The organism is Kitasatospora sp. NPDC127116 (assembly GCF_042677365.1).
GTDB lineage: Bacteria > Actinomycetota > Actinomycetes > Streptomycetales > Streptomycetaceae > Kitasatospora > Kitasatospora lactacystinica.
On sequence record NZ_JBHXTL010000046.1, the window covers coordinates 1 to 57671 of the forward strand.

The 57671-nt window shown below is 74.4% G+C and carries 48 protein-coding genes and 1 tRNA gene (1 of these 49 running past the window's edge); 16 read left to right on the plus strand and 33 right to left on the minus strand.

Going from position 1 to position 57671, the window contains the following annotated elements; all coding sequences use genetic code 11:
* Positions 1–234 precede the first annotated feature (234 nt).
* Both ACFVHV_RS19825 and ACFVHV_RS19830 read right to left on the minus strand, forming a co-directional pair.
* Positions 235–1335 (minus strand): hypothetical protein, encoded by a 1101-nt coding sequence (locus tag ACFVHV_RS19825; RefSeq protein ID WP_380352417.1) that lies wholly within the window; start codon positions 1333–1335, stop codon positions 235–237.
* Positions 1332–2207, minus strand: a complete 876-nt coding sequence (locus ACFVHV_RS19830) for an RNA polymerase sigma factor (RefSeq protein WP_380352419.1) — start codon at positions 2205–2207, stop codon at positions 1332–1334. The genes ACFVHV_RS19825 and ACFVHV_RS19830 overlap by 4 nt, the downstream gene beginning before the upstream one ends.
* A 372-nt stretch (positions 2208–2579) precedes the next feature.
* Between ACFVHV_RS19830 and ACFVHV_RS19835 the strand changes: the two genes are divergently transcribed.
* The 4 genes from ACFVHV_RS19835 to ACFVHV_RS19850 all read left to right on the plus strand — a co-directional run bounded on the left by ACFVHV_RS19835 (position 2580) and on the right by ACFVHV_RS19850 (position 6039).
* Positions 2580–3290 carry a hypothetical protein gene (locus tag ACFVHV_RS19835; RefSeq protein WP_380352420.1) on the plus strand — a complete coding sequence of 237 codons (711 nt, stop codon included), beginning with the start codon at positions 2580–2582 and terminating at the stop codon, positions 3288–3290.
* Positions 3291–3448: 158 nt separating this feature from the next.
* Positions 3449–4210, plus strand: coding sequence for a VC0807 family protein (locus ACFVHV_RS19840; RefSeq protein ID WP_380352422.1), 762 nt, complete (start codon positions 3449–3451; stop codon positions 4208–4210).
* A gap of 198 nt (positions 4211–4408) precedes the next feature.
* Positions 4409–5152 carry a tyrosine-protein phosphatase gene (locus ACFVHV_RS19845; RefSeq protein ID WP_359902117.1) on the plus strand — a complete coding sequence of 248 codons (744 nt, stop codon included), beginning with the start codon at positions 4409–4411 and terminating at the stop codon, positions 5150–5152.
* 128 nt (positions 5153–5280) lie between these two features.
* Complete coding sequence (locus ACFVHV_RS19850) at positions 5281–6039, plus strand: Clp protease N-terminal domain-containing protein (RefSeq protein ID WP_359902114.1); 759 nt, start codon at positions 5281–5283, stop codon at positions 6037–6039.
* 53 nt (positions 6040–6092) lie between these two features.
* Here ACFVHV_RS19850 and ACFVHV_RS19855 read toward each other — a convergent pair whose 3' ends face one another.
* A complete protein-coding gene (locus tag ACFVHV_RS19855; protein WP_359902111.1) occupies positions 6093–6584 on the minus strand; it encodes an NUDIX hydrolase in 492 nt (163 codons plus the stop codon).
* A 95-nt stretch (positions 6585–6679) separates the two neighbouring features.
* Here ACFVHV_RS19855 and ACFVHV_RS19860 point away from each other — a divergent pair, with 95 nt between their 5' ends.
* Positions 6680–7030 (plus strand): STAS domain-containing protein, encoded by a 351-nt coding sequence (locus ACFVHV_RS19860; protein ID WP_380352425.1) that lies wholly within the window; start codon positions 6680–6682, stop codon positions 7028–7030.
* Here ACFVHV_RS19860 and ACFVHV_RS19865 read toward each other — a convergent pair.
* The 3 genes from ACFVHV_RS19865 to ACFVHV_RS19875 form a co-directional block, all read right to left on the minus strand.
* Positions 6914–7915 carry a sigma-70 family RNA polymerase sigma factor gene (locus ACFVHV_RS19865; RefSeq protein ID WP_380352426.1) on the minus strand — a complete coding sequence of 334 codons (1002 nt, stop codon included), beginning with the start codon at positions 7913–7915 and terminating at the stop codon, positions 6914–6916. The genes ACFVHV_RS19860 and ACFVHV_RS19865 overlap by 117 nt on opposite strands.
* 262 nt (positions 7916–8177) lie before the next feature.
* Positions 8178–8450 carry a hypothetical protein gene (locus ACFVHV_RS19870; RefSeq protein ID WP_380352428.1) on the minus strand — a complete coding sequence of 91 codons (273 nt, stop codon included), beginning with the start codon at positions 8448–8450 and terminating at the stop codon, positions 8178–8180.
* A 194-nt stretch (positions 8451–8644) separates the two neighbouring features.
* On the minus strand, positions 8645–8911 hold the full coding sequence (locus ACFVHV_RS19875; protein ID WP_359902101.1) for a UBP-type zinc finger domain-containing protein: 267 nt from the start codon (positions 8909–8911) through the stop codon (positions 8645–8647).
* A gap of 242 nt (positions 8912–9153) precedes the next feature.
* On the opposite strand from ACFVHV_RS19875, the gene ACFVHV_RS19880 reads away from it, so the two are divergent.
* Positions 9154–9912, plus strand: coding sequence for an SDR family oxidoreductase (locus ACFVHV_RS19880; RefSeq protein ID WP_380352430.1), 759 nt, complete (start codon positions 9154–9156; stop codon positions 9910–9912).
* A 68-nt stretch (positions 9913–9980) separates the two neighbouring features.
* Positions 9981–12755 carry a lysylphosphatidylglycerol synthase domain-containing protein gene (locus ACFVHV_RS19885; protein WP_380352431.1) on the plus strand — a complete coding sequence of 925 codons (2775 nt, stop codon included), beginning with the start codon at positions 9981–9983 and terminating at the stop codon, positions 12753–12755.
* A gap of 127 nt (positions 12756–12882) precedes the next feature.
* Here ACFVHV_RS19885 and ACFVHV_RS19890 read toward each other — a convergent pair whose 3' ends face one another.
* Complete coding sequence (locus ACFVHV_RS19890) at positions 12883–13083, minus strand: hypothetical protein (RefSeq protein WP_359902092.1); 201 nt, start codon at positions 13081–13083, stop codon at positions 12883–12885.
* Between the two features lie 211 nt (positions 13084–13294).
* Here ACFVHV_RS19890 and ACFVHV_RS19895 point away from each other — a divergent pair, with 211 nt between their 5' ends.
* From ACFVHV_RS19895 to ACFVHV_RS19905, 3 genes are all read left to right on the plus strand, one after another.
* A complete protein-coding gene (locus tag ACFVHV_RS19895; RefSeq protein ID WP_359902091.1) occupies positions 13295–13789 on the plus strand; it encodes a carboxymuconolactone decarboxylase family protein in 495 nt (164 codons plus the stop codon).
* Between the two features lie 151 nt (positions 13790–13940).
* On the plus strand, positions 13941–14585 hold the full coding sequence (locus ACFVHV_RS19900) for a methyltransferase (RefSeq protein WP_359902088.1): 645 nt from the start codon (positions 13941–13943) through the stop codon (positions 14583–14585).
* Complete coding sequence (locus tag ACFVHV_RS19905; RefSeq protein ID WP_380352434.1) at positions 14582–15166, plus strand: TrmH family RNA methyltransferase; 585 nt, start codon at positions 14582–14584, stop codon at positions 15164–15166. The genes ACFVHV_RS19900 and ACFVHV_RS19905 overlap by 4 nt, the downstream gene beginning before the upstream one ends.
* Positions 15167–15314: 148 nt before the next feature.
* Here the strand turns inward: ACFVHV_RS19905 and ACFVHV_RS19910 are convergent, their stop codons facing one another.
* The 3 genes from ACFVHV_RS19910 to ACFVHV_RS19920 are packed head-to-tail and all read right to left on the minus strand — an operon-like array spanning position 15315 to position 18249.
* A complete protein-coding gene (locus ACFVHV_RS19910) occupies positions 15315–16955 on the minus strand; it encodes an ABC transporter permease (RefSeq protein ID WP_380352436.1) in 1641 nt (546 codons plus the stop codon).
* Complete coding sequence (locus ACFVHV_RS19915; protein WP_359902141.1) at positions 16952–17854, minus strand: ABC transporter ATP-binding protein; 903 nt, start codon at positions 17852–17854, stop codon at positions 16952–16954. Before ACFVHV_RS19915 ends, ACFVHV_RS19910 begins: the two co-directional genes overlap by 4 nt.
* An 11-nt stretch (positions 17855–17865) precedes the next feature.
* Positions 17866–18249 (minus strand): hypothetical protein, encoded by a 384-nt coding sequence (locus ACFVHV_RS19920; protein WP_380352437.1) that lies wholly within the window; start codon positions 18247–18249, stop codon positions 17866–17868.
* 238 nt (positions 18250–18487) lie between these two features.
* Here ACFVHV_RS19920 and ACFVHV_RS19925 point away from each other — a divergent pair, with 238 nt between their 5' ends.
* Positions 18488–19879, plus strand: a complete 1392-nt coding sequence (locus ACFVHV_RS19925) for a histidine kinase (protein WP_380352439.1) — start codon at positions 18488–18490, stop codon at positions 19877–19879.
* Positions 19843–20487 (plus strand): response regulator transcription factor, encoded by a 645-nt coding sequence (locus ACFVHV_RS19930; protein WP_359902074.1) that lies wholly within the window; start codon positions 19843–19845, stop codon positions 20485–20487. Before ACFVHV_RS19925 ends, ACFVHV_RS19930 begins: the two co-directional genes overlap by 37 nt.
* A gap of 127 nt (positions 20488–20614) precedes the next feature.
* Here the strand turns inward: ACFVHV_RS19930 and ACFVHV_RS19935 are convergent, their stop codons facing one another.
* The 14 genes from ACFVHV_RS19935 to bldG form a co-directional block, all read right to left on the minus strand.
* Complete coding sequence (locus tag ACFVHV_RS19935) at positions 20615–25357, minus strand: caspase family protein (protein WP_380352441.1); 4743 nt, start codon at positions 25355–25357, stop codon at positions 20615–20617.
* Complete coding sequence (locus ACFVHV_RS19940; protein WP_380352443.1) at positions 25354–25710, minus strand: hypothetical protein; 357 nt, start codon at positions 25708–25710, stop codon at positions 25354–25356. The genes ACFVHV_RS19935 and ACFVHV_RS19940 overlap by 4 nt, the downstream gene beginning before the upstream one ends.
* 361 nt (positions 25711–26071) lie before the next feature.
* A tRNA-Thr gene (locus tag ACFVHV_RS19945) sits at positions 26072–26145 on the minus strand.
* Between the two features lie 82 nt (positions 26146–26227).
* The gene (gene leuE / locus ACFVHV_RS19950) at positions 26228–26878 is read right to left on the minus strand and encodes a leucine efflux protein LeuE (RefSeq protein WP_359902067.1); all 651 of its coding nucleotides are present in this window, start codon (positions 26876–26878) and stop codon (positions 26228–26230) included.
* A 108-nt stretch (positions 26879–26986) separates the two neighbouring features.
* Positions 26987–28741 carry an alpha/beta hydrolase gene (locus tag ACFVHV_RS19955; protein ID WP_380352445.1) on the minus strand — a complete coding sequence of 585 codons (1755 nt, stop codon included), beginning with the start codon at positions 28739–28741 and terminating at the stop codon, positions 26987–26989.
* A gap of 157 nt (positions 28742–28898) precedes the next feature.
* Positions 28899–30089, minus strand: coding sequence for a hypothetical protein (locus ACFVHV_RS19960; protein ID WP_380352446.1), 1191 nt, complete (start codon positions 30087–30089; stop codon positions 28899–28901).
* A gap of 285 nt (positions 30090–30374) precedes the next feature.
* Positions 30375–31586, minus strand: coding sequence for a DNA polymerase III subunit delta' (locus ACFVHV_RS19965; protein ID WP_359902138.1), 1212 nt, complete (start codon positions 31584–31586; stop codon positions 30375–30377).
* 179 nt (positions 31587–31765) lie between these two features.
* Complete coding sequence (tmk, locus tag ACFVHV_RS19970) at positions 31766–35320, minus strand: dTMP kinase (protein ID WP_380352448.1); 3555 nt, start codon at positions 35318–35320, stop codon at positions 31766–31768.
* Between the two features lie 156 nt (positions 35321–35476).
* Positions 35477–38359, minus strand: coding sequence for a type I DNA topoisomerase (gene topA, locus ACFVHV_RS19975; RefSeq protein ID WP_359902055.1), 2883 nt, complete (start codon positions 38357–38359; stop codon positions 35477–35479).
* A gap of 359 nt (positions 38360–38718) precedes the next feature.
* Complete coding sequence (locus tag ACFVHV_RS19980; protein WP_380352450.1) at positions 38719–39177, minus strand: DUF3592 domain-containing protein; 459 nt, start codon at positions 39175–39177, stop codon at positions 38719–38721.
* Positions 39178–39469: 292 nt separating this feature from the next.
* Positions 39470–41002, minus strand: a complete 1533-nt coding sequence (locus tag ACFVHV_RS19985; protein ID WP_359902050.1) for a methyltransferase — start codon at positions 41000–41002, stop codon at positions 39470–39472.
* 326 nt (positions 41003–41328) lie between these two features.
* Positions 41329–42108, minus strand: a complete 780-nt coding sequence (locus ACFVHV_RS19990) for a hypothetical protein (RefSeq protein WP_380352451.1) — start codon at positions 42106–42108, stop codon at positions 41329–41331.
* A gap of 541 nt (positions 42109–42649) precedes the next feature.
* Positions 42650–43069 (minus strand): ATP-binding protein, encoded by a 420-nt coding sequence (locus ACFVHV_RS19995; RefSeq protein ID WP_359902044.1) that lies wholly within the window; start codon positions 43067–43069, stop codon positions 42650–42652.
* A gap of 159 nt (positions 43070–43228) precedes the next feature.
* The gene (gene bldG, locus ACFVHV_RS20000) at positions 43229–43570 is read right to left on the minus strand and encodes an anti-sigma factor antagonist BldG (protein ID WP_049659132.1); all 342 of its coding nucleotides are present in this window, start codon (positions 43568–43570) and stop codon (positions 43229–43231) included.
* Between the two features lie 222 nt (positions 43571–43792).
* Here bldG and ACFVHV_RS20005 point away from each other — a divergent pair, with 222 nt between their 5' ends.
* Entirely contained in the window at positions 43793–46285 is a 2493-nt protein-coding gene (locus ACFVHV_RS20005; protein ID WP_380352453.1) for a DEAD/DEAH box helicase, read from the plus strand.
* Here the strand turns inward: ACFVHV_RS20005 and ACFVHV_RS20010 are convergent.
* From ACFVHV_RS20010 to ssd, 8 genes are all read right to left on the minus strand, one after another.
* The gene (locus tag ACFVHV_RS20010; RefSeq protein ID WP_380352454.1) at positions 46280–46813 is read right to left on the minus strand and encodes an Rv3654c family TadE-like protein; all 534 of its coding nucleotides are present in this window, start codon (positions 46811–46813) and stop codon (positions 46280–46282) included. The two genes, ACFVHV_RS20005 and ACFVHV_RS20010, sit on opposite strands and share 6 nt — an antisense overlap.
* Positions 46801–47361, minus strand: a complete 561-nt coding sequence (locus ACFVHV_RS20015) for a TadE family type IV pilus minor pilin (protein ID WP_380352456.1) — start codon at positions 47359–47361, stop codon at positions 46801–46803. Before ACFVHV_RS20015 ends, ACFVHV_RS20010 begins: the two co-directional genes overlap by 13 nt.
* A gap of 73 nt (positions 47362–47434) precedes the next feature.
* On the minus strand, positions 47435–47707 hold the full coding sequence (locus tag ACFVHV_RS20020) for a DUF4244 domain-containing protein (protein WP_380352458.1): 273 nt from the start codon (positions 47705–47707) through the stop codon (positions 47435–47437).
* A gap of 52 nt (positions 47708–47759) precedes the next feature.
* Entirely contained in the window at positions 47760–48356 is a 597-nt protein-coding gene (locus ACFVHV_RS20025) for a hypothetical protein (protein ID WP_380352460.1), read from the minus strand.
* A 176-nt stretch (positions 48357–48532) separates the two neighbouring features.
* On the minus strand, positions 48533–49558 hold the full coding sequence (locus tag ACFVHV_RS20030) for a type II secretion system F family protein (RefSeq protein WP_380352461.1): 1026 nt from the start codon (positions 49556–49558) through the stop codon (positions 48533–48535).
* Between the two features lie 5 nt (positions 49559–49563).
* Positions 49564–49695 (minus strand): hypothetical protein, encoded by a 132-nt coding sequence (locus tag ACFVHV_RS20035; RefSeq protein WP_380352463.1) that lies wholly within the window; start codon positions 49693–49695, stop codon positions 49564–49566.
* An 11-nt stretch (positions 49696–49706) separates the two neighbouring features.
* On the minus strand, positions 49707–51044 hold the full coding sequence (locus ACFVHV_RS20040; RefSeq protein WP_359902020.1) for a TadA family conjugal transfer-associated ATPase: 1338 nt from the start codon (positions 51042–51044) through the stop codon (positions 49707–49709).
* Positions 51044–52168, minus strand: coding sequence for a septum site-determining protein Ssd (gene ssd / locus ACFVHV_RS20045; protein ID WP_359902017.1), 1125 nt, complete (start codon positions 52166–52168; stop codon positions 51044–51046). Before ssd ends, ACFVHV_RS20040 begins: the two co-directional genes overlap by 1 nt.
* An 808-nt stretch (positions 52169–52976) precedes the next feature.
* Between ssd and ACFVHV_RS20050 the strand changes: the two genes are divergently transcribed.
* Positions 52977–53795 carry an HAD-IB family hydrolase gene (locus ACFVHV_RS20050; RefSeq protein ID WP_359902135.1) on the plus strand — a complete coding sequence of 273 codons (819 nt, stop codon included), beginning with the start codon at positions 52977–52979 and terminating at the stop codon, positions 53793–53795.
* Positions 53796–54172: 377 nt separating this feature from the next.
* On the opposite strand, the gene ACFVHV_RS20055 is transcribed toward ACFVHV_RS20050, so the two are convergent.
* Positions 54173–55063 carry an oxidoreductase gene (locus tag ACFVHV_RS20055; RefSeq protein WP_359902014.1) on the minus strand — a complete coding sequence of 297 codons (891 nt, stop codon included), beginning with the start codon at positions 55061–55063 and terminating at the stop codon, positions 54173–54175.
* 216 nt (positions 55064–55279) lie between these two features.
* Here ACFVHV_RS20055 and ACFVHV_RS20060 point away from each other — a divergent pair, with 216 nt between their 5' ends.
* Positions 55280–56287, plus strand: a complete 1008-nt coding sequence (locus tag ACFVHV_RS20060) for an ATP-binding protein (protein WP_359902011.1) — start codon at positions 55280–55282, stop codon at positions 56285–56287.
* Between the two features lie 493 nt (positions 56288–56780).
* Positions 56781–57671, plus strand: partial view of a SulP family inorganic anion transporter gene (locus ACFVHV_RS20065; RefSeq protein WP_359902009.1) — the 5' end (the start) only. The gene runs 1542 nt beyond the window's last position; 891 of the gene's 2433 nt are visible here — the first part of the coding sequence; it begins with the start codon at positions 56781–56783; the stop codon falls past the right edge of the window.

The window sequence follows — 57671 nt, forward strand, 5'->3', positions numbered from 1 at the left end:
TCGTGGGTTCGGATATGTGTATAAGAGACTGGCAGTCCGGCCGGGGCCGGCCGGGCGGCCGGTGGGCACGGGGGAGCCGACCGGCCACCCGGGGTCTTCGGGTGGTACTGCTTCCTGCGGGTGGTGCGGGTCCTGCGGGTGGTACTGCTTCCTGCGGGTGGTGCGGGTGGTGCTGTTCCGGGCGGGCGGCGAGCCCGGGGGGAGTCGCTCGCCGCCCACCCGGAGTCCTGGGGGCTACCTCCCGGCCGACTGTTCGTTCTCGGTCCGGTCGGGCTTGTCCGGGCGGCCGTCCTGCGCGTTGGGGACGGCCGGGGCGGTCACGCCGGACTTGCCCGGTCTGGTGCCGGCGCCGCCGGTGTCCTCGCCGTCGCTGCCGCCGTTGGCGTTGCCGCGCCCGTTTCCGCTGCCGCTTCCGTTGCTGTTGCCGTTTCCGTCGGTCCGGCCGCCGCCGGTGTTCCCCTTGCCGGATCCGGCGTTCGCCCCGCTGCCGCTGCCGGTGCGGCCGGGGTCGCGCGTCGGGCCGGTGGCGCCCTGGTGGTCGCCGTCCTCGCCGTCCTCGTCGTCGATCGCGGCCCGGCAGTAGTCCGTCACGCGGTCCGCGCCACCGGCCGCCGCGATCAGCGGGCCGTACAGCGATTCGCCGGCCAGTCGGCTCGGGCGGTCGCCCTTGGCCGTACGGTCGGCGAAGCCGGTGCAGAGGCCGAGCAGCGCGGGCGGGACGGCCGAACGGCCACCGCGCCCCTCGGGCGAGGGGGTGCCGGGCGTCGCGGGGCCGGACGGGACGACCGCCTGCGGTCCGGCGGAGGCGCTGCCGGACGGACGGGCGGAACCGGACGCCACGGCACCGAACGGGGCCACGCCCGCCGACGACCCGACGACCGCCGGGCCCGACGCCGGGCCGGTGGCAGCGTCCCGGCCGGCGAGCCTGTGCTCCGGCGCGGACGGGCCGCCGCCCAGCGCGGGCGGCAGGTTGCCGGTGCCGGCGGCGACGGCGACACCGCACAGCGCGGTGGTGCCGAGCACGACGGCAGTGGCCTTCGTGCTGAAGGCCCTGGCCAGCACCGCGGTTGCCATCGATCGTCTCCGGACGGGGGTCACTGTCGGGTCGGGCGTGAGACTCGCCTCCCGGAACGCGGCCAGGGCGGCCTCCTCCCCGGCCAGTTCGCCGGCCGTCGCGGGGGCGGCGGCCGCGGCGAGCACCCGGGCGAGTTGCCCGGGACCGCCGTCCGGTCCGGTGAGCGAGGCGTCCTGCCCGGCCGACGGGCCGCCCACGGCACCACCGAGCAGCTGCTCGGCGGCATCACGGTCGATCCGACGGGATCGGTTGGTGCTCATCTCATGTCCTTCAGCGTCGCGGCCCGGCGTTCTGTCACACCCTGCGGAGAACTTTTTTTCGCGGGTTTCCCCACGGGTCGCCCGACGGCCTCGCCCCCGCCCACTCCGGCCGCCGCCCCGGCGGCGTTCCCCGCGGCCCCGGCGCCCGGTCCGGCCTGGGCCCCGGCCGTCGCCGCACCGGCCCGGGCCGCCGGGATGCCACCCCCGGAGGCGCGCGGCTCGACCAGCTTGGCCAGCCGCCGCAGCCCCCGGTGGGCGGCCATCCGGACGCTGCCGGCCCGCTTGCCGAGCACCCTGGCGGCGCTCTCCGCGTCCAGATCCATGACCACCCGCAGCAGCACGGCCTCGGCCTGGTCGCGCGGCAGCCGGGAGATCAGGGCCAGCGCGTCCGCGGTGCCGACCGTGGTCAGCGCCGCACGCGCGGTGTCGTCCCCCGCCGCCAGCTCGACCAGTTGCTCGAACGGCAGGTCGGTGACCGGACGGCGGCGCCGGGCGCGCAGGTGGTCGAGGGCGCGGTGGCGGGCGACGGTGGCGGCCCAGCCGCGGAAGCCGTCCCCGTCGCCGGAGAAGCCGCGCAGGTCGCGGGCGATCTGCAGCCAGGTCTCGGAGGCGATGTCCTCGGCGTCCTGCGCGTCCTCCGGCCGGCCGCCGACCAGCACCCGCAGGTAGCGCAGCAGGCCCGGCTGGACGGTCCGGAACAGCAGCCGGAACGCCTGTTCGTCCCCGGCCTGCGCGGCCCGGACCGCCTCGGTCAGGTCGGGGGGAGCGGGGGCCGGGCCCGGCGGCGGGCCGGCGGGTGGGACTGGTCCGGACCGGCCGACGGGTCCGTCGGTGCCCGCTCCGGGGCGCTCTGCACTCTGCACCCGCCACATGATGCGCCATTCGGGCGAACACTTCGGCTCCGGCCGAACGACCGCCCGCGGCCGGGGCCAAGGTCCCGAGGACTGCTGTCGTTCGCCCACGGCCCGGACCGGCCCGTCCGGCCTACGTTGTCGGTAGGCGAAGCAGTCCGGGCCGACGGCCCGCCCCGACACAGGGTCCGCCGACGCACCCGGCCCGCCGCCGCGCCCCCGCCGTGTCCGAGGGCGCACGCACGACCCGTGCGGGCCCCGGTCGCACGACCCTGCCTGGTTTGAGCCGTGCCGCTGGGGACCAGCACTGACGGGGACCACCACCGGCGCCGGGCCCGGCACACCGCACCCGGCGCACCCGTCCGGCACCACGACCAGCAGGGAAAGACCGCGATGACGACCGCCCACGAGCTCCACGGGCTCCACGAGCTCCATGCGAAGGGCCTGCGCGAGCACCTCGCACCCGCCCTGCGCGCCCTGGGCCTCATCGGGTGGCGCCGGACCTTCAGCCTGCCGGACGAGACCCACTGGCTGCTGCTCGGCCTGGTCGAGCGCCCCGCCGCCGACCGGGTGCCCTTCACCTTCGAGCTCAGCGTGGTCCGCCGCACCGACTGGAGCGTCGCGGCCCTCCCCGGCCACCGGCCCGACCCGCGCACCCGGTACGGCGTCGAGACCTGGCGGGCCCGGATCGGCGAGGTGCTGCCGGTCGGCGAGGACGTCTGGTGGGAGGTGCTGCCCGGGCCGCGCTGGCAGCTCCCGCTGGACGACGCGGTCGCCGCCGTGCACCGTTACGGCCTGCCGGAGCTGCGGCGCCGGGCCGAGGCGGACCGCACCCCCGCCGGGGAGACCTACCTCCTGCCCGCCGAGCTGGAGTCGGTCAACGCCGCGCTGCTGACCGCGGCCGTGGCCCGGGTGCAGCGCGCCGAGCTGGCCGACGAGGCGCTGGTGCTGACCGGCGCCTGGACCCGCGGCGACGGCGTCGCCCGGACCGTTCTGGCGGGTGTCGCGCAGGGCTTCCTGTCCGCCGGCGACGAGCGCTACGGCACCGTCCGCTGCCTGGACACCCTGGGCCGCGCGCTGTGGACCTTCCCCGACCAGGGGTAGGAAATCCGCAGGTCGGAGGCGGTGTCACGGCGCGCACCATGACAACCGTCATGCGGATGACGCAACGGACGGCACTGCGCTGACGGAGGGTCGGACGGAAAGACTGGAGGCACGACGCGGGCAGCGGCCCGCGGCCACCAGCCGGGGAGGAACCCACCGTGAGCCAGACCGTCAGTGCCGCCGCCGTCACCAGCACCGTCGCCCTCACCGGCACCGCCCCGGCCACGTCCGCCGCCACCGGCGCCGCCACCCGCGCCAAGGCCCCCAACCCGCTGGTCTCCGGGCTCCGCCCGCTGGCCCTCGACGTGGCCGCCCCGCTGGCCGGCTACTACCTGCTGCACTCGGCCCTCGGCCTGAGCGAGTTCGCCGCACTGGCCTGGAGCAGTGCCTTCCCGGCCGCCCGGACCGTCCTCGGCCTGCTGGTCGAGCGCAGGCTCAACCTGTGGGCCGCCCTGATGCTGACCGTCAACCTGGCGGGCCTGGCGCTGACCTTCGTCACCGGCGACGCCCGCCTGATGATCGCCAAGGACGGCGGGCTGAGCGGCACCGTGGCACTGGCGATCCTGGTCTCCGCGCTGGTCGGCCGACCGGTGATGACCCCGATGCTGATGCCCTTCCTCACCAAGGGCCGGCCGGAGCGCGCGGCCGCCTGGCAGCGGCTGGTCGAGGGCCGGGCGGCCGGAGCTCGGGCCTTCCGCCGCCACGAGCGCCTGTTCTCGGGCATCTGGGGCACCGCGCTGCTGGCCGAGTGCGCGGCCCGGGTGGTCGGCGCCTTCACCCTGCCGGTGTCGACCATGGCCTGGCTGTCCACCGGCGTCCTGATCGGCGCGATCGTGGCCGGTTCGATGCTCGGCCAGATCGCGGTCGAGCCGATGGAGCGGCTGGTCCGCACCGAGGCCGAGGCCCCGACCGCCGCCTGAGCACGCGGCCCGCCGCCTTCCCGAACACCCGGTTCCCCGAACAGCCGGCTCCCCGAACACTTCCCCGAACACTTCCCCGAACACTTCCCTGAACGGCCGGTTCCCGGGACTCGAACGGCGAGGAACCATCCGGATCCCCCGGGAGTCGTTCATAACGAGGGGGTAACGGGACCCCCGCCGAGGAAAACGGGGACCCCCATGTACCGGACGACGCACGCGCCGAGCAGCACCGAGGACCGCACGCTCGTCTGGGACGGCTGCCTGAACGTCCGCGACCTGGGCGGCCTCCCCACCGCCTCCGGCCGGCCCACCGCCCACGGTGCGATGGTCCGGGCGGACAACCTGGACCGCCTCACCGCCGAGGGCTGGGACGCCCTCCTCGACCACGGTGTCCGCACCGTGGTCGACCTGCGCAACGCCGAGGAGTACAAGCCGCTCCTCCCGCTCCCCGAGGACGTCGAGCTGGTCCGCGTCCCGCTGGACGAACTGGCCGGCCCCGCCTGGTGGGAGGCCCACGGACGGCTGGACGGCACCCCGCTCGCGCTCCGCCCCTACCTGGACCACTGCCCGCACGCCGCTGCCGCGCTGGTCTCCGCGCTCGCCGACGCCCGCCCCGGCGGCGTGGTCGTGCACTGCGGCGCCGGCCGCGACCGCACCGGCCTGGCCGTCCTGCTGCTGCTCGCCCTGGCCGGGGTCGACCGGGCCGCGATCGCCGAGGACTACCTGATGAGCGGCCCCAACGTCCGTCCGCTGTACGGGATGCTGGGCCTGCCGGACCCGTACCGCCGGATCGACGCGGTGCTCGCCGAGGCCGGGACCACCGCCGAGGACGCCCTGGCGGCCGCGCTCGACGACTTCGACCCGGTCGGCTACCTGCTCGCGGCGGGCGTCGCGCCCGAGCGGATCGCCGCCGTCCGGGAGCGGCTGCTGCCCGCCGCGTAGCGCGGGCCCCGAAGCCGCCGGGGCTCCGAAGGGGTTCCCCGGGACGCCCGGGACGCCCGGGAAGACTTCCGCAAACCATCGTCAACCGATGGTTGACGATCCCCGGATCGACAACCTACGGTTGACGCATGGAGAATCCCGTTGTTCCCAACAGCACTCCGCTGCGCCTCGACGACCTGATCGCCGCGATCAAGAAGGTCCACACCGACGCGCTCGACCAGCTCTCCGACGCGGTCATCGCCGCCGACCACCTCGGCGAGCTCGCCGACCACCTCATCGGCCACTTCGTCGACCAGGCCCGCCGCTCCGGCGCCTCCTGGACCGACATCGGCCGCAGCATGGGCGTCAGCAAGCAGGCCGCCCAGAAGCGCTTCGTGCCCAAGGATCCGGGCGCCCCGAACGACCTCGACCCCAGCCAGGGCTTCAGCCGGTTCACGCCCCGGGCCCGCAGCGTCGTGGTGGCCTCCCAGGAGGAGGCCCGCAAGGCGGGCAACGCCGAGATCACCACGGCGCACCTGGTGCTCGGCCTGCTCGCCGAACCCGAAGGCATCGGCATGAAGGCGCTCACCGCCCAGGGCGTCACCCAGGAGGCCCTGCGGGCGGTGGCCGCCGCCGCCCTGCCGGCCGCCGTCGACGACCTGCCGGCGCTGATCCCGTTCGACGCCGAGAGCAAGAAGGCGCTGGAACTGACCTTCCGCGAGGCGCTCAAGCTCGGACACAACTACGTCGGCACCGAGCACCTCCTGCTCGCCCTGCTGGAGCTGGAGAACGGCCAGGGCGTGCTGGCCGGACTGAAGGTGGACAAGCCCGCCGCCGAGGCCTTCGTCTCGGAGGCGATCGCCGCCATCGTCGCCGCCCGGGACGCGGAGGCCGAGCCGCAGCAGTGAGGCCCCGTGCCCTGTCCCGGGCGGAACTCCCGCCCGGGACAGGGCACGTGCGCTCAGAACCCGGAGACGTGGGTGGTGACGATCCGCACCCGGCCGTCCTCGGCCGCCTCCAGCGCCGCCCGCAGCCGGGCCGACCGGGCCGGGCCGAGCAGCTCCAGGGCGTCCTCGACCGACGCCCAGCGGTAGTCGTCCAGCTCGCCGGCCGGGACGGTCACGGGGGTGCCGTCCGGGACGGCGCCGAAGTCGAACATGAAGTGCTGGGCGGGGTGGTCGAGTTCGGCCGAGGCGTGGGTCCAGGAGATGGCCAGCAGTTCGCCCGCCCGCCGGACGAGGCCGGTCTCCTCCTGCAGCTCCCGCTCGGCGCACTCCACCGGGCCCTCGCCGAGGTCGATCGTGCCGCCCGGGAACTGCCAGTGCTCGCGGTACCCGGCCTTCACGATCAGGATCCGACCGGACCCGTCCCGCAGCAGGCACCCCGCCGCCGCGTAGATCCGGGGCAGGGAGGCCAGCCATTCCTCGCGGGACTTCAACGGCTCAGCCGTCACGGTGCTCCTCCTGGGGCGGGGCGGGTTCGGTCGCCCCCACTCTGCCACCCGCCGACGACCGATGAGTCGAGGCCGCCCCGGCGGTCCTATCCGGCATGAACACCGTGGAAGCCGAACCGGAACGCCCCGTACTGACCTGCGACCTGGGCGCGCTGACCGCCCCCGACCTGGCCGTCGTCGACGCGCTCGCCCGGCTGCGGCTGGCCGCCGCCCGGCACGGAGTGGCCGTGGTGCTGCTGAACGCCGGCGGTCCGCTGCGCGAACTGCTGGCGTTCAGCGGCCTGTCGGCGCTGCTGCCGGGCGCGGCCGACCCCCCGGCCTTCGCGGAGCTACTCGGCGACGGAGTCCACGGCGGGCTCGGCCTCCAGTCGGGGCGAGAGGCCGAAGAGCGGGAAGAGCACGTCGGTGTCCAGGAAGTTGGTGAAGCCGGTGATCCGCCCCTCTGACACCTCCGGCACGATCAGCGCCCACGGCTCGTACCCGCCCGCCGGACTCGGCCGGTACTGGCCGAAGGCCGGGCCTCCGTTGGCCGTCACCGGGAGCAGCCGCGAGCCGCGGCAACCGCGACCGGGGCCCAGCATCCACGCCCGGAGTTCGTCCCGCCCGCGCAGCCACATCGAGAACGGCGGCATGTTGAGCGTGACGTCCTCGTGCAGCAGCGCGGCGAGACCGTCCATGTCGTACGCCTCGAAAGCGCGGACGTAGCCGTCCAGCAGCGCGCGCCGGCCCTCGTCCAGCTCGGGGGCCGGCCGGGCCGCCGAGGCGTCGACGGCGAGCACCGCCCGGGCCCGCTGCAGCGCGCTGTTGACCGAGGCCACCGTGACGCCGAGCAGTTCGGCCACCTCGGCGGCCTTCCAGCCGAGCACCTCGCGCAGGATCAGCACCGCCCGCTGCCGGGGCGCGAGGCGCTGCAGCACCGCGACGAAGGCCAGCTTCACCGACTCGCGCTGGACGGCCACCTCGGCCGGGTCCCCCGTCTCGGGCAGCACCCGGCCGTCCGGCGCCGGACCGATCCACGTCACCTCGGGGAGCCGGGTGTCGTGCGCCGCGGCCACCGTGACCGGCCCGGCCAGGTCCATCGGCCGGGCCCGGCCGTTGCGGCCGTTCAGCGCGTCCAGGCAGACGTTGGTGGCTATTCGGTACAGCCAGGAGCGCAGCGCGGCCCGCCCCTCGAAGCCCCGGTGCCCGCGCCAGGCGCGGACCATGGTCTCCTGCACCGCGTCCTCCGCCTCGAAGACCGAGCCGAGCATGCGGTAGCAGTAACCGGTCAACTCGGTGCGGTACCGCTCCAACTGGAGCTCGACCGGCTCCTCCGTGATCACGTCGGTCATCGTGCGCCCCGCCCCCGTCGTCCTGCCCCGTACCCGTGCCTGTGCCCTGGTGAACGGGACGAACGTAGCGCACCCCACTGACACCGACCGTGCCGACCGCGCTCCGGCGGCAACAGCCCTGCGGGAGCGGGCCGAAGCCGTCGCTCACCGGCCGTCGCAGGGGATGGGAAATTTCTGACGATGCGCCAGGAGCGTTCCGGCCGTAGTGCGGTGCGGTGCAGTGCAGTGCGGTGCACTGCGGCACGGTGCGGTGCGGTGCGGCTCAGTGGGCGGAGTGCTTCTCCGCGCCACGGTGCCGGTGTCCCTTGAGCTCGGCGTGCATCGCCGGGGCGGCGTGCATCGTCGTGCCCGGCGCGTCCCTTCCACCGTGCCGGAACGATTCGCCGGCGCCGTGCCCGGCGGCGGCGTAGGACATCGCGCCGGCGCTCGGCATCGGCGCGAACCGGGCGGGCGGGCTCGCCATGCCCCGGCGTTCCAGCAGTTCCTGGGTGCCCTGGCGGAGCTTGGCGGTGCTGCCGGGCGTTCGCTTGGTCATCGTCGGCCTCCCTTCGTCGGCCACCGGCCGGTCGGATGCCGGCCGGTGGGGCCGAACGGGCTTTATGTCCGGATTTTATCCGGATTGCGGGTCCGTGCCAGTGCGGAAGGGATGTGCGGGCGCCACACCTGGGAGACGTCCGCGGGAACCTGCGCGAGCGCCGGTACGCGGGCCCCGTCAGAAGCGTGACCGGCTCAGCCCATGACCTCGTGGACGAAGCACCAACGCCAGTCCTCCCCCGGCTCGTACGAGCGGATCACCGGGTGGGAGGTGTTGTGGAAGTGCGCGGTGGCGTGCCGTTGCGGAGAGAAGTCGCAGCAGCCGATGTGGCCGCAGTCCAGGCAGATCCGCAGGTGCACCCAGTCCCGGCGGCCCTGCTCCAGGCAGTCGGCGCAGCCGTCGGCGGGCGGCCGGGGCTCGATGTTCTGAGGGGCCAGAGCGAGGTCTTCGCAGGCGCTCATGACTGAAAGGCTATGCCGCCCCGGCACGGAACGCCCGCTCAGGGCAGCCACGGACGGGCGTCCCGAGGGTGGCACTGCCGTTCCCGGGTTCCCCCGGCCCAGGAACGGCCGTCCCAGGAACGGCCACCCCGGGAAGGGCCGTCCCAGGAAGGGAGTTCCCGGGAAAAGCGCAACCCTGGGTAACCGCTCGCAGCCCGCGCAGAGTGGTCGGCACCGGCCCGACCGAACCTCTGGAGCCCCCGATGAGCCACCCCGCCGCCGCCCGCACCGCCGTCGTCACCGGAGCCGCCAGCGGCATGGGCGCCGCCACCGCCCGGCTGCTCGCCGCATCCGGCGCCCGGGTCGCCCTGCTCGCCCGCCGCACCGAGCGGCTGGACGCCCTCGCCGCCGAGATCGCCGCCGCGGGCGGACAGGCGCTCGCCGTCACCACCGACATCACCGACCAGGCCTCGGTGGACGCCGCCGCGAAGACCGTCCACGACGCCTACGGCCCGGTCGACCTGGTGGTCAACAACGCCGGGGTGATGCTGCCCAACCCCCTCGCCGACGGCCGGATCGACGAGTGGACCCGCATGGTCGACACCAACCTCACCGGCGCGCTGCGGATCGTCCGCGCCTTCGGCTCCGACCTCACCGCGGCCGCCGCCGAGGGCCGCACCGCCGACCTGGTCAACGTCTCCTCGATCGCCTCGCACGTGGTCTTCCCCGACTACGCGGTGTACGGGGCCACCAAGGCCGCGCTCACCCAGCTGTCCGCCGCCCTGCGCAGCGAGTTCGGCCCGCGCGACGTCCGGGTCAGCGCGATCGAGCCCGGACTGACCGACACCGAACTCGCCGGGCACATCGACAACCCGGTGCTGCGCGAACAGCTCGGCGGCATGTTCACCGCCATCCCGGCGCTCGCGGCCGAGGACGTCGCCGACCTCATCGCCTACACCGTGAGCCGCCCCCGGCACGTCAACCTGCGCCACCTGGTCGTCCTGCCGACCCGGCAGGCGTAGGGCCGCGTCGTCCCGGCACTGCCGAATCCCCGCCCCTCGCCCGCGGGCGGCATGGGAGCATGCCATCCGTGGCGATCGTGACGGGGAGAACGAACGGCGACACCGGCGGGGCCGACCCCGGCGGTGCGCCCGCGCAACGGAAACGCGGCACGGGGACGCGGGACACCGGCGGCAGAGCCGGCACCGACACCGACAGCGGCGGCAGCGGCAGCAGCGGCGACGGCACCGGGGCATCGGCCGACGGCACCGGGGTCCCGACCGACGGCAGCCCCGGAACGGCCCCCGCCCGGATACCCGAGCAGGCCGGCCCCGGCCGGTTCCGGGCCCGTCCGCTGCCCGCCACCGACCGGGTCCGGCAGCCCGTCGCCCTGATCCGGCTGCTCGGCGGCCTGTTCGCCATCGCCCTCACCCTGCTGCTCGCCGACTACGCCCGCGCCACCACCGGCGGCATCGCCGCCGACGTCGCCGAGGCGGCCTCCCTGGTGCCGCGCCCGCTGGCCGGACTGGCCGGCGGTCTCACCACCGCCGCCGTCCTGCTGCTCCCGGTCGGCCTCGCCGTCCGCCGGCTGCTGGGCCCCGACCGGCGACGCGCCCTCCAGCAGGTCTCCGACGGGCTGCTCGCCGCCGTCCTCGCGTACGGCGCCACGCTCGGACTGGACCTCTGGGCCGACGGCCTCGCCCCGCCCTCACTGCTCTCCGCGCTCACCCAGCCGCTGCCCGGCAGCGGCGGGCTCGGGCACACCGAGTCCGTCTACGGCTACCTCGCGCCGGCCCTCGCCTTCATGACCGCCTCCGGCAGCCGCGAACGCCGCCTGCCGTGGACCGTCCTCGCCCTCTCCGGCCTGGCCGGGCTGACCGGCGGGTACGCCACCCCCACCGCGCTCCTGCTCGGGCTGCTGATCGGCTGGACCGGCGCCCACGGCACCCTGTACGCGGTCGGCACCCCCGACCCCTGCCCCCGGCCCGGCGAGGTCCTGCGCGCCCTGCGCGACAGCGGCCTGCGCCCGGTCGAGGCCCGGCCGGCCGGCCCCGACCGCTACCGGGTCCGGCAGGCCGACGACCGCCCCGACCTCGACGTCCAGCTCCTCGACCGGCAGGCCGTCACCGCCGCCGCCGTCCAGCGCGCCTGGCGCCGGCTGCGCCTGCGCACCGCCCCCGACCCGCGCGTCCTGCGCTCCCCGCGCACCGGCCTGGAGCACGAGGCCCTGGTCACGTACGCGGCCCTCGCGGCCGGCGTCCGCACCCGCCGCATCGCCGCCACCGCGGGCATCGGCCAGGACACCGCCCTCATCGCGTACGAGCGGCTGGCCGGACGCACCCTCGACGAACTCGCCGACGAGGAGATCACCGACGAGCTGCTCACCGACGCCTGGCGGCAGTTCGCCCTGCTCCAGCGCCGCGAGATCGCCCACCGCGCCCTCGTCCCCTCCTCCCTGCTGATCGACGGCTCCGGCGCCGTGCACCTGGTCGACTTCGCCGACGGCGACATCGCCGCCACCGAACTCGTCCTCTGCTGCGACCTCGCCCAGCTCCTCACCACCCTCGCCCTGCGCGCCGGCGCCGCCCGTTCGGTCCGCACGGCCACCGCCGTCCTCGGCCCCGACCCGATCGACGCCGCCCTCCCGCTGCTCCAGCCCATCGCCCTCACCCACACCACCCGCCGCGCCCTCAGGCAGCACGCCAAACGCACCACCGCCCGAGCCGCCGCCGTGGCCGGTGACGAGGCGGGCGGCGGCCACGGCGCAGCAGCCGGTGACGTGGGCGCGCCCACCGGTGGCACCGGGTCCGCCACCACCCCCGCGCCGAACCCCCCGCACGACTCCCCCGCCCCCGGCGGCCTCCTCGACGAGATCCGCGCGGAGGTCCTGCGCACCCGCCCGCAGGTGGTGGGCCGCCCGGTGCGGCTGGAGCGGCTGCGGCCGCGGACCCTGCTGATCGTCGTGGGCGGCGTGGTGGCCGGCTGGCTGCTGATCCCGCAGCTGTTCGCGGCGGAGGACAATCCGGTCTCCGCGCTGGCGGACGCCGATCCCTGGTGGCTGCTGCTGGCGCTGACGGCGGCGGCGGCGAGCCACGTCGCGGCGGCGATGGGCTTCGTCGGTTTCGTGCCGGAGCGGCTGAACTTCCGCAACGCGGTGCTGGCGCAGGTGGCCGGGTCGTTCGTGAAGCTGGTGTCGCCCGGCGGCGTCGGCGGGGTCGCGCTGAACACCCGCCTGTTGCAGCGGGCGGGCATTCCCACCGCGCAGGCGCTGTCCAGCGTCGGCGTGGGGACGCTGATCGGCCTGGTGCTGCACCTGCTGCAGCTGGGGGCCTTCGTCTACCTGCTGGGCTTCGAGCCGGGCGGCTCCGAGCTGGACGCGCTGCCCGCGGTGGTCGCCGGGCTGGCGGGGGCGGCGGCGCTGCTGGCGGTGGTGTCGGCGATCCCGGTGGCGCGGCGGTGGCTGGCGACGCGGCTGCGGCCGCTGACGGCCGAGGTGCTGCCGCGGCTGCTGGACCTGCTGCGCAGTCCGACCCGGCTGGCGGTGGGCGTGACCGGGCAGCTGTTGGTGTCGATCTGCCTGATCGCCTGCCTGTACTGCTGTGCCCGGGCGATCGGCCCGGAGCCGTCCTTCGCCGCGGTCGCGGTGGTGTTCCTGGTGGGCAACGCGGTGGGCAGCGCGGCGCCGACCCCGGGCGGGGCCGGCGCGGTGGACGGGATGCTGCTCACGCTGCTCCAGCAGACCGCCTCGATGGAACAGGGCGGCGCACTGGCCGCGGTGGCGCTGTACCGCCTGCTGACGCTGATCCTGCCGGTGCTGCCGGGCTGGGTGGCCTTCGTCTGGCTGCAACGCCGCCGGGCGCTGTAACCGGACGGCCGGTCCGGCGCGGGGGCGAGCCCGGGGCGGCGGCGGGCCCGGCGCGGCGGCGAGCCCGGGCCGGGGGGCGGGGGCGGGGGCTGCGGGCCCGCAGCCGGTCCCGTCGCCCGCCCGTCGGCTACTCCCGGTACTCCTCCTCGTCGTGCCGGACCGGCCGGGTCTGTTCCACGACGTCCGCGACGTTGGTCGCCGGGTCCGCTCCGAGGGCCCGGCGTTCGGCCACCTCGTCGTACGTGTCGCCCTCGGGTGCCTTCTCGTCGGCCTCGACGGTCTCGGCGGTCTCCTCGATCAGGTATTCCTCGTGCTGTTCCTGCGGCATGGCATCCGTCCTCACTGTTCGGAGGCCTTCACGGGCCCGGCTGGCGTACTGGCAGTATCCGCCGCCCGGCGCCGGGACGCGAAGTGCCGACGCCGCTCCGGCGTGTTGCCGGGACTGCCGCGGACCCCTTGCCGACCCGCCGGATTGACCCGTGAAACAGCGCCCCGAATGGCCCAGGAGACAGGTTCATTCCGCCCCTAGGGTCATAGGCATGACGACGAACGAGAGCGCCCGGACCACCCCGACCACCGACGCCGCCGAGGCCCCCGCCCGCCTCGACCACGCCCGCACCGCGCCCAAGGTGTTCCGCGCGATGATCGCCCTGGACGCCGCCGCCCGCGAGGGCCTGGACCCGGCCCTGGTCGAGCTCGTCCAGGTGCGCACCTCCCAGCTGAACGGCTGCGCGTACTGCCTGGACATGCACGTCAAGGACGCCCGCAAGGCCGGCGAGACCGACGAGCGGATCTACCTGCTGCCGGTCTGGCAGGAGGCCCCCGCCGGGGTCTACAGCGAGCGCGAGCGGGCCGCCCTGGCGCTGGCCGAGGAGATCACCCGGATCCACGGCGGCGTCTCGGACGCGGTGTACGCCCGGGCCGCCGCGCACTTCGCGGAGGCCGAGCTGGCGCAGCTGATCTCGGTCTGCTTCACCATCAACGCCTGGAACCGCATCAACGTGGCCACCCGCAAGACCCCCGGCGCCGCGTGACCGCACCGCTGTCCGGAGCGCCGTCCGCACCGCCGTCCGCACCGCCGTCCTGAACGCCGTCCGGGCCACCGGGGGTACGATCGGTGCCGTACAAAGGGCTAACCCACACCCACCCGGTGGCCCCGAGGCCCATACGAACGACGGGGAAATCATGTCCGGCTCGCACTACTTCACCGGTGCACCCGAGGTGGCCAGCGACCGCCGGCCGATCACGGTCTCCCTGCCGGACCTCACCCTGGAACTGACCACCGACACCGGGGTGTTCTCCCGCAGCCGACTCGACCCGTGCACCCGGATCCTGCTGGAGCACGCCCCGCAGCCGCGGGTGCGCGGCCCGATCCTGGACATCGGCTGCGGCTACGGTCCGATCGCCCTGACCTGGGCGAGCCGCCGCAAGCGCCTCCCGGTCTGGGCGGTGGACGTCAATGAGCGCGCCCTGGAGCTGGTCCGGCTGAACGCCGAGGCGCTGGGGCTCGGCAACGTCCGGGCAGCCCTGCCCGACGACGTCCCCGAGGACGTCCGCTTCGCCACCATCTACTCCAACCCTCCGATCCGGATCGGCAAGGCCGCGCTGCGCCGCCTGCTCACGCACTGGCTCGACCGGCTGACCCCGGACGGCTCGGCGTTCCTGGTGGTGCAGAAGCACCTGGGCTCGGACTCGCTCCAGAAGTGGCTGAACGAGCAGGGCTACCCGACCACTCGGGTCGCATCGGTCAACGGGTCCCGGATTCTGGAAGCGCGGCCCCGCCCCGAGGTGGGCGAGGGCTCCGAGAGCGGACGAGGTACGACGACGTGAAGCAGCTGCGCGGGACCGAACTGAAGCGACTGCACCGCTCCTGGCGGCGCAGCAACGAGTTCCGGCTCGCGATGATCCTGGAGAACCTCCAGTCGCCGTTCAACGTCGGCTCGGTGGTCCGCACCGGCGCGGCGATGGGCGCCGAGAAGCTGTACCTGGCCGGGGACACCCCGTCGGTGCGCTCGTCCGGCGCTCAGAAGGCCGCGATGGGCACCGACAAGTACCTGAAGGTGGAGCACTTCCCGACCGTCGCCGAGGCCGTCGCGGCGGCCAAGGCGGACGGCTTCAAGGTCGTCGGTCTGGAGCTGGCGGACGAGGCGGTGCCGATGTTCGCCGCGGAGCTGACCCCGGCGGTGGCCTTCGTGCTCGGGCACGAGGACCGCGGGATCACGCCCGAGGCCCTTGCCCTGTGCGACCAGGTGGTGTTCGTGCCGCAGCTGGGCCGGGTCGGCTCGCTGAACGTCTCGGCGGCCGCCACGGTGGCCTGCTACGAGGCGCGCCGGCAGGGCTACGCGATCAGCGGCACCCCGGACGGCGACCTCGCGGGCGACCTCGCGGGCGACCTCGGCGACGACGAGTAGCCGAGCAGCGCCCCCGAGGTGCGACCCGAAGCGCGAGGGGAGCCCGGTCCGTCCGTCGACGGGCCGGGCTCCCGGCTTCGCGCGGCCTCGGCCTCGGCCTCGGCTTCCGCCCCGGGCCCGTTCCTCAACCCGGGCCTCAGCCCGTTCCTCAGCCCTTGACGTTCCGTCGGGCCGCGCCGACCAGGAACACCACCGCGAGCATCACCGCGGACAGCGCCCCGACCAGCAGCGGGCCCGGACCGGCCGGGCTGCCGTCGACGCGCACGGCCCCCATGAAGTCGACGGCGGCGACGTTGTTGACCAGCACCCACCAGAGCGGCAGGTAGACCGCCTGGAAGAGCCGGTGGCTCCGGCTCACCACGCCGAGCGCCATGGCCAGCGACGGGACGAACAACGCGCCGCCGAGCCAGCCGGCCGTCCCCGCGCCGTCGCCCGCCGCCAGCATGCGTATCAGCGGGGCGGCGCCCGTCACCGCCGTGAGCACCAGCCCGGACGCCCATTCGGCGAGCAGCCGGCGCCGGGCCGACGGGTAGGCGCCCAGCAGCACCTCCAGACCGTTCTCCACCCGCTGGCTGCCGAGCCGGGACCAGATCAGGACCGGCCACAGCCACACCAGGGGCAGCAGCAGGCCGGTGACGGCGTCCGTCGGCAGCACGAACCCGGCCACCGTCAGCCCGGCCGCGACCAGCCACCACCAGCGGGAGACGCCCTGCACCAGGATGCGGACCTCACCCGCCAGCAGCCGGCCGAACGCCCCGGCCCGCCGCGGTTCGGTCCGTGGCAGGGCACCCCGCGCGGTCGTCCGGCGCGCCCCCGCGGGCTCCGTCGCGTCCGGCCCGGACAGCCGGCCCGCCGCCCCGGCGGCCGTCGGAACCGCGGCCGGCTCCGGAACCTCGGCCGGCTCCGGCAGCGCGGCCGCCCCGCCGGACCCGCGTGCGGGATCGAACCTGCCGAACCACAGCGCCGGCAGCACCGCCACGGCGAACGCCGCCAGCACCAGCGCCAGCCGGCCGAGGAGGAACCCGGAGGACGGGTCGAACCCGTCCCAGCGGAAGGTGCCCAGCGGCCTGTCCACCTTGGTCAGGCCGAGGCTGAACCCGCCCGGGTCGGCCGTCCCGTGCTGGGCCTCCAGCGCCGCGCCCATCGACCGCGCGATCCGGTGCACACCGAGGCCGTCCAGCGGCGCGGAGGCCGACTGCCCGCCGATCGCGAGCACCATGGCCAGCACGAACCAGACGACGTTGCCGAAACCGCCCCGCAGCAGCGGCACCGTCTCGAACAGGAGCGCCGCCGCCGCGGTGACGGCCATCAGGGGCAGCGAGAGCAGCAGGAACGGCTCCGCCAGGGCTGCCGGGTCGACCGCGCGGTCCTCACCGCGGGCGAGCTGCATCAGCAGCGCGGTGACGGCCAGCACGCCGACCATGGAGGCGAGCACCAGCAGGTTGCTCAGGAACTTGGCCAGGAGGTACTGGGAGGTGCGCAGCGGGGTGGCGGCGAGGATCTGTCCGACCCCGGTCGTCTCGTCCCGCGCGATGCCGCTGCGCACCACGTAGAAGCCGCCGAAGGTGAGCCAGAGGGCGCCGGCCAGGGCGGTGACCGCACCGACGTAGGCGCTGTTGTAGACGCCCCGGTTCCCGCCCACGTCCATGATCGTCCAGTGGCCGCCCGCGTCCGGTACGGCCAGGTGGCCGAGCCCGACCGCGGCGAGCAGCGTCACCGCGTACACCGGCCGGCGCACCCGGTCGCGGAAGTCGCCGACCGCCAGCCCGGCGAGCACCGATCCGGTCACCGCCGCACCGCCCGCGGCTCGGCCCCGTCCCGCTCCCCCGGCCGGTGGATGACGCCCAAGTAGGCGTCCTCCAGGTCGGGCGGCACCGGCACCGCGTCGGGCCGCGGCGGCTCGGCGGCGAGCAGTCGCAGCCGCACGCCGCGCCCGGTCCGCACCATCCGGCTGACCACGTGGCGGGCCTGCACCTCCAGGAGGTCGGCCGGATCGACCACCGCCTCCCACACCCGCCCGTCGACCTCCCGGAGCAGTTCGTCCGGCGCGCCCCGGCGCAGCAGCCGTCCCCGGGCGACCACCGCGATGTCGGAGGCGACCGACTCCACGTCGGAGACGATGTGGGTCGACAGCATCACCACCCGGTCCGCCGCGAGCTCGCTGAGCAGGTTGCGCAGGCGCACCCGCTCCTCCGGGTCCAGGCCGGCGGTCGGCTCGTCGACCACGATCACCCGGGGGTCGGCCAGCAGCGCCTGCGCGATGCCGACCCGGCGGAGCATGCCGCCCGAGTACGCGCCGAGCGGGCGCTTGACCGCCTCGGTCAGGTTGACCAGCTGGATCAGCTCGTCGATCCGGGCCCGGGCCGAGCGGGCGCCGATCCCCTTGGCGGCCGCCAGGTAGGACAGGAACTCCCGTGACGTCAGGTTCGGGTAGACCCCGAAGTCCTGCGGCAGATAGCCGAGTTCCCGGCGCAGCCGGTCCGGCTCGGCCACCACGTCGACGCCCCGGTAGCGGACCTGGCCGCTCGTGGGCCGGGTGACCGTCGACACGATGCGCATCAACGAGGACTTCCCGGCACCGTTCGGCCCCAACAGCCCCACCATTCCCGGCCCGAGCCGCATCGTGATGCCGTCGACGGCCCGCTTTCCGCCCTTGTGGACCTTGGTGACATCCACCAGTTCGAGCACGCTCTCCGCCCTCACCCCTTGAGCTCCGTCCCACGCCCGTCCCGCAGCACCACGACCCCCTGGGGCACCTCGACCCGGTACTTCGTGTCGCAGTTGGCCAGCCCCGAACACCCCGCCCTGAGTTCGAGCACCCCGTCCTCGAGCGTCCAGGACTCCTTGGCACTGCCGATCTTCCCGCTCGTGTCGAACCAGCGGGTGACCTTGACGTCCTCGCGGTCGACCGCGACCAGGTCGGCCGGCGCACCGTGCGACTTCACGTCCAGGCTCCTGCCGGCGAACTCGAAGGTCCTGTCCTCGGGCGCGGCGTCCCTGGCGTCGGCACAACCGGCGAGCGACACCAGCGCGGCCACCACGAGAACGACCGTCCCGTATCCGGATCTCGCACGTCGCTCCACCTCATCCTCCTTGCGGCTGTGATCGGATGCACCGTCCCGGGCCCGTCCCCCGGGGCACGTGAACACGCTCGCAAGCCTGGCCGATCCGCGGACTCCTGCCATCTGCCGTTCGGCAGATATCCCGTAGGGCCGAAGGGGGAGTTTCTCCCACCGACAACACCCGCCCGCCGTCGCCAGAATGGCCTCACGGCCGGTACGACGGGCCGTGCGACAGCACCACCGGGAGGGGACCACATCCATGGACAGCACGACGCGACCCGCACAGAGCCCAGCACCGGCCGAGCCCACCGGGCTCTCCGCACCCGCCGGATCCGCCGCACCGGCCGGGTCCTCGGTACCGGCCGGCTCTTCCGTACCGGCCGGGTTCTCGGTAGCGGCCGGGCTCACCGCCCTCCGCCGGAGCCTGACCCTCAGCCGGCTCTCCTGTGTCGCCCTCGCCCACTCCCTCGGTGTCACCGGCGCGCTCTCCCTCGTCGGCCCGGGCCTCGGACTGGTCCCGCGGGCCATGGCCCGGGTGCGCGCGCTGACCGACCGTCAACGCGCCCTGGCCGCAGACTGGTCCGGCATCCGCTTCCCGGGGCCGCCCGGCCCGCTGCCCCCGGTGCCCGAGGGCGCCTCCGGCGTATTCGCCCGCTACCGCTGGATCACGGGCGACCCGCAGACCCGCCGCGAGTTCCGCTGGGTCCTCGCCGAGCCGTTCCTCGGCAGCGTGCTGGCCTTCCTGCCGGTCGCCGCCCTGCTCGCCGGCCTCTGGGGCGTCTTCCTGGCCTTCTTCGGCGTCCCGCTGTCCGCCGAATGGGACGGCCTCTGGTTCGAGTTCATCCCGATCGAGGGCACCGTCACCGCCGTCCTCGCCGGCGTCCTCGGCCTGCTCCACCTCCCGCTCGCGCTCTGGCTCGCGCCCCGCACCGTCCACCGGCACGCCCGCCACGTCCACTCGATGCTCGCCCCGGGCGAGCAGGAGCTGCTGGCCGGCCGGATCGCCCACCTGACCGCCACCCGCAGCACCGCCGTCGACACCCGGATGGCCGAGATCCGCAGGATCGAGCGCGACCTGCACGACGGCGCCCAGGCCCGGCTGGTCGCGATGGGCATGACCCTGGACGCCGCCGAACACCTCCTGGAGAGCGACCCGCAGGCCGTCCGCGCCCTGCTGGTCGAGGCCCGCCAGTCCTCGGCCAAGGCCCTGGAGGAGCTCCGCGACCTGGTCCGCGGCATCCACCCGCCGGTCCTCGCCGACCGCGGACTCACCGACGCGGTACGGGCGCTGGCCATGGTCTGCCCGGTCCCCACCGAGGTCTCGGCGGACCTGCCCGGCCGCCCCGAGATGCCCGTCGAGTCCGCCGCCTACTTCGCGGTCTCGGAGCTCCTCACCAACGTCGTCAAGCACTCCGACGCCGGCCGCGCCGGAATCGAACTCCGCTACGATCGCGGCGTGCTGCGCATCACCGTCTCCGACAACGGGCGCGGCGGCGCGGACGCCCGCCGGGGCACCGGGCTGCGCGGCGTCGAACGACGGCTCGCCACCTTCGACGGGGTCGTCTCCGTCAGCAGTCCCCCCGACGGTCCGACCACGGTGACCATGGAGCTTCCTTGCGCATTGTCCTCGCCGAAGACCACTTCCTCCTGAGGGACGGCCTGATCCGCCTCCTCCAGGCCCACGGCCACGAGGTGGCGGCCGCCGTGGACAACGGCCCCGACCTCCTCCGGGCCCTCACCGAGCAGCGGCCGGACGTCTCGATCGTCGACGTCCGGCTGCCGCCGACCTTCACCGACGAGGGCCTGCGCGCCGCCCTCACCGCCCGCCGCACCACCCCCGGCCTCCCCGTCCTGCTGCTCTCCCAGTACGTCGAACCCCTCTACGCCCGCGAACTCCTCACCACCGGCGGCCGCGGCATCGGCTACCTGCTGAAGGACCGCATCACCAACGGCGCCCAGTTCCTCGACGCCATCCGCCGCGTCGCCGCCGGCGGCACCGCCATGGACCCCGAGGTCGTCACCCGGCTCCTGGCCGCCAAGGACCGCGACACCGCCCTCGCCACCCTCTCCACCCGCGAACGCGACGTCCTCGAATCCCTCGCCCAGGGCCGCTCCAACGCCGGCATCGCCCAGGCCCTCTTCATCACCGAGAAGGCCGTCGCCAAGCACATCACCAACATCTTCACCAAGCTCGGCCTCCCCCCGACCACCACCGACAACCGCCGCATCCTGGCCGCCCTCACCTACCTCGACCAGTGACCCCACCCGCCGGCGCACACGAAACGGCCCGGCCCGGATCCGATCCGGCCCGGGCCTTCGGCAGTGCGGCACGGTCCGTTCTTGCGGACGAACCACTCGGCACCGGCACTCGACCGATGACAGTGCGTCACTTTCTCCTGAGCCCGGCTTTCAGCGCCCGCAACCGGCTGTCCCACGTGCAGACCAACTCGTGGAAGCCGCCCGCACTTCGACTGCGGGCAGACTGCAGTCGAGACTCCGCGAGATCCAGCCACCCGCGCTGCCATCCGCTGTCTCGGGGAAAGGGGTCCGTGGAGCCGGCGAGTTCGGCCGCCCATGCGATGGTCTGACCGCGCATGAAGGCAGTGTCGACCTTCTCCTGACCGTTGACGGCTGCTTCCATGACCCTGCGTCCGTCGAAGCAGTTGTAGGCCCGCCAGGCGCTGGACCGGGCCGCTTCCGGATCCTGTTCCGCGTTCAAGATGGAACGCCGCAGGTAGAGACTCCCCAGAGACATCAGGACTTCGACGTCGGTGAAGTGCTCTTCGAGGAGGTCATCCACCACGAGTGCCTCATGGGGCGCTGCCGCATGCTCCCATTCAACGGAGTCCGCCGCGGGGCCGCTGTCGATGTCCGCGGCCGTCCGGTCCCGACGTTCATTGAGGTAGCGCCCCACGTTTCCGACGTAGTCGTCACCGATCAGCTCGGCAAACTTGGAGTCGGCCAGGTCCCAGTCCACCGGCCTGCCCAACTCGAGGGCGATCCGAGCGGACAGCAGCGACACCCGGGGGGCCTGTGTGTGGAGTTCGGTAACCTCCTGCAGGTAGTCCGAAGCCGCGCACAAGGCCGACTCCCGCGCCGCGGAGGAAATCCCCTTTTCATAGATCGCCTGTCTCAGCAGACACTCGGACGCCTCGATCAGACCACGACGCCAACGGTCCCCGTCCCGCTCCTGCCGAGCCGCCTCGGCGTGGAGTCGAGCCGCCTCGCCGTACTCCCAGATGTATCGGTGGTAGGACGCACGGGACCTCATGACGTCCAGGTTCCGCGGAAACAACTGCCCGGCCCTGTCCAGCAGTTCCCAAACCGGTCCGTGATCGACCTCCTGCGGGCGCCTGCTGTAGATCGCGGTCCAGCGCTGGTACTCACGAGTGATCCTGATGCGGGCCTCGTACAGCGCCCAGGTCGGACCGTACACCCGCTCATGCGCCATCAGCGCGTTCCAGCGCCCGCGGTGAACCTGGTCGGCTCGTACCTGCTGCAAGGAACGGCCGGTGTTCCAGCCCGTGTTGTGCACGGGTACGGCCTGCGCCGCGACCACCAGGGTCCCTTCCCGCTGCCAATCGCTGTCCAAGCACCACAAGTGCAGCAGGGCCAATGACTGATTCCCGGCCCGGACCTCCTCACCACTGTCGAGCCACCGACGGACCTCTTCGACGGCCTTGGCGTGCTCCGGAAGCAGCGTCCGTCCACGACCGCCCCCGGACCAGGCCTGCTTCGTGCGGAGCAGCCGGAGCCACGTCATGTAGGTGCGTCCGGTGGGGAAGGACCGCACGGCGATCCGGGCCATGCGCACACCTTGTTGAAGGCTGTGCCGGGCCGACGCGTGATCGTTGCGCTCACGGTAGACATAGGCCAGGAACGCGTTGGCCTCGGCCAGTTCGACCATGTGGTCCAGCGGCATGGTGGCGCTGGGCCCCTCCCGATCGGCAAGGCTTCCGGCCCGGCCGTTCAGGAGAGCGAGAACCTCCCGGGCACCCGCGTACTGCAACTCCAGATCCGCGTGCCGCTCGTGGACCCTGCGCAGGAATCCGGCCGCTTCGACCACCAGTGGCACCGGCCAGTCGTCCCTGGAGCCCCACGCCTCCTCAAGTGCCGACAGTGTCTCCCGGGCCAGCTCCAGCCGCTCTCCGTCCCCCCTTGTCTCCTGCGCGTACATGTACCCGCTTGCCAGGAGATTGTGTGTCCACTGCTGCTGACGCTCCGGGACCACGCTCGCCAAACGGGCGTTCTCGTTCGCGAGTTCATAGGCGGAACGCACCGCTGTCCGTCGCTCGTCCGCCGTCGTCGCCGTCGCACGGCGAAGTCCTGCCAACCTGTAGAGGAACCAGTTCCGGGTCTGGCGGGCCCGCGACTCCTGCGCCAGAGGAAAGACCTCGATCAGTTGCTCCGCCAGTTCGAGACTGTCGGAGGCATCGGCGCTCACGTCTGCCGAAATCTGGGCAGCAGCCGTGTTCAGGATCCAGGATGTCGACCACAGCAGACGGTTCAGCGAGACGTTGGCGGGACCTTCATGGAGGGCCGCCAGCTGTCGCGTCAACCGTTCACGGGCGGGGGCCACCTGGGCAAGCGCGCGATGGCGGCGCGCCCCGTGGAAGCCGCACTGGTCGACGGAGCGAAGCACACGCCACGGGGCGGCTTCACCGCACACCTCCAAGAGCGATACGGCGTACTCGAACGCGGACAGGAAGGTCGCGACCGCATCCGGCTCCTGCACAGACGCCCGGGAGGCCAGGTTGAGGCGTCCCGCCGCCGCGTACAGCTCGTCGATCAACTCCCATCCCCGCACAGCTCCGTTGCCGGGTTCTGCACCGTTCGCCACAGCATTCCGGGCAGCCGATCGCTCACTCTCCGCGCCAGTCCGCGAGACCGTCTCCGGCGAGGTGTTCGCCGGGTCCGTCAGCGGAACAGAACCGATCGTCTGCGCCACCGGCAGGAGGACCGCGTCCGCGGAGTCGCCGTTGACGTAGAGGCCGAGTCGCGCGCGCAACCCGGGCAGCGCGTCCGGGACATGGCGGTCGATCCATCCCACGGCCCGACGCAGTGCCTCGATCACACGAGGCACTGCCTCCGACTCCCCCTCCGTCTCCCCGCTCGGCAGCACCGTGTTGGCCAGCAGGCGCCCGGCCGCGATCAGGTTCCGGTCGACGACGTCGCACGGGCGCTCCCCGTCGGCGCCCGCCGCCATGTCAGCGGTGGACCGGATCGTACGCAGGAGATCGTTCCTGAGCGCCTCTCGACTGACCGGGCTGACCTCCAGCCGGGGGGAATCCCCGGCTGGAGGTCCCGAGTCGGCGGCGGGACGCCAAGGGACGAGAATCCCCTCGTTGAAAAGCACCCGCAACACACTGTCCGGCAACCCCATGCCCCGGAGCGCGACCACCGGGAGTGGCAGTTCGTCGATGACTCCCCACACGGTGAGGAGGGCCTGGCCTTTGGTGCGGTCCGTTCCTGTCGCGGTGGACCAGGCCCTGTCCAGTACGCCGGCGATGGTCGGCTCTGCGGCCTCCATCAGGGCTTCTTCGAACTCTTCGGGCCCGATCTCCACCGCCGCCCGGGAACGGGCGTCGAATCCCGCGAGGAAACTGTCGTAATCGTCCTTCCGGTGAATTCGACAGACCAGGCGGACGGCGCGTTCGATGACCCCGGGGCGACGCACTATCTCGTCATAGCCCACCAGATCCAGGCCGTTGACATCGGTCACGAGATTCTCGTCGGCGAGCCAGTCGCCGATCAGCGCGAGAGCGTCCGATGTGGCCAGCGCAGGTACGACGAGGGGCCTCGGCCGGTGGCTTCCACCGTCGATCTCAACGGTTTCGGTGGTCTCCACGATGACCGCGGCGCGCTTGAAGACGTCCTGCCTCAGCAGCTCGTCCAGCTCTTCGCGGAGTTCCGGGCGATTCAGGTCGATGCGAGACGCCTTGATGACAAGAATGAGACTCCTGCCCTTGACCTGACGAGGCAGAACGAGGTCGAGAAGGCCATCGGTCGTACGCTTGGCCGCAACCATGAATTCGCTGTCGTCCAGCGTCTGGTGCAGCGCTCTGGTGATCGCCTCCATCAGCGGGCTCTCAGCCGCCGCACTGGGCTCGATCTCGAGCACCACGGGCGGGAGGGAACCCGCGGGCAGGAGGTCGGCCTTGGCGAGAAGCGAGGTGAGAAGCGCCGACTTGCCCACCTGCGCCCGTCCCATCACGGGAAGGACCTGCCCCATGCGCACCATTGGGCGCGCCTCACCCAGCAATGCGTCGCGCCCCAGGAAAGGGATCGGCAGCGGCAACGGGTCCGGGCCGAGGTACTGGATCTTCTCAGGTTGCGCCGGCGTCCCACTGTCACTGTCCGGCGCGGGCGCTTGATAGCCGGCCGCCTCGAACGGCTTCACGAACCGCCGATTCCTCACCCAGGGCAGTTCACCCACCCGCGAGTCATTGGTGACCGGTCGCGGGTAACCACGGCTGGTGAGCCACTTGTCGACATGCGCCAACAGTTGCCGCGGTGTCCAGAACTGCTCAGTGGACGGCCCACCAGCCACCAGGCACGTGATGAGGGCCTGGCCGAAAGCCGTGAACTCGTTGTCCTCGGGTGACTTGGCCGTTCGGTTGGCTTCGCAGGCGGCGAGGACGTAGCAGCCCTCCGGTGCCTCACCGGCAACGTGTTGCTCGAAGGGCAGGACGTCCATGGCCAGCCCGGCATGGCAGCAGTCGAGAAGGACGAGTTTGATCGGCGCGGGCCCGCTGCCCACCGCATTCATCAGGTCGGCGAACGCCAGCATGGTGCTCGGCATGTCGGCTCGGGAATGCGTCAGTGGCAGCAGGAGTTGCCCGCCTTCCTCGACACCGTGACCCGCGAAGTAGAGGACGAAGCACTCCTCCGCCGCCTGGGACGCCGCCTGGACGACCGAGAGGATCTCGGCGGGGTTGCTCTTGTGCGTCAAGATCTCCTGGCAGTGATCGAGCCTGAGCCCCCACACAGCAGGATCACGCAGTTGCTCGCTCACCTTCTCGACTGTTCGCTCAACCGCCTCGAGCTCGGCGAACGTACTGTCGGTGAAGATGCGGGACGAGATGAGGACGGCGCGTGACTTCTCTCCGGCAGGCGGCTCGGCGTTCATGAACTGCCGAGAGAACGCGGCAGTTCGCGGAGCACCGCCTCGGCGGTTTCGGGGTCACGCGCCTCGATGGTGATGGTCCGCGTGCCGTCAGGAGCATCCACGCGTTCGATGACCAGCATCGGCCTGTCCTCGGCCGGACGGGAGGCGGCCTTCGACCGCCAGTAGTCGATCACCGACTGTGCCAGCACACCGACCAGTCCCGCATCGATGGCAAAGCGCAGACAGTCCGCGAGCACTCCCATGTCGCCCGGAAGGGTGGCCGCGTGTTCGCGCCGGACGACCACACGACGCAGATCACGCTCGGACTTGAGCCACTTCTCCAGCGCGCCCAACTCATCGGAGCGCGCGTCCACCAAACGAAGAGTGATCTGCACCAGGCCCCCCGGGCTTGCGACCAATCAGATGCCGCACCATACCAGCTGCGAACAGGCCGAGGTGCCGGCCTTGGACACGCTCCTCCGCTTCGTCGCGGCCGACTCCGCGCACGGTGCGGCACGTGATCGCCGCTGCGGATCCGCACCGAAGCGAGCCGTCCGGACCGGGGGCGAAGCCGGGAAGGCCGGGGCCGAGGAGCAAGGGCCGAGGCGGGATCAACACCCGCGCTCACGCATCGCTCAAGCAAGCGATCCCGTGGCGCGTCGCCGGCGCCTGCCCGCAGATCGGGGAAAGGCAAAAGCCCCAGGTCACGGCGAGTGAGTCCTGGGGCTTCTACAGAGCCGCCTGCGGGATTCGAACCCGCGACCTACGCATTACGAGTGCGTTGCTCTGGCCAGCTGAGCTAAGGCGGCACCGTCGCCGTGTGTGGCGGCAACGCGGGCCAGTCTACACAGGTTGGCGGGTGATCCGTTACCCGGTATCCGGGGGCGGGGGTCAGGCGGAGGAGACGGCGAGTTTGGCGGCGAAGCCGGCGAAGAGGACGGCGACGCCGCTGGTGAGGGTGGCGGAGAGGCGCTTGCGGCGGCGGAAGGCGGTGGCGAGGGTGGTGCCCGCGAAGATCAGGAGGGAGAGGTAGAGGAAGCTGAAGGTCTGGAGGATGCCGCCGAGGAGGGCGAAGGAGAGGGCGGGCTGTCCGTAGGAGGCGTCGACGAACTGGGTGAAGAAGGAGAGCAGGAAGAGGATCGCCTTCGGGTTGAGGAGGCTGATCACGAGGGCGCGGCGGAAGGGGTTCTCGGTGCTTTCGGGGGTCTGCTCGGTGGTGGGGTCGGCCGCGGCGCGGCGTTCGCGCCAGAGCTGGCGGGCGGCGCGGAGCATGCCGTAGCCGATCCAGAGGAGGTAGGCGGCGCCGCCGAACTTGACCACGGCGAAGACGGCCGGGTTGGCCTTGAGCAGGGAGGCCGCGCCCAGCGAGGTGAGGCTGATCAGGGTGAGGTCGCCGATGAAGACGCCGGCCGCGGCCCGGTAGCCGGTGCGGATGCCCTTGCGGGCCGCGACGGACAGGACGTACAGGGAGTTGGGGCCGGGCAGCAGGATGATGACGAGGGCGCCGAGGATGTACGTCGCCAGGTCGTTGACTCCGAGCACGATGAGCTCCGGTGCAGGGGAGGGTGGCAAGGGGCGCTCATCGTAACGCCGTACCGGTAATCGGTTGAAGTGAAAACCACCTGTCGGTCGGCCGGCGCCCGGCCCGCCCTACCGCTCGCAGCGCTTGCCCTGCTCCGGGGCCTCCCCGGTCAGCAGGAAGCGGTTCACCGCGCCGTCCACGCAGGTGCTGTGCCGGCCGTACGCGGTGTGGCCGTCGCCGTCGAAGGTGAGCAGGCGCCCGGACTCCAGCTGGCCGGCCAGCGACTGCGCCCAGGCGTACGGGGTGGCCGGGTCGCGGGTGGTGCCGATGACGACGATCGGGGCGGCGCCGGCGGCCCGGACGGTGTGCGCCGCCCCGGTGGCCCGGACCGGCCAGTAGGCGCAGGTCAGGGCCATCCAGGCCATGTCGCGCCCGAAGTGCGGCGAGACCCGCTCGAACTCCGGTACCGCCCGCTGGACGTCCTCCGGGCCGTGGAACGGGGCGGGCAGGTCGAGGCAGTTCACCGCAATGTTGGCGAACATCAGGTTGGGGTACGAGCCGTCCGACTCGCGCCCGTAGTAGTCGTCGGAGAGCCTCAGCAGCCCGGTGCCGTCGCCGGCCTCGGCGTCGGTGAGCGCGGCGCGCAGCTTGGGCCAGAGGAAGTCGGCGTACATGGCCTGGATGACGCCGGTGGTCGCCTGGGACCCGGTGAGCCGACGGCCGGCGTCGGTGGTGGGCAGCGGGGCGGTGCGGACCCCGCCGAGCAGGGCGGTGAGCCGGTCGCCGACCTGCTGCTCGGTGCGGCCGAGCGGGCAGTCCTCGCGCTTGGCGCAGTCCTGCGCGAAGGCGGCCCAGGCGGTCTCGAAGCCGCCCGCCTGGGTGCGGTTGCCGGCGACGGAGTCGAGCGACGGGTCCATCGCGCCGTCCAGCACCAGCCGCCCGACCCGGCTCGGGAACAGCCCGGCGTAGGTCGCGCCGAGGAAGGTGCCGTAGGACTTGCCGACGAAGTTCAGCTTCTCGTCGCCGAGCAGGGCGCGCAGCACGTCCATGTCGCGGGCGGCCTCGACGGTGCCGAGGTGGCCGAGCGCCGCCCCGGCCTGCGTCCGGCAGCCCTCGGCGAACTCCTTGTCGGCCGCGACCAGCGCGTCGACCCCGCCCTGGTCGCCGGGCGCCAGGCCGACGGCGGTGTAGGCGTCCATCCGGTCGCCGCTCAGGCAGCTGACGGGGCTGCTGCGGCCCACCCCGCGCGGGTCGAGGCCGACCAGGTCGTAGCGGGCCCGCACCCCGTGGTCGTACGTGCGGGCGGCGGCCTCCAGGTACTCGATCGCGGAGCCGCCGGGCCCGCCCGGGTTGAGCAGGAGGGAGCCGAGCCGCGTGCCCTGGGAAGCGGCGGAGGCAGAGGCGGTGGCGGAGGCGGACGGGGCGGGGGCGTGGGCGGGGGCGGGGGCGGACGGGTCGGAGGAAGCACTCCCGGTGCCCGCCGGTTCCGCCGCGGCCCGGGCGGCCGCGAGGGTGAGGTCCCCGTCCCCCGGGTGGTCGTAGTCCAGCGGCACCCGGAACGTCGTGCACTCGAACCCGCTGTCGCAGGGCTGCCAGACCGGACGTTGCGCGTAGTACGGCGCGAGCGCGGCCGGGACGGCGGCGGGCAGCGGCTCCAGCGGGGTGGCTCCGGCCCCCGCGGCCGTCGGGGCCGAGGACGTGCCGGAGGCGGCCGGGTCCGGGGAGGGGGCCGCCGGCGCCCCGGCCGGATCCGCGCTGCAACCGCCCGCCAGCAGCCCTACGACGACCAGCGCCGCGGCCAGCACCCGTGCCCGCGCCGATGCCTGTGCCCGCGCCCGCACCGATGCCTGCGCCTGCGCCTGTGCCCGCTCGAAGGCCCTCATCCGCCACCTCTCCGCAACCGACCAGCACGTGGAAGAACCGAAGGAACACCGGGGGAACACCCGCAGTGGGAACAACCCTCGAAGCACCCCGGAGGAAACGCAGCTGCCCGGCACCCGCTCCGGGGTACCGGGCAGCGTAGTGCCGCCGGACCTGCCCTCAGGACGCCCTGGCCAGCGCCTCGGCCAGGAACTGCGCCGCCTGACGGACCAGCCGCAGCCGCTCCCGGTCGGGGGTGAAGTCCTGCACGTTGTCCGAGATCCGCACCTCGGCCTTGGCCGCCGCTCCGGGGCCGGCCTTCAGTGCGGCCTGGAGCTTGCGGGCCGCGTCCAGCCCGGCGGAGTCGCCCTTGGCGGCCGCCAGCAGCAGCTTGGCGGCGCTGCCGGCCGGGGCCTCGGCACCGGTCTGGGTGAGCGCGGTGGCGTCGTACCGGCCGGAGACCGCCGCCGCCGCGCCGTACAGGTCGGGCCGGGAGAGCCCGGCGGCGGCCGCGCAGGGCGCGCCGGCCTCGACGCCGAGGGTGCCCCAGGAGGCCGGGCCGGGCGGCAGGGTGCGGAAGGAGGTCGCGATGGTGGTGCGCAGCGTCGCGTCGTCGGCGACGGCGGCCGGAGCGGCGGCGACCAGTTCGCAGGGGTGCGCGGTGCCGTTCGGCGCCTCGGGGGCGACCAGGATGAAGGGGTGGGACTTGCCGGTCTGGAGGGCCGCCCCGATGCCCTCGAAGACGTCCGGGACCTCGGCGTCGGCGGTCTTCTGGGGCGTGGCGGCCTGCATCACGACGACCGGGAAGCGGGCGTTCGGCTCCTTGGCGTACTGCGGCGGAAGCCAGACCCGGATGTTGCGGGGGTGGCCGTCGGGGCCCAGTACGGCGGACTGGAGCAGCTCGCCCCCGCCGGGGTGGCCGACGCTGTCGAAGCGGCTGACCACGGCGGGGGCCGCGGCAGCCGCGACGGCGGCGGGGGCAGCGGGGTCGGGGGCGGCGGCCGACTCGGCGACCGCGGGCGGCACCGCCTGCTGCTGCCGGACCACCGTCCCCGAACCGGTCCCGGCACCCGTGTCCGTGCCCGGAGCCGAGCCCGCCGCGTCCACGACCGGCTCCGCCCGGTCCGGCTCCTGGGTGCCCCGGCCGAGACCGCCGAAGGCGCCCAGCGTGGTGAGCACCGTCAGCGCGGTGACGCACACCCCGCAGACCATCGCCCCGGCCGCCCGCAGCAGCATCGGCCAGCGGTCGCCGGCCAGCTCGTAGGTCTCGGCGGCGCGCAGGTCGCGCCAGCGGTGTTGGGCGCCCCGGGCCAGCCAGATCCCGCCGAGGGCGGCGGCCAGCAAGGGGATGACGAGGAGCGAACGAACCACGGGACGCACCACCTCTGGAGGGGGTCGCGCCGAACCGGACCCGGCGCGCACGGAAGGCGACCGCCCCGGCAGCGGGCGCAGTCGGCCCCCAGCGTGCACAACGGGTGGACGGTCACACGACGGTGTGCCCGGCGAGTGTCGCTCGTTCACTCGAAGGTGGGATGGCGCACCGGCTCCGGGAGGCGTACAGCCGACGCCCGCCGGAGCGACGCCCGGGTGGACGGTCCGAGGGCCCGAGGGCCCGGAGCCGGACGGCCCCGCCCCCGATCGGCGCTCAGCCCGCGCTCAGCCCGCGCGCAACGCCACCGTCATCGCCTCGACCGCGAGCAGCGGGTCGACGTTGCGGTCCAGCGCCTGACGGCAGGCCAGCACCGCCTCGATCCGCCGCAGCGTGCTCTCCGCCGGCCCGGCCTGGGCCACCCGGTTCAGCGCCTGCCGCTGGTCCTCGTTGGCGAGCGCGCCGGTGGAGCCGAGCTGGATGGCGAGCACGTCCCGGTAGAAGCCGAGCAGGTCGAGCAGGGCGACGCCGAGGGTCTCCCGGCGGGTGCGGGTGGCCCGGCTCTTCTGCCGCTTCTCCAGCTCCTTGACCGCGCCGGCCATGCCGCGCGGCACCTTGCCGCCCTCGTAGGCGCCGTAGGCGGCCTTGAGGTCGTCCGTCTCCTTGGCGTCCTGGGTCTCGGCGAGCGCCTCGGCGTCGGCCTTGGCGGTGTCGACCAGGCGCTGGGCGGCGGTCAGGCAGCCGCCGATGTCTCCCACCTCCAGCGGGATGCGCAGCACCTCCGTCCGGCGGGTGCGGGCCTGTTCGTCGACGGCGAGGCGGCGCGAGCGCTCGATGTCGCCCTGCCCGGCCAGCGCGGCGAGCCGGGCGGTCTCCGGGTCGACGCCGTCACGGCGGACCAGCGTGTCGGCGACCGCCTCGGCCGCGGGGGTGCGCAGCACCAGCAGGCGGCAGCGTGAGCGGATGGTCGGCAGCACGTCCTGGACGGAGGGGGCGCACAGCAGCCAGACGGTGCGCGGGGAGGGTTCCTCCACGCCCTTGAGCAGCGCGTTCGCGGCGGCCTCGGTGAGCCGGTGGGCGGCGTCCACCAGGATCACCGACCAGCGGCCGCCGGTCGGGTAGCTGGAGGCGCGCACGACCAGGTCGCGCATGTCGCCGACGCCGATGGAGAGGCCGTCGGTACGGACGTACTTCACGTCGGCGTGGCTGCCGGCCAGCACCGTGTGGCAGCCGTCGCAGAACCCGCAGCCGGGCGTGCCGCCGAGCGCGAGGTCGGGACTGGTGCACTGGAGGGCGGCGGCGAAGGAGCGCGCGGCGGTGACCTGCCCGGCGCCGGGCGGGCCGGTGAACAGCCACGCGTGCGTCATCAGGGAGGCGTTCGCGCCCTCGACCGGGGCGGTCCCGCGACCGGCCTCGATCGTCGCCCCGGCCGCCCGGGCGGCGGCGGTCAGCTGCTCGACCACCCGCTCCTGGCCCACCAGGTCGTCCCAGACGGCCACTGCTGCTCCCAAGCTCAGTACGGCAGCGCTCGTGGCGCCTCTTCCCCGCCGTCGAGCATACGTCTCCGCTCCGACACCCACTGCTCCGTCCGGGTCACGGCGGGGCGAGGAGGCGGCCCCACGGAACGCGGCGGCGCCGCCGGGGACCTGCCCCGACGGCGCCGCCCACACGTGTCCGGTCAGCCCCGGCGGCCCCAGCGACGGCCCTTGCCCTTGCCGTCGCCCTTGCCGTCGCCCTTGCCGTCACCCGTGCCGTCGCCCTTGTCCTGTGCGTCCCTGCGGCCCTCGGGCCGCTCCGCGCCGCCCTGCGGGCCGCCGTACGGAGCGCCCTGGCCCTGACCGCCGTGCTCCCAGCGCGTCCACTCGTCGTGCGAGCCCAGCAGGGTGTCGGTGAGGCTCGGCAGGTCGTCCAGCGGCGTCTCCTCGGCCCACTCCGGCCTCGGCCGCTCGGCACCGGGCTGCGACCGCTCGGCCGTCGGCCCGGCGTCGACCACCGGCAGCTCGCGGGTGCTGTCCACCGGCTCCGCGCGCCGCGGCCCCTGCGCCGGCCGGCCCTCGGTGCGGCCCTCGGTGCGGCCCGGCTCGATCCGCGGCAGCACCTCGGTCCGGTCGGCCTCCGCCGGGACCCTCGGCAGCACGGCCGTCTCGTCCACCGCCGAGGCCGGCACCACCGGCAGCTTGGCGGTCTCGTCGACCGTACCGGCAGTTCCGCCGGCCGCCCGGCGCGCCTCGGCAGCCTCCGCGGCCTTGCGCGCCTCGGCGGCCTCAGCAGCCCGGACGGCCGCCTGCCGGTCCCGCGGCGAGAGCTCGCGCGTCGCCTCGTCCCCGAGCCCGCCCACCGGAGCCTGCGCCGCCGACTGCGCCGCGTCCCGCGGGGCGCCCTTCGGAACGTCCCGGACCGCCCGCAGCTCCGTGGTCGTCTCCGCAGCCGACTCCCCGGCCACCGAACCCGAACCCGACGCTGAACCCGGACCCGACGCCGAACCCGCGTCGGACGCCGAACCCGGACCCGGCCGCGCCTCGGCCCGGCCCTCCGCGGACTCCGCCGCCGCAGCCGCGGCCGCGAGCGCGGCGGCCTGCGCCAGCCGCGCCTCCTCGGCCCGCTGGAGCGCCTCCTCCGCCCGGCGGCGCTGCTCCTCGCGGGCCAGCTCGCGCTGCCGCTGGAGCTCGGCCTGGGCGGCCGCCTCCTCGGCGATCCGCTTGCGCTCGGCGGCCTCGGCGGCCAGCCGGGCCTCCTCGGCCCTGCGCCGCTCGGCCTCCTGCTCGGCGCGACGCGCGGCCTCCTCCTCGGCCCTGCGGCGCGCTTCCTCCTCGGCCTTGCGCCGGGCCTCGGCGGCGGCCCGCTCGGCCTCCTCCTCGGCCAGCCGCTCCTGCTCCGCCTGCTCGGCCCGCAGCTGCGCCAGCACCTCCTGCCGCTTGCGCTCGGCGGCCTCCTCCTCGGCCTTCTTGCGGGCCTCCTCGGCGGCGCGGCGCTCGGCCTCCTCCTTGGCCAGCCGCTCCTGCTCGGCGCGGGCGGCCCTCTCCTGCTCGGAGAGCGGCAGCTCGCGGTCGAGCCGGTGCCGGATGGCAGTGGTGACGAAGCCGGGGGCCTGGCTGCCGTCCACGACCAGGTAGCGCGCCGGGTCGGCGGCGGCGAGGGCGAGGAAGCCGGCCCGGACCCGCAGGTGGAACTCGGTGGGCTCGGACTCCAGCCGGTCCAGCGCCTCGGTGAAGCGCTCGCGGGCCTTGGTCGGGTCGACATCCAGGACGACGGTCAGGTCGGGCAGCAGCCCGCCGGTGGCCCAGCGGGAGATCCGGGCGACCTCGGTCGCGGCCAGGTCGCGACCGGCGCCCTGGTAGGCGATGGAGGAGTCCATGTACCGGTCGGTGATCACCACGGCGCCGCGGGCGAGGGCCGGCCGGATGACGTTCTCGACGTGCTCGGCGCGGTCGGCGGCGTAGATCAGCGCCTCGGCGCGGTGCGACAGGCCGGTGTTGCCGACGTCCAGGACGAGGCCGCGCAGCCGCTGGCCGACCGGGCTGCCGCCGGGCTCGCGGGTGAGCACGACCTCGTGCCCCTTGCCGCGGATCCACTCGGCGAGCGCCTGGGCCTGGGTGGACTTGCCGGCGCCGTCGCCGCCCTCCAGGGCGATGAAGAAGCCGGTGCCCGCGCCGAGGCGCGGCGCCGGGCCGCCCGGGCCGCGCACCGAGTCCACCAGGTCCCGGACGAACGGCGCGGTGCCGCGCCGGTCGTCGGTGCGCAGCAGCACGACCGCGGCGAGCACCAGCGTGAGCAGCCCGGAGGTGGCGACGGCCAGGGCCGCGCCGCCGTGGATGAAGGTGAAGGAGCCGGGCTCGACGGTGCCGTACTCGACGTCCCCGTAGGCGGCGGCGATCAGCGGGACGACGACCAGCGCGGCGGCGACCACGGTCCGGAGCACCGCGAACAGGTGCTCGGTGACCTTCGGCAGCCGGGCCTCCTCGACCTCCTGGGCGAGCAGGGTGCGTCCGGCCGAGATCACGATCCCGGCGGCCAGCCCGGCCAGCACGGTGAGCAGCAGGACCAGCACGAAGTCCAGCACCAGCCCGGCCAGGATCAGTGCGACGCCCTGGGTGAGCAGCGCCAGCGCGAGCAGCCGGCGACGGGACAGCGAGGGCAGCGTGGCCCGGGTGAGCCGGGCGCCCAGGGCGGGCGTCCCGGCGGCGGCGAGCACCAGCAGGCCGTAGCCGATCGGCCCGGCGCGGTGCTCGGCGGCGGTGAGCAGCGCGAGCGCGGCGACGCCCGCCATCGCGGCGTAGCCGGCCGCGACGGCGAAGGTGAAGTACGGGGCGCCGCCGGTGCGCCCCTTGCTCAGCGCGGGGCCGGGGGCGGCGTCGGTCGGGGCGCGCAGGCCCTGGAGCGGCGAGACCGGGGCGACGGACACCGGGCCGCCGGGCAGCTGCTGGAGGTGGTCGCGGACCGCCGCGGCGGCGAACAGCCCGGCCGCGCCGAGCGCCGCGAAGGTGAGCTGGTGGGCGCGGAGCCAGTCGGAGCCGAGGGCCGCGCCGATGTTGTTGAGCAGGGTGAAGGCCACCAGGCCGAGCGCGCCGAGCGGCACGGTCACCCAGCCGGTGAAGCGGTCGATGCTCCGGACGCTCTCCAGGTTGGCCGCGGCCGGGCGCTGCTCGGCGACCGGCAGGTGCGGGTTGGCCGGAGGCAGCAGGCCGGGAACGGCGGCGGCCTTGGCGATCCCCCGGACCCGCTCGGCGGCACCGGTGACGAACACGGTGGCGAGCAGGGCGTAGGTGGCGGCCCCGGACGGCTCGGCGGCGGAGCCCAGCCAGACGCTCCACCAGGGGGCGAGGCCGATCAGCAGGGCGCGCAGCACGTCGGTGCCGAAGAGCGTCCAGCGCCGGTCCAGTCGGCCGGTGACCAGCCGGTGCACCGGGCCGAGCAGTGCGACGCCGACCAGGCCGGTCGCCAGCACCCGGACGGCGAGGACCGCGGCGAGGGCGAAGGCGAGGCTGCGCGGCAGGCTGCCGAACCGGCCGCCCTGGGCGGCGGCGATCACGGTGAGCGCGATCAGCACCAGCAGACCGAGCCGGTCGGCGGTGCCGCCGATCAGCTGGGTGGTCCACAGGCGCCGGTAGGCACGTGTCCGCAGCAGCGCCCGGGCCCGGTCCACCGGAGTCCCGGCGGGCGCGACCCCGGGCAGGTCGGACACCCCCGCTCTGGCGGCCGGGGCGCTGGGGGTGGGCTGCTCCTCGCTCGTCATACGGTCAGCGTAGCGGGCTGGGCCTGGCCGGAATGTGGCGAACGGGCTTCCGGATCGTGCTCATCACCGGGTTGTGACGTACCCCGCACAGACCCGACGGGCCTCGGGCCCGCCCCCCGGGATCGGGGGTGCGGGCCCGGCCGCGGTGACCGCGGATCAGCCTTCTTCGGTGGCCGAGGCCTTGTCGGCCGCCGTCCTGCTCGTGGCGGTCTTCTTGGCCGCCGTCTTCTTCGCCGCCGCCGTCTTGGTGGTGGTCTTCTTCGCGGCGGTCTTCTTCGCGGCCGCGGTCTTGGTCGCCGCGGTCTTGGCGGTGGTCGTCTTCTTGGCCGCGGCCTTCTTCGCCGGGGCCTTCTTCGCCGCCTTCTTCACCGGTCCGCGTGCCCGCTTCTCGGCGAGCAGCTCGTACCCGCGCTCCGGCGTGATGGTCTCGACGTCGTCGTCCTTGCGGAGCGTGGCGTTGGTCTCGCCGTCGGTCACGTACGGACCGAAGCGGCCGTCCTTGACCACCACCGGGCGCTCGCTGACCGGGTCGTTGCCCAGCTCCTTGAGCGGCGGGGCGGCGGCCGCCCGGCCGCGCTGCTTCGGCTGGGCGTAGATCGCCAGCGCCTCGTCGAGGGTGATCGTGAAGAGCTGGTCCTCGCTGGTGAGCGAACGGGAGTCGGTGCCGCGCTTGAGGTACGGGCCGTAGCGGCCGTTCTGCGCGGTGATCTCCGCGCCCTCGGCGTCGGTGCCGACCACCCGGGGCAGCGAGAGCAGCCGCAGCGCGTCCTCCAGCGTGACGGTGTCCAGCGACATCGTCTTGAACAGCGAGGCGGTGCGCGGCTTGACCGCGTTCTTGCCGGTCTTCGGCGTGCCCTCGGGCAGGATCTCGGTCACGTACGGGCCGTAGCGGCCGTCCTTGGCGACCAGCATGTTGCCGCCGACCGGGTCCGGGCCGAGCTCGAAGTCGCCGCTGGGCTTGGCCAGCAGCTCCTCGGCCAGCTCGACGGTGAGCTCGTCCGGCGGCAGCTCGTCCGGGATGTCGGCACGCTGGCCCGGCTCGCCCTCGACGGTGGAGGCGCGCTCGACGTACGGGCCGTAGCGGCCGACCCGCAGGGTGATGTCGTCGCTGACCCTGAACGAGCTGATCTCCCGGGCGTCGATCGCACCGAGGTCGGTGACCAGTTCCTTCAGGCCGCCCAGGTGGTCGCCGTCGCCGTTGCCGGCCTCGGCGGCGCCGCCCGCGGCGTGGCCCTCGCCCTCACCGAAGTAGAAGCGCTTCAGCCACGGCACGGACTGCGCCTCACCGGCGGCGATCCGGTCGAGGTCGTCCTCCATCTTGGCGGTGAAGTCGTAGTCGACCAGCCGGCCGAAGTGCTTCTCCAGCAGGTTGACCACGGCGAAGGAGAGGAAGGACGGGACGAGCGCCGTCCCCTTCTTGAAGACGTACCGGCGCTGGATGATCGTGTCGATGATCGACGCGTAGGTGGAGGGGCGGCCGATCTCCCGGTCCTCCAGCTCCTTGACCAGCGAGGCCTCGGTGTAGCGGGCCGGCGGCTTGGTGGCGTGGCCCTCCGGGGTGATCCGCTCGGCGGCCAGCGGGTCGCCCTGGGCGACCTGCGGCAGCCGGCGCTCACGGTCGTCGAGCTCCGCGTTCGGGTCGTCGGCGCCCTCGACGTAGGCCTTGAGGAAGCCGTGGAAGGTGATGATCTTGCCGGTGGCCGAGAACTCGACGTCCCGGCCGTCGGCGGAGGTGCCGCCGACCCGGACGGTGACGGACTGGCCGACCGCGTCCTTCATCTGGGAGGCGACGGTGCGCATCCAGATCAGCTCGTACAGCCTGAAGTCGTCACCGGTCAGGCCGGTCTCGGCGGGGGTGCGGAAACGGTCGCCGGACGGGCGGACCGCCTCGTGCGCCTCCTGCGCGTTCTTCACCTTGCTGGCGTAGGTGCGCGGGGCGTCCGGCAGGTAGTCCGCGCCGTACAGCTGGGTGACCTGGGCCCGGGCGGCGGTGATCGCGGTGTCCGACAGCGTGGTGGAGTCGGTACGCATATAGGTGATGAAGCCGTTCTCGTACAGCTTCTGGGCCACCTGCATGGTCCGCTTGGCGCCGAAGCCCAGCTTGCGGCTGGCCTCCTGCTGGAGCGTCGTGGTGCGGAACGGCGCGTACGGCGAGCGGCGGTACGGCTTGGACTCGACGCTGCGGACGCCGAACGCCGTCTGCTCCAGGGCGGCGGCCAGCTGACGGGCCGCCTGCTCGTCCAGGTGCAGGGTGTTCGCGCTGGCGGCCTTCAGCCGGCCGTCCTGGCCGAAGTCGCGGCCGCTGGCGATCCGCTTGCCGTCGACAGAGGCCAGCCGGGCACCGAAGGTCTCCGGGTTGGCGGCGTCGGCCGGGGTGCGGCCGGTGCCGAAGGTGCCGACCAGGTCCCAGTACGAAGCGGCGCGGAAGGCCATCCGCTCGCGCTCGCGCTCGACCACCAGTCGGGTGGCGACGGACTGCACCCGGCCCGCCGACAGCTTCGGCATGACCTTCTTCCACAGCACCGGCGAGACCTCGAAGCCGTACAGCCGGTCGAGGATGCGGCGGGTCTCCTGGGCGTCGACCAGGCGCTGGTTGAGCTCGCGCGGGTTGGCCACGGCCTCCTGGATCGCCGACTTGGTGATCTCGTGGAACACCATGCGGTGCACCGGCACCTTGGGCTTGAGCACCTGCTGGAGGTGCCACGCGATGGCCTCGCCCTCGCGGTCCTCATCGGTGGCGAGGAAGAGCTCGTCGGACTCCGCGAGCAGCGACTTCAACTTGCTGACCTGGGACTTCTTGTCCGCGTTGACCACGTAGATGGGCGCGAAGTCGTGGTCGACGTCCACCCCGAGGCGCCGCACCTCGCCGGTGTACTTGTCCGGCACCTCGGCCGCGGTGCTGGGGAGGTCGCGGATGTGCCCGACGCTCGCCTCGACGATGTAGCCGGGGCCCAGGTAGCCCTTGATCGTCTTCGCCTTGGCCGGCGACTCGACAATGACGAGTCGCTGTCCGTGCGCGGTCTCGCTGCTCGGGGACACCTTCGCTCTTCTCTCCCGGTCCTTATGTGGCTGGTCGGCGCCGGCAGCACGGGCTGCACTCCGCCCGACCCCTCCACCGCCCCGGGGCTGCCGCGGCACGACACCCCCACCAGCGGAGTGTGACCGTACCCCGGCCACCCTTGTCAAACGGACGGATCCCGCTTTTTCACTTGCCGGGCTCACCGACGCCACTCGAACGGTAACCCGATGACGGAGGTTCGCGCCCCGCGGAGGGGGGCCTTCGGCAGGTTCCGGAGGATGGAATGACGGATTTCAAGATCTGTCAACGGAAAATCGACGGGTTCTCACGGAGCGGGGACGGGGCGGAGCGGGCGGCGGGGCGGGGGTGAGGGTGGGGCTCAGCTGCCGACCACGGCCAGGAGCCCGGCGCCCGCCGCCAGGCAGCCCACGCCCAGGACGCTCCACAGCAGGTCCACGACGGCAGCCCGACCGACCTCCCCCGCGGCCAGCACCACCCTGCTCGGGCGCCGCGGGTCGTAACAGATCCGCACCGAGGTTCCGGGCGCGAAGCGGTCCGGGCGGCGCAGCGGGGTGTGCCCCCGCGGACGGGCGATCACCAGCCCGGCGATCCCGCACGCGCCCGCGCCGCCGACCGAGGGCGGCACCGAGAAGGAGAGCAGCGGAGCACTGTCCAGCTGGCCGTGCACGTCGTCCTCGGCCATCACGGTGGCCACCGCCGACGCCCCCCGGCGGCGCACCCGCAGGCGCAACCCCACTTCGGCGGCGCACCAGAGCAGCAGCACGCCACCGAAGAGGGCGAGCACCGACCCGCCCACCATCGCCGTCGTCGTGTCCACCCCTGGCCCCCGGCTCCCCAGCTCTGTCCACAGCCTGTGGACAGAGCTTCACAGTGGAGAGCCAACGGGAGACTGCCGCCCGGCGGCGGCCGGACGAACCAGGGGGTACGGGCGAGTGAACCGGTCAGGTCTCGGCGGATGCGGTCACGGAGAGCCGGGGTCCGGGCACGGTGAATCCGGCCACGGGGGGCCGGGACGGGCCGGGACGGGTCAGGACGGGCCGGGACGGGTCAGGACGGGTCAGGACGCGTCGGGACCCGTCGGGACGCGTCGGGACCCGTCGGGACGGGCCTCAGCGGACCGGGTCGATGAACCCCTGCTCGGTCAGCAGGCGCAGCGACTCCGGCACCCGGTCCCGCAGGACCACCCGGTCCTCGCCGAGCAGCTGCGCGATGGCGTCCACGATCTCGCCCGCCGACAGCGTCCCGTCGCAGACCCCGACGAACCCGGCACCCACGGTGTCCACCTTGGTGGCGCGCCGCATGCCCCGGTTGTGACGCAGGATCACGTGCTCCGGGTCCTCCGCGCCCGGCGCGCCGACCTGCTCCTGGACCACCTCGTCGGCCAGCACGTAGCGGGCCGCGAGCAGGCCCGCGTCGTCGTGCGAGCGGAGGAAGTCCTGCCGGTCGAACCAGGCCTCGATGTGCGGGCCCAGCGGCTGCTCCACCGGGTGCGGCCACTCCTCCACCCGGACGGTCGGACGCTCGGCGCCGCTCGCCCGCAGGGTGATCCAGCCCATCCCGATGCCCTCGACCCGGCCCGACTCGAAGGCGTCCAGCCACTCTCCGTACCGGGCCTGGTAGTCGCCGCCGGGGCCGCGGTGGTCACCGCCGTCGCGCAGCCACAACTCGGCGTACTGGGCCACGTCCTGGACCTCGCGCTGGACGACCCAGGCGTCCAGGCCGGTGCCCGCGACCCAGCCGGCCAGCCGCTCCTGCCAGTCCTCGCCCTTGACGTGCTGCCAGTTGGCGAGCAGCTGGCAGTAGCCGCCGGGCTCAAGGTGGTCGGCGGCCGAGCGGACCAGGCTGCGGCACAGGTCGTCCCCGGCCATGCCGCCGTCGCGGTAGGTGAACCGGCCGCCCGGCGAGATGACGAACGGCGGGTTGGACACGATCAGGTCGAACTTCCGCTCCCCGACCGGCTCGAAGAGGCTTCCGGCGGACACCTCGGTGTTGTCGAAACCGGACAGCGCCAGGGTCAGCTCGGTGAAGCGCAGCGCGCGCGGATTGAGGTCCGTGGCAGTGACGGTCCCGGCGTGGCGGGCCGCGTGCAGCGCCTGGACACCGGAGCCCGAACCGAGGTCCAGCGCGGCCCGGACGGGACGGCGCACGGTGATGTTGGCCAGCGTGGTGGAGGCACCGCCGACGCCCAGCACCAGGTCCTTGCGGGCCACCCCGTGCGCGGTCTCGCCGGAGCCGATGCCGCCCGCGCCGCCCACCGCGCAGCCCAGGTCGGAAACCACCCAGGCATCCGAACTGGGCATCCCGGCCACCTCGTTGGCGTACGGCCGGACGTCGACGGTGGCGCGCACCAGATCGCCGTCGGGGCGCAGCCAGCCGTCCGCCAGGCAGTCCTCCACCGGCAGCGCGGCGGCGGCCGCCCGGTACGGGACCGGCTGCTGGAGCAGGAACAGCCGCACCAGCGTCTCCAGCGGGCTGCCACCGCGGGTCGCCCGCAGTGCCGGGACCGCCTCGCTGCGGGCCAACGCCGAATAGCCGGTGGGCCCGAGCAGGTCCAGGCACCCGTCGGCGGTGAACGAGGCGGCGAGCAGCGCCTCGCGGAACTTGGCGAGGCGGGTCGGGTCGAGAACGGGGCTACTGATCACCCCGCCATTGTCCCCCGGCGCCCACCCCGCGGCCGCCGCTGCGCCCCGCGGCCATCGGACGGAAGCCCGCACCACCACGCACGCCCCCGGGAGCCGCCGCGCGCCGCCCTGCCGGGGGCGCCGAGTCGTTCGGCGGCGGCGGCCGGCGGCGGCGGCTCGCGGAGGCGGCTCGCGGAGGCGGCTCGGGTGACTTCGTCATGGCCGACGCGCGCCGCCCATCACCAGCCGGGTCCCAGGCCGGGGACGGGCCGGGGACGGGCCGGTTTCGGGCCGGTGTCGGGCCGGTGTCGGGGGCGGGCGCGTCGGATCGTGCGGTCCGCCGGGGCTCAGCTCGCGCTGGGGGCGGGGTTCGCCGGGGTGCCGGCCGGGGCGGACGGAGCGGTGGTCGCGCCGGCAGCGGCCGGGCTCGCACTGTCGGTCGCGCCGGGCGCCGGGGTGGTGGCCGGAGCGCCCGGGGTGTCGGTGGCGCCGGGGGCGGGGGTCGTGCCCGCACCGCCCGGGGCCGGGGTGCCGCTCGCGCCGCTGCCCGCACCACCGGTGGCACCGCCGGTCGGGGCGGTGGTCGGGGACGGCTTGCAGCCCTCCTGCTTGGCCATCGCCGCGCCGAGATCGCCCCGCTGGAGCTTGCTCTGCGCCTGGGTGGAGAGCGAGGCCAGCTGCTGCACCTGGTCGGCCACGCTGCGCAGCCCGTCGGCGAACTTGGCCTGGTCGGTGTTGGGCAGCGCGTCCAGCTTCTTCTGGACCTCGACGTAGCCGTCGGCCGCCTTCTTCAGCTCGTCGACGGTGTCCTTCTGGAGGGCCGCGCCGTCCTGCACCTTGGGCGCCCCGGCACCGTCGATGGCGGCGGCTATGTCCTGGTTGGTCTTGGCCAGCCGCCCGATGTCCGTGGAGAGCCGCTTCTGGAGGTCGGCGGGGACTTCGCCGGTCTTCACCTGGCCGGTGTCGGCGAGCGCGGCCTGCGCCTGGGAGATCGGGTCCTTGGCGGCGCCGCAGACGGTCGACGCCCAGGACTCCAGCTGCTTGCTGTTGTTGTCGTCGCCACAGCCGACGGCACCGAACGCGAGCAGCACGCCGAGGGCGGGTACGGCCAGCAGTCGCTTGTTCACCGGGAGGAGCCTTTCGGTTTCGGTCGTCATCGGTCGTCGAACCTACACGGCCGGTGTCCGTTCCCCGATTTCCGGTTTCACTCCCCCGCTGCCCGCTGCCCGCTGCCCGCTGCCTGCTGCCCGTGCCGATGCTCGATGTCGTGCGGGATCGCCGTCGAGCGGAACGACGGGCGAGGTCGGCCGCTGCTGCTGCACCGGCAGGGGAGGGCGCGTCCTCGCACAGCCGGCCTACGGGCATGCCGACGCGGACCTCCTCGCCCCGGGTGCCCTCCGCCGGCTGACCGGCAGCTCGGCCCGGAACGCTTCGGAGGTCGAGGCGGCTGCCGATGTCCCGACGGCCTGCCCGGTCGTCCGGGTGACGGGATGCGAACCCACCCGGACGTCGTCCATCGCGACGAGGCCCGATCGACGAGCGGACCCGGTCGTCCGGGAACAGCCGACCGCCGGGATCACCACGCGTCGACGCCCGCCCGGGAGCCTGGCTCCAGCCCTCGCGGGCGTGCGGAAGCGCGAAAGCGGCGCCGCCGACGCCCGCGGCGCCTCAGACCGCGACGGAGGGGACCGAGACCGGCCAGCTCATCCGGATCAGGCCACCGTCCGTGCCGTTGGTGACCTCCAGGTCCTCGACCAGGCCGGTGATCACGGCGAGGCCCAGGGTGTCCTCGTCCGGGTCGCCGCCCTCGGCGGCGCCGGAGGCCGGGACGGCGGCGGGGCCGGCCTCGTCCTCGACCTCGATGAGGAAACGCTTCTCCTGATCGGTCAGCGCGACCCGGACCGTGCCGCCGATGCCGCCGCGCTGGTGCAGCCCGACCGCGCGGGAGCACGCCTCGCCGACCGCGAGCCGGACCTCGTCGAGCACCGACTCGTCGACCCCGGCCCGTCTGGCGACGGCCGCGGCGACCAGTCGGGCCGTCCGCACATGCTCGGGAAGCGCGCTGAATCGAAGTTCGACGGTTGCCATCTCTCCCCCTCGGGGTGCTCCGACCGGGGCCGGAGGTCCGGCCCCTGCGGGCCGGCGGAACCGGCCCAGGGGCGTCCGGGGACGCACCGGGCCGCACGGGCCCGGGCTCCCGGACGCGAGGAAACGAGCGGGCCGGCCACCCGGGCCGGCCCGGCCGCGTCAGTCGGTCGCGTTGACCGCGTCGTCCACCGAGGTGTGGATCGGGAAGACCTTGGTCAGGCCGGTGATGCGGAAGATCTTCAGGATGCGCTCCTGGTTGCAGACGAGGCGCAGCGAGCCCTCGTGGGCGCGCACCCGCTTCAGACCGCCGACCAGCACACCGAGGCCGGTCGAGTCGAGGAAGTCGACGCCCTCCATGTCGACGACGAGGTGGTACTTGCCGTCGTTGACGAGCTCGACCAGCTGCTCCCGCAGCTTCGGGGCGGTGTACACATCGATCTCGCCGCCAACCTCGACGACCGTACGATCGCCGACTGAACGGGTCGACAGGGACAGGTCCACGGAACCTCCAGCACCTTGCCTTGCTACGTCATGTGCGATCCTCGGCCGGACGGCCGCCACCGCATGGTCGCGAGCCCGGGCGCGCCCAGCCAACGCGTGGCAAGCCTCAGCGCTGCGACCCACGGCCATACGGCCGTCACGGCCACATTCAACCACCTGCGGCCATGCCCGCACGATGGCTTACGACGATTCTCCGTCACGCCGGTGACACACTGGGTCCCCATGCCGCCCCGACACAGCCCGCCCGAGGCACTGCTCACGACCCTGGCCACCGGCCGGGGGCGGTCCGACCGGCTCACCCATACGGAGCACCTTCCCGCCCGACCTGCACGTTATTCACCGTGGCCGGACTCGATCCGTCCGGAGGTCGTGGCCGCGGCACGCGCCCTCGGGGTGGAACAGCCGTGGGCGCACCAGGCAGAAGCGATGAATCTGGCCAAAAGCGGCCAGACTGTGGTGATCGCCACAGGCACCGCCTCGGGCAAGTCGCTGGGCTATCTGGCACCGGTGCTCAGCGACCTCCTCGACGGCACCGAGGCCCGCAACGGCCGCGGCGCCACCGCGCTCTACCTGGCTCCGACCAAGGCGCTCGCCGCCGACCAGCGCCGCCGGGCGGCCGAACTCGCCCCGCCGAGGGTCCGCGCCGCCCTGTACGACGGCGACACCCCGACCGAGGAGCGCGAGTGGGTCCGCCAGTACGCCTCCTACGTGCTCACCAACCCGGACATGCTCCACCGGGGCATCCTGCCCGGCCACGCCCGCTGGTCCTCCTTCCTCAAGGCGTTGCGTTACGTGGTCGTCGACGAATGCCACAGCTACCGGGGCGTGTTCGGCTCGCACGTCGCCCAGGTGCTGCGGCGGCTGCGCCGCATCTGCGCCCGTTACGGCTCGTCACCCACCTTCCTGCTGGCCTCCGCCACCACCGCCGACCCGGCCGCGACCGCCCGGCGACTGACCGGCCTGCCCGCCGTCGCCGTAACCGAGGACGCCTCGCCGCGCGGGCCGATGGTCTTCGGCCTCTGGGAGCCGCCGCTCACCGAGAACGTCGGCGAGCACGGCGCGCCCGTGCGCCGCACCGCGACCGCCGAGGCCGCGCACCTGCTGACCGACCTGGTCGAGCGGGAGATCCGCACCGTCGTCTTCGTCCGCTCCCGGCGTGCCGCCGAGCTCGTGGCGCTCCAGGCCCAGGACCAGCTCGACCGCCCGCTCGCCGGACGGGTGGCCGCCTACCGCGGCGGCTACCTCGCCGACGAACGCCGCGCCCTGGAACGCGATCTGCACACCGGCCGACTGCTCGGCCTCGCCTCCACCTCCGCTCTCGAACTGGGCGTCGACATCTCCGGCCTCGACGCCGTCCTGATGGCCGGCTACCCCGGCACCCGGGCCTCGCTCTGGCAGCAGGCGGGCCGGGCGGGCCGGGAGGCCCAGGGCGCGCTGGCCGTGCTGATCGCCCGGGACGACCCGCTGGACACCTACCTGGTGCACCACCCGGAGGCGCTGTTCGCGGCGCCCGTCGAGGCCACCGTGCTCGACCCCGACAACCCGCACGTGCTCGCCCCGCACCTGTGCGCGGCGGCAGCCGAACTCCCGCTCACCGATGCCGACCTGGAACTGTTCGGGCCGTCCACCGCGCCGCTGCTCCCGGTCCTGGAACGGCGCGGCCTGCTGCGCCGGCGCAGTGACGGCTCCTGGTACTGGACCCGTCGCGAGCGCGCGGCCGACGCGGTGGACCTGCGCGGCAGCGGAGGCAGTCCGGTTCAGATCGTCGAGGCCGACACCGGCCGCCTGCTCGGCACGGTGGACGCCGCGGCCGCCCACACCAGCGTCCACACCGGGGCCGTCCACCTCCACCAGGGCCGCACCTACCTGGTACGGGAGTTCGACCTGGAGAACTCCGTGGCCCTGGTCGAACCGGCCGACCCGCCGTACACCACGGCCGCCCGCGACATCACCTCCGTCTCCGTCCTGGACACCGACACCACCGTGGAATGGGGCGAGGGCCGGCTCAGCTTCGGCTCGGTGGAGGTGGTCAACCAGGTGGTCGGCTACCTCCGCAAGCGGATCTCCACCGGGGAGATCATGGGCGAGACCAAGCTCGACCTGCCGCCCCGCACGCTGCGCACCCGCGCGGTCTGGTGGACCGTCACCGAGGACCAGCTGCTCGACGCGGACATCCCACCCGACCAGTTGCCCGGCGCCGCCCACGCCGCCGAGCACGCCTCGATCGGACTGCTGCCGCTGTTCGCCACCTGCGACCGGTGGGACATCGGCGGTGTCTCCGTCCCGCTGCACCCGGACACCGGCCTGCCGACCGTGTTCGTCTACGACGGCCACCCGGGCGGGGCCGGCTTCGCCGAACGGGGCTTCCGGCGGGCGGTCCAGTGGCTGACGGCCACCCGGACGGCGATCGCCTCCTGCGAGTGCGAGCGCGGCTGCCCGTCCTGCGTCCAGTCGCCCAAGTGCGGCAACGGGAACGACCCGCTGGACAAGGCCGCCGCCGTCCGGCTCCTGGCCGTCCTGCTGGCCGGGGCCGCCGGAGCCGCGGAGACGCAGGACGGACGGGAGGCGCCCGACGGCCCGGATGCTCCGGACGCTTCGGATGCTCCGCACGCTCCGGATGCTCCGGATGCTCCGGATGCTCCGGATGCTCCGGATGCGCCCGACGCGCCGGAGGCGGCCCCGGGACCGGAAGGTGGACCGCCGGCCCGTTCATGAGACCGCCGCCGCACTCGGGGCTCCGCTCGGAGCTTCGCTCGGATCCCCCACCGGCCCGGCGTCCGGCACGTCCTCGGGGCCGGTGACCGGGGCCCGTACCGGCCCGGCCCGGGCCCTCGCCCGCGCCGGGCCGACGGGCAGCCGGGCCGGGAGCCCGCGGACGTCCACCTCGGCCACCACCTCGACGGCGTCCCCCGACCGGTCGACCGCACAGGACACCAGTCCGGCGCCCTGCGCGGCGGCGATAGCGGCGGCCCGGGCGCAGCCGCCGTCCCGGTCCAGCAGCAGCCGGTCCGCCGCGGCGAGGGCCGCGAGGTCGGCCGCCGACTCGGCCCGGTGCCGGGAGGCGACCACCGAGCCGACCGCGATCGTCCCGGCGAACACCGCCGTACCCAGCATCGCCAGGGCGAGCAGCCAGACCGTCGCCGAGCCGGCGTCCGGCCCTCGCCCGCCCGCCGCGACGGCTCGGGCCGCACGGGCGCGCGCCACCCGCTCCGCCGTCTCCCGCAGCCCGGTCAGGACGGCCATGGACCACCACCTCCCGCCGTGACCGCCACCAGGACGTCCTCCCGCGCCGCCACGGCCGCCGCACTGAGCCGGACGGCGAGCAGCCCGCCGAGCCTTCCCGGCCCCGCGCACGGCGCCTCCACCTCGACCCGCACCGTGTCGGCCGCCAAGACCACCCGGACCTGCGCGCCCGCCGGTGCCGCCGCGCGGGCGAGTTCGGCGGCGTCCGTCTCCCCGCGTGCGGCCGCCCTGGCACCGACCCGGGCGGCGTCCACGCAGCGGATCTGCGTGGCCGCCGCGAGCACTCCCCAGATCAGCATCGCCGCGAGCAGGACGAGCGCCGGCAGCGCCACCGCCGTCTCCGCGGTCACGAAGCCCGCGTCGCCGCGCGGCCGCAGCGGCCGTGCCCGGCCGGCGCCGCGCTCCCCGGCCCGGCCGGCAGCCGTCTTCAGCTGCCTGCCGCCCACCGGGAGCGCGGGCGGGGCGGCGTCGAGGAGCGTGCCGCGCGCGGCGGTGGCGGGAGCGCCTCCCGGCCGCCGGGCCGGGGACCGTCGGCGGCCGACGACCACGCCGCGGGGTGCGCCTGCGCCCCGGGGGCTCCCGGCCCCGGCCGGCCGACCGGCAGGAGTTCGACGGCCCGCCCTAGGTGGCATGGAGCGCCCGCACCAGCATGTCGGTCAACGCGCCCGTGATGGCCTCGCTGGTCACCACCTTGTACAACCCGGCCGCGAGGGCGCACGCGCCCAGCGTTCCGACGGCGTACTCGGCCGTGGTCATCCCGGCGTCCGAGCGGCCCCGGAGCCGGGCCACCCTGCGCACCCGGCAGGCTGCCCGACGGCTCCTCCGCCGCCACGCCCCGGTCAGCGGGCGGAGCGACCGCCCGGTACCGGTCCCGATCGCGATCACTGCGGTCATGAGATCCTCCTGTCGTTCGTTGTCCGTCGATGTCCGTGCATCCGGCTCTTGTTCACATCGCCTGCGCGAAGCGGCTGGTGAGGCCGACGACCACCGGCACCACGCCGATCAGGACGAAGGCCGGGAGGAAGCAGAGCCCCAGCGGCGCGGTGGCGAGCACCGCCGCCCGGCGGACCCGGGCGTGGGCCGCGCGGGCAGCCGCCGTGCGCTGCCCCTGGGCCAGCCCGATCAGCGGGCCCGCGGCGGGGACGCCACCGAGGCTGCTGCGCTCCAGGCAGCGCGCCAGCGGCGCCAGCGGCGGGTGCTGCTCGCCCAGTCGGCTCCAGCACAGCTCCGGCGGCGCGCCCAGGGCCAGTTCGGCCCCGATCGCCACCAGCCGGGGACCCAGCGGCGCGCCCACACTCCGGCCCACCGCCGACACGGCGTCCGAGGGCAGCGCCGCCGACCCGAGGCAGGCCGCCAACAGCTCGGCGCTCAGCGGGAGTTGCCTGGTCAGCAGTTCCTCGTCACGGGCCTCCCGGCGGTCGACCGGCGACCGTGCCCGGGCCGACCACCGGTGAACGCCCACCGCCAGCAGCACCCCGACGGCCAGTCCGGTGCCACCACCGAGCAGCACCGCCGCCGCGAGCCCGGCGACGGCCGCTGTCACCGCCCGGCGTCGGCGCCCAACGTCCTTGGCCGTCAGCCCGGTTCGCCTTGCCGTTCCCTTTCCGCCCCGGGCCCGGGCGAGCACCCGTCGGCGCCTCACCCGGCCGCGCACCCGTGTCCACCCCAGAGCCGCCGCGCCCACCGGAAGGGCGAGTGCGACCCACTCGATGCCCCGCATCACCTCACCACCGCCCCGAGCGCCCGTGCGCGCACCCGCGACAGCCCGCAGACCCGCCCGCTCGCCCGAGGGCCGGGCACCGTACGGCCGGAGGCTCGGATTCGCTCGCGCCGCACCGGAGAAGCCTCCAGCGCTCCGTGGGCCGCCGCCCGGACGATGCGTGCCGTCCAGAGCACCCCCAGGCCCTCCAGGACCGCCCCCGCCACGAGGCAGCCCAGCCCGGCCGGGGTATGCAGCAGGACCTCCAACGGGTGCGCCCCGAGCGCCGCGCCGAGGAGCAGCCCGATGCCCGGCAGCGCGGCCAGGACGGCGATCGTCGCGCGCGGCCCGGCCAGTTCCCCGGCGATCTCCTCCGCCAGCGCCCGCTCACCGCGCAGCGCCTCGGCGACCCGGTCCAACGCGGCGGCGAGCCCCGACCCGCTGTCGGCGGCCACCCGCCAGCAGGCCGCGATGGCCGCGGCCCCACTGCCGCCCGGCAGTTCGGCCAGCAGGTGCAGCGCGGCGGGCACGTCCCCGCCGTAGCGGCCCGCAGCCAGCCGGGCCACCGGCTCCTCGCCGAGCCCGCGCAGCCCCGCCGGGTCGGCGGCGAGACGCGCGGTCACCAGGTGCAGCGCCTGCTCCGGCGTCGCCCCGCCGCGCAACTCCCCCGCCAGGCCGGCGCAGAGCTCCACGACGGCCGCGGACCGGTGTCGGGCCTCCGCCGCCAGGCGTCTGCGCGACCGCCATCTGCGCAGCGGCAGGACGGCCAGGGCCGCCGCGAGCACCGGCACCGGCGAGGCGGTGGCCTGCCCGGCGGCCAGTCCCGCCGGCAGGAGCAGCAGTTCGGGTGCCAGGAACCCCGGCAGCCGACCCCGGGCCCGCACCGCCGTCTCCGGGCCCACGCCCAGCACCGGCGGCCCGCTGCCCGCCAGCACCAGCCTGGAGCGCCGCCCGCCCGGCAACTGCTCCTGCACCGCACGCCACGCCGCGACGGCCACCAGGCACAGCACCGCAGCCCAGCAGAAGGCTGGCTGAATCTGCGTCACATTGTTCACCTCCGCCCTCCTCGGTCCTTGCTCCCCGCACCGCCGAGCAGCAGCAGGGCGCCCACGGCGCACCCGCTCAGCAGCAGGGCGAAGACGAGTTCCACCGCCCGCGCGTCCGCGCTAGCCGACCCGGCCACCGTCACCACGATCACGGCCGCCCCGACCCGAGCGACACCCCGCGTGCCGCCAGCAGTCCGATCAGCCGCTCCCAGCCCGCACCGGGACGCAGGCCGCCGGACGCCGGGAAGGCCACCGCGGGCATGGTCACGGCCGACCCGTCACCGGCTCCGGTCAGCGTGTGGATCTCCGCCACCCGGCGCCGCCCCGAGCCCGGGTCGCGGACCAGGTGCACCACCACGTCGAGCGCGGCCCGCAGTTGGCTGTGCAGCGCCGGCCGGTCGAGACCGGCGAGCGAGCCCAGGGCCTCCAGTCGGACCGGCACGTCCGCCGCAGTGTTGGCGTGGACCGTGCCGCAGCCGCCCTCGTGCCCGGTGTTCAGCGCGGCCAGCAGGTCCGACACCTCGGCGCCGCGGACCTCGCCGATCACCAGCCGGTCCGGGCGCATCCGCAGCGCCTGGCGAACGAGGTCCCGCAGGGTGAACTCGCCGAGTCCCTCCTGGTTGGGCGGCCGGCTCTGCAGGCGGACCACGTGCGGGTGGGCCGGCTGCAGCTCGGCGGAGTCCTCGGCGACCACGATCCGCTCGTCCGGCCCGACGAGGCCGAGCAGGGCCGACAGGAGCGTGGTCTTCCCGGAGCCCGTCCCACCGGACACCAGCAGCGACAGCCTGGCCCGCACGATGCCCGCCAGCAGCTGCGCGCCTTCCGGTGGCAGTGACCCGCCCGCCACCAACTCGTCGAGCGTGAAGGGCCGGGGGCGGCAGACCCGCAGCGAGATGTGCGTGCAGCCGGCCGCGATCGGCGGCAGCACGGCGTGCAGCCGGGTGCCGTCCGGCAGTCGGGCGTCCACCCACGGGCGGGCGTCGTCCAGCCTCCGGCCGGCCGCGGTGGCCAGCCGGTGGGCCAGCCGTCGCACCGCCGCGGCGTCGGCGAAGCGGACTCCGTCGGCTCGCTGCAGGCCGCCGCCACGGTCGACCCACACCTCCTCCGGACCGTTCACCAGGACGTCCGTGACGTCGGGCGCCGCCAGCAGCCGGTCCAGCGGGCCCGCACCCACCAGTTCGGCGCGCAGCGAGCGCACGGTGTCCAGGACCTCGTCCCCGCCGAGCGGCGGGCGGGTGGCCCGCAGCGCGGCGGCGACCGAGCCGGCCGTCGGGGCGGCCCCCGACTCGGCCAGCCGCAGCCGGACCGCGTCCACCAGGGCCGCCGTGCGCTGCTCGCGGGCCGTCCGGCCGTACGGGCAGGGCTCGTGCGCGGGCCCGGGCGGCCCGCCGGGCGGCGGCACGCTCCGCAGCGGCCGGTGCTCCCGCGCACCGCCGCCCGGTTCGGGCGAGCCGGTCCGGAGGACCGTTCTGCGCAGACGGACCATCAGTACACACCTCCCCCGACCGCCGGCACCGGCGGCAGCACCTCGTTCAGGAAGCTCGCGCAGAAGCGGGCGAGCGGGCCGCTCTCCCGGCTCCCGGGCGGGACGCCCTTCACGACGTCCTGGGCCAGGCCCGGCTCCGGCTCCAGCTCTCCCGCCAGCGGCAACCGCAGCCCGCGGACGATCTGCCGGGCCGGGAGCCCGCCGGCCCGTGCCGGGCGCACCACGGCCCGGACGTCCCCGAGCCTCATCCGGGCCGCCGCCGCGACCCGGTCGGCGGCGGCCACCGCGCGCAGCTCGGCCGACACCACCAGCAGCGCCAGGTCGGACTGCTCCAGCGCCTGTCCGGCGGCCGCGTCGAGGTGGCGGGGCACGTCGACCACCACCAGCCCGCCGCGCCGTCTGGAGGCGGCCAGCACGCTGCGCATGGCCTCCGGCGGCACCGTCAGGGTGTCGCCGCGGTCCCAGGACAGGCAGGACAGCGCGGAGAGCCGTTTGAGCGCCGGCAGTGCCCGGGCCAGCTCGGCCCCGCTGACCCGCCCGCGGGAGCCGGCCAGATCGGGCCAGCGCAGCCCGCTGACCCGCTCGCCGCCGAGCAGGATGTCCAGGCCCCCGCCCAGCGGATCGCCGTCCAGCAGCATCGTCCGCCGGCCCGCCCGCGCGGCCGTGACCGCCAGCGCGCAGGCCAGGGTCGAGGCTCCGGCCCCGCCGGACCCGCCGAGCACCGCGACGGTGACCGCCGGGCAGCCGACGCCCTCGGCCGCGTCGGCGATCCGGTCGAGCAGCCAGGCCTCGGCATCGGGCAGGAACAGCACGTGCTCGGCCCCGAGTTGGACGGCTCTGACCCACACCCCGGGGTCGTCCAGGTCCAGCCCGAGCAGCAGCACCCCGCCGCGCCGCCCCAGCCCGGAGCAGCGGACGGCCTGGTCGTCCCCGACCAGGACCAGCGAGGCCCCTTCCCAGAGCTCCCGCGTCGGCGGCGCGCCCCGGACCAGCCTCGGCTCGGTGCCCGCCGCCGCGCAGATCCGCAGCAGGTGCTCGGCCAGGCCGTCGTCCTCGGTGACGACGAGCGGTCCGGCGACCGCGGGGCCCTCGGCGGTGATGTGGTCGGCGATCGGCGTCGACATGGATTCTCCCCTCCGCGCCGCCGGCCACCGGGAGGTGGTCGGCGGCGCACGTCGGACGGTTCCGGCGGACGGCCGCCCGACAGATCCTCTGGGGATGGAAGGGGTGAGGCCCTGTCCGGCGACCGCCGCCGGACATCACGGTGGGGGGAGTTCCGGATTCCGTCATCCGAGTTCCGATTGCCTGTGGATAACTCGTGGACTGTGGAGGAAAACGTTCACCCGGGCGGGGGGCTAATCGGTGAAGAATTGACGAAAGGGGGTCACCGAGATGAACCGGCGACCCCCCGCATCCCGTTCGAAGGCACTCCCGACGAGTGCTCGACACCTTCCCGACACCGCTTCCGAGCGGGCCCGCGGCACCGATCGGAACCAGCCGTTCGATCTCCGACGAACCTGAGCAAATGGCAACGCAGAGTGACGAAAGTCGATCGGCGGGCCGAGGTGACGACACCCCCTGCAAGCCGTCGGCACGACGGCGGCGAACGCGCCGCGAGGGGCGTTCAAGCCCTGAAATGGCCCCGGACGTGCGACGACCCCCGCCGGGGGGGAGAGCGGGGGTCGTCTATCCACAGCCCGGCTCGGGGGGGAGGAGCCGGACCGGGTTAGCACGGTCGCGAACGATCCGTGACTTCCATGGTGTACCCGAGCGGCCAGAAACACAAACCCGCACGCCCACGAGTACGCCGAATGGCGGGGTGTTTTGCGGCTCCCTCTATCCTCGGTTCCCGTGGACACCACCGAGAACGCCGACGAGTACGCCGACGAGTCCCAGGGCGACACCACCGGGCCCGGAGAACTCCGCCCGCCCGTGCGCCCTCGACCCGGCGGGCTGCGCACGGCGGCCTTCTTCGACCTCGACAAGACCATCATCGCCAAGTCCAGCGCACTGGCCTTCAGCCGCCCCTTCTACCAGGGCGGCCTGATCAACCGTCGGGCCGTCCTGCGCAGTGCGTACGCCCAGTTCGTCTTCCTGGTCGGCGGCGCGGACCACGACCAGATGGAGAAGATGCGCGAGTACCTCTCCGCGCTCACCCGGGGCTGGAACGTCCAGCAGGTCCGCGAGATCGTCGCCGAGACGCTGCACAACCTGATCGACCCGATCATCTACGACGAGGCGGCCTCGCTGATCGAGCAGCACCACGCGGCCGGCCGGGACGTGGTGATCGTCAGCAGCTCCGGCTCCGAGGTGGTCGAGCCGATCGGCCGGCTGCTCGGCGCGGACCACGTCATCGCCACCCGGCTCAAGGTCGAGGACGGCTGCTACACGGGCGAGATCGAGTACTACGCCTACGCCGAGAACAAGGCCGCCGCCATCCGGGAGTTGGCCGCCACCGAGGGCTATGACCTGGCCGCGTCCTACGCCTACAGCGACTCCTCCACCGACCTGCCCCTGCTGGAGGCGGTCGGCCACCCGTCGGCGGTCAACCCCGACCGGGCGCTGCGGAAGGAGGCGCAGGCGCGGGAGTGGCCGGTGCTGGTCTTCGACAAGCCGGTGGAACTGCGGCGCCGGCTGCCCGAGTTCTCCGCCCCGAGCGGCTCGGTGCTGACCGCCGTGGCGGTCGGGACGGCCGCGGTGACCGCCGGGGTGATCTGGTACCTGGCCCGCCGGCGGCGCCCCGCCGCCTGAGGCCGTGCCGCCCGGCACCCCTTGGACAAAACGGTCAACCGGGACAGACTTCTCGTTTCGGGTTCCCCTTTCGCCCGAAACGCGATACAAATGAAGCACGGCCCGCGAGACCCGGTCAGGACCTAAGAGGTCAAACCGACAACGCAGTTCAGGCCCCACGGACCGCACGTACAGATATCCGGGCACCCACATGCAGCCGACCCGCTGTCGGGCCGCCGGACCAGACGAACGGGCAGGATCCCCGTCTGATCGGCACTTCCGGTGCATGCATGGTCACCCGGTATCTGCACCAGCGGCGGCACCCGGCAGGATCAGGTGCCGCCGCATCCGTGTCTTCGCGCCCCCTCGCGGAGCGCGCGCCTCCCCGGTCCGACCGCTCAGACCATCCCGCGCTGCATCGCCTCGCAGACCGCCGTGCTCTCCCGGACGCCGAGCCGCAACGCCCGGCCGCAGTGCGCGATCCAGGCCGCCATCCCCTCGGGGGTGCCCGCCAGGTAGCCGGCCAGGGCCCGGCGGTGGGCGGCGGTGCCGAGCTCCGCCAGGCCGACCTCGGTCGGACAGATCGACTTCGGGTCGAGCCCCTCGGCGATCAGCACGATCCGCTGGGCGGCCCGCGCGATCACCCCGTTGTGGGTGCCGAACGGCCGCAGCGCGAGCAGCTCACCGTGCACCACCGAGGCCACGACGAGGGCCGGCGTGCCCACCCCCTGGCCCTCCGCGCGCGCCACCAGCAGCCGGGAGAGCTGGTCGAGCCGGGCCGCGACCTCCTCCGCGCCCGGGGCGGGCGGCAGCACGGGCAGCGGCCCGTCCACGGCGTCGACCTCGACGCTCTCCACCGGCTCCAGCGCCAGCGGGAACAGCTCCTCGGCGCCCTCGCCGGCCCGTCGCGGGCGCCCGGCCGCCGGATCGCCGTCGCCCGCCGCGAGCAGGTGCAGCCGGGCCAGCACCTGGAGCGGCGAGTGCCGCCAGATGCTGAGCAGCTGGCCGGCCTCGGCGGCGATCCGCAGGGCCGCGCCGACCGTCCGGGCTTCGGGGTCCGCGCCGAAGTCACTGCGGCGGCGGACCTCCTCCAGCGGCCAGTCGGCCCCGGCCAGGGCCGCCGACGCGCGGGCGCCGCGCAGCGCGGATTCGGAGGTGACCTCGGCCGCCCGGCGGCGCATCACCCGGTGGCCGTAGAGGCGGTCGACGGCCTTGCGCACCTCGGCCACCGCGTCGGGCACCCCGGGGAGCTGGGCCAGCGGGGCGAGGGGATCAGTTCCAGTGCTCACCTACCCGAGAGTAATGAACGGGCCGCCCCTCCCGGAACAGCAACCCCGCATCACCCATTAGAGGCAATCCTCACTTCCCGCCCGCGGCGGAACCCAAACCCCGGCTAGCATGGCCACTATCGGAGACGATAACGATTTCCAACTAGGGGTCGCGGCGCGCGCACCCCGGGCAGGCGGCCCGCAGCGAGGGCCCTGAGCGAGAGCCGGAGTCCCCAGATGAAGATCGCCTTCGTCGGCAAGGGCGGCAGCGGGAAGACCACGCTGTCCGCGCTGTTCATCCGCCACCTGGCGGCCATGGGCCGGCCGGTCGTCGCCGTGGACGCCGATATCAACCAGCACCTGGGCCCCGCCCTGGGGCTGACCGACGATCAGGCCGCCGAACTGCCCCCGCTGGGCGGACACCTGCCGGAGATCAAGGAGTACCTGCGCGGCAGCAACCCGCTGATCCGCTCCTCCGACGAGATGATCAAAACCACGCCGCCCGGGCGCGGTTCGCGGCTGCTGCGGATCGTCGAGGAGAACCCGGTCTACGCCTCCTGCGCCCGCCCGATCGCGCTGGACGAGGGCTCGGTACGACTGCTGGCGACCGGCGCGTTCACCGAGGAGGACCTCGGGGTGGCCTGCTACCACTCCAAGGTCGGCGCGGTGGAGCTGCTGCTCAACCACCTGCTGGACGGCCCCGGCGAGTACCTGGTGACCGACATGACCGCGGGCTCGGACTCCTTCGCCTCCGGCCTGTTCACCCGCTTCGACCTGACCTTCCTGGTCGCCGAGCCGACCCGCAAGGGCGTCTCCGTCTACCGCCAGTACCGGGACTACGCCCGCGACTTCGGCGTGCAGCTGCGAGTGGTCGGCAACAAGGTGCAGGGCCCGGACGACCTGGCCTTCCTGCGCCGCGAGGTCGGCGCCGACCTGCTCACCACCTTCGGGCAGTCGGACTGGGTGCGCCGTCTGGAGCAGGGCGCCGAACCGCCGCTGAAGTCCCTGGAGCCGGCCAACCGGGCCGTGCTGGAGGAGCTGCGGTTCGAGGCCGACGCGGCGTACGGGCGGCGGGACGCGCGCCGCTACACCGAGCAGGCGGTGCTCTTCCACCGCCGCAACGCGGAGAGTTGGGCCAACTCCAAGGTCGGCATCGACCTCGCGACACAGGTGGACGAGGAGTTCGTCCTCGGCGGGTTCGCGGACGACGGCGGGCGCGCGGCCCCGGCGGGCGCCCACGCCTGACCCGCACCACCGCAGCCGGACGGGCCGCGGCCTCCCCGCCCCGGGAGGCCGCGGCCCGTTCGCCGTGCGTGCTCCCGCTCCGGGACCGCTCCCGACCCCGGCCCCGCTCCCATCGCCGATCACTGGCCGGCCGGCCGGTGCCACGACCCCTGCCACCAGCAGATTCCCGACCGTTCGGCCACCACCCATTGGGGTGAACCAGGGGGTTTTCCGCTTCCCTCCCGGAACCACGCTGTGCAAAGCTTTCATTACCCTCGGTTTACCGAGTCTTGATGGTTCGCCCGGCGGCCCCCGGTGAGACGTCCCGCACCTCGCCCGGAGCCCTGGCGTGCCTGATGGTCAACGCCGGCCGGTGACACCCGCGCTCCCCCGCCGCGCCCACGCCATCCCGCCACACCGTCGCGACCCACGACAGCCGATCCGCCCCGGAGCCCCACCCCGGACTCACCGCCGGACCTGACTGCGTTCGCTCCCCCGGACAGACGGGAAGACAATGACCCTCGACATCTCCAGCGCCCCCATCGCCTCCGACACCACCGACCACGCGCCACCGGGCCCGGCCCCCCGGATCCGGTGGGCCCAGGACCTCTCCGCGTCCCTCGTGGTCTTCCTCATCGCCGTGCCGTTCTCCCTCGGCATCGCGCTCGCCACCGGCGCCCCGCTCACCGCCGGCCTGGCCGCCGCGGCCGTGGGCGGGATCGTGGTCGGGCTGTTCGGCGGCACACCGCTCCAGGTCAGCGGCCCCTCGGCGGCGCTGACGGTGATCACCGCCGGGCTGATCGCCCGGTACGGCTGGCAGGCCACCTGCGCCATCACCGTCGCCGCCGGCCTGCTCCAACTCCTCCTCGGCGCACGTCGGGTGGCCCGGACGGCGCTCGCCGTCTCGCCCGCGATCGTGCACGGCATGCTGGCCGGGGTCGGGATCACCATCGCGATCGCGCAGCTCCACGTCGTCCTCGGCGGCTCCCCGCAGAGCTCCGCGATCGCCGACATCCTGGCCCTTCCCGGCCAGTTGTCCGGCCCGCACCCGGCCGCGGTGCTGGCCGGCACGGTGACCGTCGCCGTCCTGGTCGGCTGGCCCCGGCTCGGCCGACTCCCCGGCCGTGCCGGCGAGTTCGGCGCCCGGCTGACCAAGGTGCCCGGCCCGCTGGCCGGGGTCGCGCTGGCCACCGCCCTCGTCCTCGCCCTGGACCTGCGGCTCGCCCACATCGAGCTGCCCGCCTGGCGCCCGCAGTCGCTCCTGCCCGCGCTTCCGCACGGCCCGGTCCTCGGGCTGCTCGCCGCCGTCCTCACCGTCACCGCCGTGGCCAGCGTGGAGTCGCTGCTGTCCGCCGTCGCGATCGACCGGATGTCCCGGCGCACCGGCGACCTCGACCGCGAACTG

Coding starts and splice junctions, on each gene's coding strand:
- ACFVHV_RS20005 (WP_380352453.1), top strand. CDS start 43,793: ATGCCGCCCCGACACAGCCCGCCCGAGGCACTGCTCACGACCCTGGCC.
- ACFVHV_RS20010 (WP_380352454.1), bottom strand. CDS start 46,813: ATGGCCGTCCTGACCGGGCTGCGGGAGACGGCGGAGCGGGTGGCGCGC.
- ACFVHV_RS19875 (WP_359902101.1), bottom strand. CDS start 8,911: ATGAGCGCCTGCGAAGACCTCGCTCTGGCCCCTCAGAACATCGAGCCC.
- ACFVHV_RS19865 (WP_380352426.1), bottom strand. CDS start 7,915: ATGACCGACGTGATCACGGAGGAGCCGGTCGAGCTCCAGTTGGAGCGG.
- tmk (WP_380352448.1), bottom strand. CDS start 35,320: ATGACGAGCGAGGAGCAGCCCACCCCCAGCGCCCCGGCCGCCAGAGCG.
- ACFVHV_RS19955 (WP_380352445.1), bottom strand. CDS start 28,741: ATGAGGGCCTTCGAGCGGGCACAGGCGCAGGCGCAGGCATCGGTGCGG.
- ACFVHV_RS19890 (WP_359902092.1), bottom strand. CDS start 13,083: ATGCCGCAGGAACAGCACGAGGAATACCTGATCGAGGAGACCGCCGAG.
- ssd (WP_359902017.1), bottom strand. CDS start 52,168: ATGTCGACGCCGATCGCCGACCACATCACCGCCGAGGGCCCCGCGGTC.
- ACFVHV_RS19850 (WP_359902114.1), top strand. CDS start 5,281: ATGGAGAATCCCGTTGTTCCCAACAGCACTCCGCTGCGCCTCGACGAC.
- ACFVHV_RS20040 (WP_359902020.1), bottom strand. CDS start 51,044: ATGGTCCGTCTGCGCAGAACGGTCCTCCGGACCGGCTCGCCCGAACCG.
- ACFVHV_RS20020 (WP_380352458.1), bottom strand. CDS start 47,707: ATGACCGCAGTGATCGCGATCGGGACCGGTACCGGGCGGTCGCTCCGC.
- ACFVHV_RS19835 (WP_380352420.1), top strand. CDS start 2,580: ATGACGACCGCCCACGAGCTCCACGGGCTCCACGAGCTCCATGCGAAG.
- ACFVHV_RS19880 (WP_380352430.1), top strand. CDS start 9,154: ATGAGCCACCCCGCCGCCGCCCGCACCGCCGTCGTCACCGGAGCCGCC.
- ACFVHV_RS19895 (WP_359902091.1), top strand. CDS start 13,295: ATGACGACGAACGAGAGCGCCCGGACCACCCCGACCACCGACGCCGCC.
- ACFVHV_RS19935 (WP_380352441.1), bottom strand. CDS start 25,357: ATGAACGCCGAGCCGCCTGCCGGAGAGAAGTCACGCGCCGTCCTCATC.
- ACFVHV_RS19925 (WP_380352439.1), top strand. CDS start 18,488: ATGGACAGCACGACGCGACCCGCACAGAGCCCAGCACCGGCCGAGCCC.
- ACFVHV_RS19825 (WP_380352417.1), bottom strand. CDS start 1,335: ATGAGCACCAACCGATCCCGTCGGATCGACCGTGATGCCGCCGAGCAG.
- ACFVHV_RS20060 (WP_359902011.1), top strand. CDS start 55,280: ATGAAGATCGCCTTCGTCGGCAAGGGCGGCAGCGGGAAGACCACGCTG.
- ACFVHV_RS19995 (WP_359902044.1), bottom strand. CDS start 43,069: ATGGCAACCGTCGAACTTCGATTCAGCGCGCTTCCCGAGCATGTGCGG.
- ACFVHV_RS19900 (WP_359902088.1), top strand. CDS start 13,941: ATGTCCGGCTCGCACTACTTCACCGGTGCACCCGAGGTGGCCAGCGAC.
- ACFVHV_RS19870 (WP_380352428.1), bottom strand. CDS start 8,450: ATGACCAAGCGAACGCCCGGCAGCACCGCCAAGCTCCGCCAGGGCACC.
- ACFVHV_RS19830 (WP_380352419.1), bottom strand. CDS start 2,207: ATGTGGCGGGTGCAGAGTGCAGAGCGCCCCGGAGCGGGCACCGACGGA.
- ACFVHV_RS19845 (WP_359902117.1), top strand. CDS start 4,409: ATGTACCGGACGACGCACGCGCCGAGCAGCACCGAGGACCGCACGCTC.
- ACFVHV_RS19860 (WP_380352425.1), top strand. CDS start 6,680: ATGAACACCGTGGAAGCCGAACCGGAACGCCCCGTACTGACCTGCGAC.